Here is a 57,671-nt window from a genome sequence, read left to right on the forward strand (position 1 = left end):
TGTATGTCGAAACACAAATTTACGATTCATTTAAAGAAGCCATCTTTTTGGCTTCTTTTTTTATCGGACAACAATGAAAACGAAAGTACTTTCAAGATTTACTAAGGGTTACGATCTCTTAAATACTTACACTACAATCTCAAACTTGCTACTCCCCTACTCGCGGTTTGTTTTGAAATATGTGTGCTATTAAAACTCCCAATAAAAACATAAAGACTACTTCCGTATAAAAGCAATTGATTAAATTTGTATATACAAATGAAAAAATTAGCTTAAAAAAATACAAATGGAAAATAAATTAAAAATACAAATTTGGTCGGACATCATGTGTCCTTATTGCTATATAGGAAAACGAAGAATTGAAGGAGCATTACAGCAATTCCCGCATGCAGAGAATGTCGAAATTGAATGGAAAAGCTTCCAACTTGATGCTAATTTTATAGCATCGGAAAATGATAATATGGCTGAACATCTAGCCGAAAAATACCGCAAAGACAAAGAGTGGGCACAGGAAATGATGGATAGCATGACTCTAAATGCTAAAAACTCTGGATTAGACTTTCATTTTGAAAAAGCAATAATGGCCAATTCTTTCAATGCACACCGACTCTTACACTTGGCCAAGAAACATAATAAATCAAATGAACTAGAGGAACTATTGTTTAAAGCCTATTTAACAGATGGCCTGAATATAAACGACATAGTAACCTTGACTAATCTAGGAATCCAGGTTGGACTTGATGCAACAGAAATTCAAACCCTATTACATTCTGACACCTACGCAACTGCCGTAAAAGAAGACATTGAAATGGCGCAACAAATAGGAGTACAAGGAGTTCCCTTCTTTGTTTTCGATAACAAATACGCAGTTTCTGGTGCTCAACACGTGGAAACATTCGTAAAAACACTAGAAAAAGTATGGGAAGAGGGTGATTTTAAATCAAAAGTTACTTTGATAGAGACGAATGATGGAAATAGTTGCGACATTGATGGTTGCGATTAAAAATCAACATCAATAAAACATATTTGCTTTTAGCCATTATAACACAATTACTTTACAAGAACTGATAAAAGAACTCAATTACAATGAAAATCAGCGTTTAGCAAAACTATAGCATAATATTTTGTTACAGTAATCCTTTCACAAAGCCCTACCGTTCCTACCCTCTTTTAAATTGTTTACAAAAATAAAAGTACCAAGGTCGACTTCTTTCCTATTCACAAAATAAAAAATGACTTGGATCAACTACTAAACCAAGTCATTTTTTAATATTTACAAAATTAATTCCTACAAAACTCTACTTATCAACTATAACCCTCTAAAAAATTAATAATAAAAAATCTTTTCTCCCGAAAGGGTTCACAACTATCAAAATGCACAACAAATCAACTAAACATAGGTATACAATATTGTTAAAATATTAGCCAAATTAGCCAGCTCTACATTGCTGAGCTTTTTCTTTTCTCTAATTAATTTACTCGCACTACGAAATTCAAAAAATACTTCAAATCTTTGATCAGGAAATTTTTTACTCAAAAACGCAGTAATATTATCTAAAGAGCGCTCTATAGTAGCATCATAAGCTGTTGTATTTAATATTTGTCTGAAACTAACTACCGTGTTAAGATCGATAAAATCTTGTGCAATTGTTTTATTCTCGGATTTTGTATGCTCTATTGTTAATTTTATTGCTGCAAGTAAAGCGTCTTCAAAAACTAAAAATTCTTCTTTTTTATGAAGACTCATAATGTGTACACGTAACTTAATCAAGTAATTCTGCGCGTCATTTTTAAAATCAAAGCTATCTGTAAATTTCTTCTTTTCGCTACCAATCGTATTACAAAAGGCATTATACGGAGCTAAAATATCCTTAACCTCTTTTACTTGGCTGTGATTACTTGACGAAAATTCTAAACTAGCAAGATCAATAAACTTATAGCAAAGTGCAATGTAATCGGCAGAATTCTGCGCAGCATTTTTAAAAGCTTTCGAAGCTGTATAAAACTCCTGCATGTCCCGTAACTTACCATCGTATTTGTCAGGTACCAAACGAGGAATAGCATTAATTACACCCTCCTTCTTCTCCAAAAAACGAGTTACATCTGTTGGTTTAAAACGTCCAGGAACAGCCTCATAAACTATTTCTGGGCTAACTGGTTTAGCGCTTAAGAATCCTTTTTTATTGGAAATTAAAGCATCTGCAATTTGATTATTGGTATCATACTTCTTTAAATTAGCCGCTAGATCATCAGTAATGCTAAAATCTCTTAAAACATTATAACACTGCAAAATATTCTCTTGGATAGCGATATAATATTTTTTATTCTTCTTGTCCTCTAGATTAGTAATTGTAGCCGATTCTTCGTTCCAAATGGCAATTGCATTGCGCAGTTTCGACTCATCAACTGGATCAAGACCAGAATTAACCAACTGCGACGCTTTATTGAAATTATCACTATTAAACTCTTTATCCTCTTTCAAATAATTAAAAGCCCTCCTAATATAACGCTCTGTGGGATGAAATTTACCCCTAAGCACACTACCTACTTTTAATCTCAGCTTTATTAATTGCACATCATCTACACTTTTACCATCACTAACTCTTGGTAAAATGGGATTGTTTTTATCCTTATATTGATTGGCTTCAAACTCAGATAAATCACCTATCAATAATGTAGTATTTAGATTGTTTGGATAATCTAGATATCCCAAATTAGAGTTATACCCTTTAATATTACTAACCGGATTTACCAAATCACAATCGCCTAACTTTATTTCTTGTGTGTCAAAAACTCCTTTATCACGATCAATCAAAATCAAATTAGCATAGATATGAGAAACAACAACAACCTGAAATTTTAAATCCTTTTTTATAACATGTAGCGTAGCTGGAGCATATTTATACTCAAGAACAGCAACGAGCTGTGGCAAGCCAAAATTATTTTTAATATAGTCATTGAACAAGAACAAATTGTCACCAATATTATACTGCAAAGCCTGATTAGCAAAAAAAGCATTATCAACCGTGGTAGCAATAACTGCAACATCTAGCGGATTATCCTTTACCATCAACGAAGGTTGCACAGCAACTCGAACATTCAAATCATCCCAACGAATCTTCTGTGCACGTGCACAAGAAATCACTACTAAACACAAAAAAAACACTTTAACTCTCATAAAATCAGTATAAAATAATTAAGAAAATTAGAAACAAAACCATTAAAATATTAAAAACCTATCAAAAAAAAAACCGCTTCTTTCGAAGCGGTTTTTAAGTACCCGGAGCCGGAGTCCTATACTACTTAAATAAGTTTACACTAATTTTAACGTACTTATACGCATCTACTGGCCTTAAACAACTAACTTAAATAAACTTTTATAAAATTAAATAATTATTTTGCCCCCTTTTTCGTCCCCTGTTTAATAAACTTTCATACATTTGCATACTATGCAATCAAAATTTTATTTAAGAACGGACAAGATGACTAAAGATGGTTTGTATCCAATTCGTATGGATATAACTTTTAATTCTGTTAGAATAAGAAAACAAATATCAGATATAAAAGTAAAAGAAAACCATTGGAAAGTCAAAGAACAAAGGATAAAACCTAATCTCAAAAATGAGGAATACAATCACCACATAGAATTCAACAAGAAACTAGATGATCTTGAAAACAAGGTAAAAGATGTTTTCAGATACATCTATACTAACGATCTCAAACCAACCAAAGAGTTAATTGAATCAAAAATGAATGGAGAGGTAATAAATCACACCCATTCTTTTTTCGATTCATTTGACGAATACCTCGAAATTAGCAAAAGCTCAAAGGCTGCTAATACAATCAAAAACTATACAACTTGTAGAAATTTCATGAAAAATTACGAAGATTTCTCTGGAACAAAATTACATTTTGAAATGATTAACTACCATTTTTATGAGCAATTTCGGGACTATTGCTTTAGTGAAAAAGACACTTTAAACAATTACTTCGGCAAATTAATCTCTACGTTGAAAACATTTATGGACTGGGCTTTCAATCGCAATTACACCACAAATATTCAATACAAAAAATTTGAAGCTATCCAAGATGACATTGATATAATTTGCTTAACAGTTGAAGAGCTTTTACACCTATATAATTTCAATTTTAAATCAGATAGGTTAAATCACACAAAAGACGTCTACTGTTTTGGCTGTTTTACTTCGTATCGTTTTTCTGATATATTTGATTTGAAAAGCTCACACATATTCGAAAATCATATTAAAAAAACATTAGTAAAAACTCAAACTATTGATCACATAACCCCCCTTACGCCCTATTCAAAACAAATTATCTTAAAATATAAAGATACTATTCATGATCCTCTACCAGTAGTTTCCGCACAAAATTTTAATGATTATATTAAGGAATGCTGCAAGATCGCAAAAATCGACACTCCAACGACCATAACTCGCTACATAGGTAAAAGAAAAATTGAAAAAACAGTTCCAAAACATGAATTAATCACATCACACACCGCGCGTAAAACATTCATTACCACATCTTTAACGTTGGGAATGCGTGAAGCAGCTGTGAAAAAAATATCAAATCATAAAAAAGACGAACATTTTAGAAAATATGTGAATCTTGCTCAATCTTATTTAAATAAGGAAATGGATGAGGGGTGGTCAAAATTCGGAATAAAGAAATAAAATTATGGAGAATAATCAATTTAATGATCTAGAATACAACCAGTTTTACTTTAGCTTAAAAGATAATTTTAAAAGCACAGTTCATCATTTTCTATCTCCGCAACATATTCAAGCTTACTCAAAAATTTTAAGTTTCAAATTAGACCTTTATATTGAAACAATCTTTGGGACAAGGTACAATTCTTCATTGTATGACTACTACAATTCATTATACTTTGAAATCAAGGACGTTGAAGAAAGAAATAATAAGATCATTTTAAAAACCGCAAGTGATTTTAGCCATAGTTTCAGTGACTATATTGATAGAATATCTGAATCAAGCTATGTTTATATTATTAAATCCTCATTTATAGAGAAAAAATTAGGATTCCAAAAGGGTGATAGGAAATTTAATGCTTTTTTAATCACTCATCTCCTCCAGAATTTAAGATTTGAAAATCAAGATTTCCATCTTACCGATAGCGGTTACGGAAGAATAATTAATGCATTTGTTAAGGAAAGTATTAAAAACATTAGACAGGAACTTTTTGATAAAAAACTTGTAAAGACTGAAGAAATTTTAAATGACATTAACACTCTTGAAATAAGAAAAAGTGAAGGGAAATTTGAATTTCTCGAAGAGTCTATTAATTTATTGAGACTATTAAAAAGCGACATTGACTCAAATAATACAATAGATAGAGACCTAAATATTTTCAATCAAAAAATTGAATTTAATCAGTTATCTGATAATAGAGAATTGAACATAACAACCAATGACAACCGTCACATTGACAAGCATTACATCAGTAATCACCAAAATGACTTCCACAATACTTACAATAGCGCACTTACTACAAATAATACTTATTTTAATAAAACTCAACAAGACCCTGAAAAGCTGGGGAAAATAAAAAAAATCACAATTAAATTTAGTCCATTTAAATTTCGAGATCTGTTGATTAAATTTTTCGAAAATGCAGGAATTGAGATCGATTCTGAAAAAAAAAAATAGAATTGACCGTTTTATACTTAACACGGTAGAATTTAACAAAGAAAAATATACCAGATTCAAAGGATCTCCTTCAGAAATAACTATCAACTTTTTCAACAAGAGGGAAGCTACAATATTGAAATTCTGCGCATTATTATTACTTCTTATGAAAGAAAATAAAATAGAAGAAATTGCAATAAAAACATTAGAAGCCACATTACTAAATGAACTGCAAGACCTAAGCGGAAAAGGAAACGGAATTAGTCTGCATTTAAGAAATAAAATAAGAGAAAATTTAAATGGTTTAACCAGTGAAAAACTTGCAAAGTTTGCAGGATTTGAAAACCTTCAAGAAACCATTGGACACATAAAAGATTAAATACAAGAGCTTTACACGATAAAAACTCTGCAAAAAAAATTGCAAAGTAGACTAAGATCTAAGTTTAACCAATCTTTACCAAATCAAATTATAATTGATTTAACTTAATTTAAACTTAGATTATTATGGCAAATGTATTGTACGCTTACGACAAAAAAGATGTCGAAAAAATGATTGATTTGGTAATCAACCGACTTCGAAAAGAAGATGGGAACGAATCAACATTAAACACTGAAAATGATAAACTAACTCAAACACAAGCAGCAAAGTTTTTAGGTGTTTCCGTAACCACTCTTATTGATTACAGAAAAGAAAGAGGTCTTCCTTATTATAAAGTTGGTAAGCCCGTCTTTTATTATAAAAAGGAACTAATTGCCTTTAGTCGCATCCAGAACGAAATCAAGAAAAAGCAAAGTCAACTATAGATATCTAACTCTATAGTTGACTTCTTGTGTTTAATAATAGTAATTTATCGTAGACAAAAAAATATGGTCATCTTAAAAAATAATCCCCCTCTTACTTTAATAGAAAGTAAAACGGGGAAAACCTATAGTTCGCAAAACAAAGGTACAGAAAAAGAAGGGGAAATTGATTTAATTGATCTAGAAATGGATTTTCTGAAACTTAAAAAAGTCAATAAAAACTTATTCCCAATAGAAATTTATCCAAAGCCGCTACAAGAGATAATTATAGAAGTCCACAACAAGAATTTATTTCCCTTGGATTATATTGGTGCGGGAATCCTTTCGGCAGCTTCAACTTCAATTGGTAAATCATATAAAATTAAAGTAAAACATAGCTGGGAAGAAAAATCAAACCTCTTTATGGTAATCGTTGGTCAACCAGGAGATGCCAAAACCCAAGCTTTAAAGTTCTGTTTCAATCCTATTCAAATTAAGGAAAGCCAGCTATTTTCCGATTATGAAAATCAATTAGTTGAATACGAAAAAAACAATGCGGATAATTCTGAAAACAAAAACAAGGAAAAAAAACCAATCTTAAAAAGGTATTTATTAAGTGATTTTACTCCCGAAGCATTAATTCTAAATCACAGTTATAACAAGCGAGGAATCTGTATTTATGTAGATGAATTAAACGGTTGGTTAAAGAATTTTAATCGTTACAATAGTTCTGGTGAGGCAGAGACTTACCTAAGTCTCTGGAGCGGAACTCAAATTAATACAGATAGAGCATCAGGGAAAAGTCTGAGGCTTGATGATCCTTGTTTGAGTGTTATTGGAAGTACCCAAATATCCGTTTTAAAGGATTTTGGAAAAGATGGAAGATCCACTAATGGTTTTATGGATCGATTACTTTTTGTCTATCCAAATGAAGAGAAAATACTAAGATGGAATATAGAATCGGTAAACACAGTTCTTTTCGACAATTACACTGCATTAATCCATAACCTACTTGAATTAGGCAATGAAGATCCTAATGTGTCAATCGTAATTCCGATGCAACCTGACGCAAAAGAATATTTATTCCGATGGCAAAACAATAGACCGGATAAATTCTTCTTTGACTATGAGCGTAGTATAGAAATCAAATTACAACAATATGTATTGCGTTTTGCTCTAATTCTTCAATTAATTCATTCAACCATAGAGAGTAAATCAATAAATACAATAGAGATTTCTTCAATAAAGGGGGCTATTAAATTATTTGACTATTTCTATCATAATGCCATCCAAGTCAGGGCTGAGATTCTAAGAAAAAATTACTTTGAAACTCTCACAGAACTGCAGAAAAATATTTTAAATGAACTCCCAAAAACTTTCACTACAGCAGAGGGAATAAAAATAGCATGTAAGCTAGTGGGTGATAAACCTCGTATTTCTGATAGGCAATTTAAGACCTACCTAAAAGACCTCAAATTGTTTAAAAGACAACAACACGGAAATTATGAAAAAATAATATAGACTTCACTTTCTTCACTTTCTTCACTTTGATATTCTAGATTTTGATTAATAGACACTTACGCGCATTGGTTTGTGCAGAATTAGTGAACAAAGTGCAATTGAGCACTTCACTAATTATTTTGAAAGTGAAGTCAAAGTGAAGTCAAAGTGAAGTCAAAGAACATACTTAAAGCCTTGCTGTCATTGGAAAGTGAAGAAAGTGAAGAAAGTGCAATACCAATAAACTATGTATAAATATTCATTACACAAAAAATCGACAAAACATCTATGCCCTAATTGTAGCAAAAGAAGGCTGGTGCTATATATTGATGTAGAATCAGACCAATATGTTTCTCCATTAGTAGGAAGGTGCGATAGAGAAATAAATTGCGGCTACCACTACTCTCCTAAATCATATTTTAAGGAAACTAATCAAGAGTCCAATTATTTATATGCAGCCGATCTCCAACCTATTAAACAAGGTGATATTTCATATCACACTGAAAAGGAATTATTAGAAACATTAACATTTTACAACGAAAATAATTTTATCCAATTTCTGAAATCAAAATTTGAGTGTAACGAGGTAGAACAAATGATTTATAATTATAAAATTGGAACAGCCAATTTCTGGAATTTCGGCACCATTTTTTGGCAAGTCGATTCAAAATATAAAAATAGAGGTGGAAAAGTAATTATTTACAATACATCTGGAAAAAGGACGAAGTACATAAACTGGATTCATTCCATAAAAATAAAATTACAAGAAATAAGCAACTTCAATCTGAATCAATGCTTTTTTGGAGAACATTTAATTAATAATTGCGACACTATTATTGCCATAGTTGAATCTGAAAAAACAGCTTGTATAATGAGCTTATTATTTAAAAAATACACATGGCTAGCAGCAGGAAGTTTGAATGGATTAAATGAATCCAAAATGGAAGTATTGAGAAATCGAAGAGTTATTCTCTATCCTGATTTAGGTATAAACGGACTAAATGGATCTCCATTTAGTATATGGAATTCAAAATGTGAGTACTTTAAAAAGAAAGGTTTTAATATAGAAATTTCAGATTTATTAGAACGTAATGGAACAAATATAGAAAGAGAAAACGGCTTTGATATTGCCGACTATTTTTTAAAAAACATCAAATACGTCCCAAAAGCTATTATTTCAAACCAACAAAAAACAGTAGACAAACTGTACTTGAAAAATAAGAATTTAAAAATCTTAATCGATTTTTTTGATTTGACAGATCTCTACGGAAATCCCATCTCGTTGTCTCCGATAGGAAAGCAAGTAGGACAGGGGCGAAAGTCCCCCTATCCTACTTGCTCTGCGAGGCCGAAGCCTTTAAAAACAGGGCTTCCCGAATGAAATGAATTTATAACTATATACAACAAAAATACAAAAATACACTAATCAACTGATTTACAGTTGTAAAAATTATAATTATGACACAAAATAAAAGCATTTCCATAAATATGAAGTCACACAGTGAACTTGAAAAATTAGCAGAAAGTTTAGGGATGAATTACGGTAATCTCGTTTCAGAGATGATTTACTATTTTAAAAAAACGGGGATACATCCGAAAGATCCAATAAATAAAAACCCTTCTACTATGATTTCTGCGCTAGACAAAAGAATTGTTTCTTTTCTAAAAGTTCAAGAACGAGACATCTTGAAACCGCTAAGGCAAGAAGTTTTTAATTATCAAAATATACAGAAAGAGGAAATTTTAAAACTTACTGATTTGATAAATGGACTGTTGAACAGTAATTCAGAAATAAATAATAAGGTTGAAACAAACTACAAAGAGCTAATAAATAAAATCAATGCTATTGACCACACTCGAAGCAAAAAAATGAATATCGAATTAGAAAAAAACAGACAAGCAATAATACTTCTTTGCCAATTATTAGATGACAAAAATAAAACCGGAACGATAGACAAACTTAAAATTTTGTTTTCATAATGCCAATTTCTAAACCACATAGTACCCTAGGGGCTGACAATAAAGGCAGCTGCACTAATCTAGCTATTTATTTAGAAAAAGAAAATGAAGATTTAGATAGACTATCAAAAAAGTATGTCTCAATGAATGACGTTTCCAATATTGAGTTACGCAAACAAGGCTTTTTTTCTCATTCAGAATCAAACATTAGCACAATAGAAGTTATAAGTGCAATTGATAATAATAGGAGAAAACTAGGAGCTAATGATGCTAAATATTTTGCTCCAACAATCAGCTTTAGTGAAAATGAATTAAATCATATTGCATTTTTAGCTACCGGAAAAAACAATGTAAAAAGTGTTTGGGATATGAATTTAAAAGAGATGGAAGAGTTTAATCGGATAATTAGGGTTTACGGAAGAATGGTAATGGACAATTATGCACAGAACTTCAATCGGAAAGACAAAGGAATTAACTCTGGAGCTGATATAATATATTTTGGAAAGATTGAACACTTTAGAAAGTTTAAAGGTACCGACAAAGATGTCGTTAAAGGAAAAGTAAAAGCCGGAAAATATAAAAAAGGACTTCAAAGCCACATCCACTGCATTGTTTCTAGAAAAGATAGAACACAACGCTTAAAATTAAGTCCAACATGCAATGAAACAAACACTAAGAGAATCATCGGTGATAATTCTTATCAAGTTGGATTTGATCGCGTTAAATGGACTGATATGAATGAAAAAACCTTCGATGCCCATTTTAACTACAATCGCAAAGAACTTGAAAAATTTAAAAATCAAAAAATTTTAAAAAATGGAAGCCCGCAAGAGAAATTTGACCTTAAAAAGCGTATCGAACACAGTCAAAATAAGACCGTACCTACTATGAATAATCTAAGAGTATCCAGTGGACTTCTCGAAACAGATGGTCAAATGGAACCTAGAGAACAATTTCTAAATGTTTCCAATGACTTGTATCAAGATGTCGTAATAACTCAAGATGTTTCCATCGAATACAATGATAATTCAATTGCTGATGCTGATAAAAAGAAAAAAAATATAATTCGAAAGAGAAAAATCTAAGCCATACCGCTTTCAATAGGAAAGCTAAAATGAGAAAACACATTATAAAGTACTAAAAAAATCTATTCAATTACACTACAGCATTTTAATATCACTTCATTAAAAATAAATATCTAAACGAAACACCAGTTTAAAAATCTAAAAATATGCCGAAAATTATATTAGTGAACAATCAAAAAGGCGGTGTCGGGAAGAGTACCCTTACTTACAACCTTGCGCAAAATGTAGCTTCTAACGCAAAAGTCGCCGTGTTAGATTTCGATCTACAAGGAAGCTTGAGCCAATTGAAAGAATTAGTTACCGATTTTGAAATTATTCCGTACAAAGGGAAAATAGAAAATATTGCAGATTTGGATTACGATTTTCTTTTTATTGATACTCCTCCCTACCTATCGAACCATTTACACGAGTTAATTTCGATGGCAGATCTAATTATTGTACCAACTAAAGCAGGCATTCTAGACTTACTAGCTATAAAAAGCACGCTTACTATAATAGAAGAAGCACAAAGAACAAACGATACATTAATCGTTTTTAATATGGTAAAACCAAATACTACTTTAACGCTAGATATATTAATTGGACTAGAAGAATACAATGTTAAGGTAGCTGCCACACATATCAGTGATTTAGTCTCATTTACACGCTCTGTCCTGGTAAAAGGTGTTCGAGCAGATAGAAATGCACAAAGACAAATAGATGAATTAACTAAAGAAATTTTATTGAAATTAATATAAATCTAGATTTCTAGAAATATAAAAATCTAGTAATCTATAAAAATATAAAACTATAGTTATGAAAAAAAACAACATGAATGAACTCATTAACAAGGCAAAATCTAGTGCTCAGCAAAAAATTGTTCAAAAAATTATTCCAATTGCAGAGAAAGAAATAGACGAAGTTCAATTTTCATTTTATCTAGAAAAAGTGCTGTTAAAAAAATTAAAGATGAAAGCTTTTACAGAAGAAACGAGTATGAAACAACTTGTGAACACCGCTATAAAGAATTTCCTTGCGTGAAATATACAGGTGTCCCCTTTATTATTCTAGATTAAAAATTCTATATTAAAATCTTTGACTAAATTTGAGTCCAATTTAATTAATAACAAAAAATAATTATATAAAATAAAAATATAAAGTGTTTAGCTTTTGAATTAGTACTATAAAATCGCCAAAATTAATAGCACGCTAATATCAAAACTAAGACGCCCATGCCTAGCGTGGGCTGTTCTTATTTGGTGTGCGGGTGTTTGGCGATACCTTTAGTGCTTTTAAGAAACAGTTCCACGCTTTTTTAATAAAACTTCATGGAAAATACACCCGAAAAAATCGCCAATCTACACCTTCAAATTCTAGAAAACTGCTCAGAAAAAGAAAAAAACATTATTAATTTATATTGGAAACTGCAAGGCATAGAATTCGTAAATAGTGCTAAATGGATAAAAGCAGAGTTTGAAATTTCCCAAGGTGATTTAAACAAACTAATTGCTACATATAGCGCTATTTCACTCTTTGTATATTGTGAAAACTGCGACTCTTACGAAAATCATCGAGTAAAAAGTAAGACTCAGTTTTTAGAAATTATAAAAAAAAGCAAAATAAATAATTATAGATCTTCCTTCAAATGTGAGTATTGCACGCAACGAGAAGTAGAACAGATAAATTTAGAAAAAATACAATCCCATCAACAGTTAATTGAAAAAGCTGAGCTAGCTATTGACGGGAAAAATTGGACTAGGCTTTCAAACTTTGAAAAAACTATTCTAGGCGATTGTTTAAAAATGGATTTTAATCAACTCAAAAAGCATTATGGTAGTCAACTAGGGCAAGAACAATTTATTTTGTTTATCAGAGCATTAGAAAAAATTGAAGAACAAAACCTCATATTTTTAACACGAAATTCTTATAGCAATTATGTTGTTAATTTTCAATGTCTAAGAAGATTATCTGAATATAAAGAGGAAATTCTTTTTAAAGATAAAATTCCTAGTAGCTCATGTGCAATTGATAATGAAACTAATGAATTAAAATTCAAACTTACTATTAATGATCGTCAAAACCATCCCGATAGTCCCAAGTATGCGGGCACCGTTACCTTCAAGGAGAGAATTGTTATGGAACCTGAGGTTGAATACATTTTTGGTGTATGGCCTAGAGCAAATGAAAACTTATACTTAACGATGACCCCATTAGAAAATTTGGAGAAAACTGCCCAAACAAAAAGTATTAGCAAGCAACCAATTTCATTACAACAAGGTATTGAGGATTTCTTAAATCGTTTAGGTAAAGATATTTAACTTTAAAAAATCGATTTTACTATAAATTTCAATGACTATAAAACTAGATTTCTATATATCTAGATCATTTTTTTCGTATTTTTAAAAATCTCTTTTAACTTAAATAAGCGTAGTAAAATATGATTACAATAGACAATAAATTGTACATCACCGAAGATGTAAATAAAGTAGTAGTAAGTTTTGCAAAACAAGTTGTACTACGAAAATTACTAATGCAATTCAGCTTTACGCTGAAAAATGACAAAAAAAGAGTTTCAGAACTAATTGCAGCAATTAATTTTTATAATGGCGACACTCCTGATTACGAACAACAAGAAGAATTATTACTTTTAATTATTGGTTATATAAAAGAGTGTAAAAAGGAAGAACGCACATCACTATATTTTTGGATGTTAAATGAAAAATATCTTGAATACTTGGATAATTACAATGATGAAGAAGAAGATTCTTTAGAAACTTTTAGGTTTAAATTTGGTAGAGAATTAGCCTATAAACTTTACGAACCCGAAACTAGCGAGTTAGAACAAGAACTAATCAAGGAATTACAAAATGTGCTAATCAGTTTTGCTTCAGAGTTCGATTTTTCTTTAATCGATAAGTCTTCAATTATTGAAATACTGGATACTATGGATTATTACTGTCAGTAAACCAATATTCCCTTCCCCTTAACTTTTAGTGTTAAGTCTTTAATCCCCCTTATAGAAATCTATATTCATATATAACTATAAATATAGATTTCTATAATTAGTAATGCGACCAACGGTTTTGTGGAAAATCAATACATGATTTTGTAGCGCCTGAACTGATTTAGAAAATAGCTTAAACCCTTTTTTAATGCAAAATTGCAACCTTGCTCTGCTTGTTATACTTTTATTGATTGAAAAGTTCAAAAAAGAATTACTACCAATACTATTTTAACTAATTTTAATCAACCCAAACAAGTCAGCATAGTACCCATTTAACAATAATGTCCTATTTTTACCCAACTTAATAAAACATCAGCATTACAATGCCTACACTAAACTGGATTGGAAAAGAAAAAGTCATTAATCATCATCAAGATGTACCATACAAAATACTAGAACCCCAATACGGTTTTACAGATGGCGTAGAACAAACCCAACCCAACAACAGTGGTAACAAAATAATTCATGGCGACAACCTTGAAGCCTTAAAAAGCCTTTTACCTGAGTACGAAGGTAAAATCAATTGTATCTACATTGACCCTCCTTACAACACCGGAAACGAAAGCTGGGTATATAACGATAATGTAAACCACCCCAAAATCAAAAAATGGCTGGGTGAAGTCGTAGGTAAAGATGGTGAAGACTTGACTCGACACGATAAGTGGTTGTGCATGATGTATCCAAGATTGAAATTACTACATAAATTACTCGCGAATGATGGTTCCATTTTCATAAGTATTGATGATAACGAACAAGCACATTTGAAATTATTATGTGATGAGATATTTGGAAACAGCAATTCTATAGAAACGCTAATCTGGAAAAAAAGAGCCACAGCACCCAATGATCGAATAATTGGTAAGAATCATGAATATGTAATTGTTTATGCTAAAAAACTAAGTGAATGTAAACTATATTTACAATCAAGATCAGAAGAATTAAATAAAGCATATTCAAATCCAGACAATGATAAGTATGGCGAATGGAGAGCTTCTGATTTATCCGCAAATGGAAAAGGGGGTAGATTGGCAGCGAGTTGTATTTTTCCGATAATAAATCCTAACGATAATTCTGTATTTGATCCCCCCGAAGGAAAATGTTGGTTATATAATCAAGAAAAAATCAATACCCTGATTAATGATGATCGAATTGGTTTTAGAAAAAACACGGGAACTCCATTTTTAAAAAGATACTTGAATGAAGTTCGCCAAGGAACTACGCTTGCTACCATAGTTGACAAGGCTGGTTTTTCACAGGATTCTGCAAAAGAGAATAAATTAATATTTAACGATAGTGTTTTTGAATTTCCAAAACCATCATCTTTTATAGAAGTACTTTTAACTACAGGCACCAATAAAAACTCCATAGTTCTTGACAGTTTTGCAGGTTCTGGAACAACTGCGCACGCCGTTTTAAATTTAAACAAAAAAGACGGCGGTAATCGTAAATTTATTTTGACAGAGTTGATGGAGTATGCTAATACAATTACTGCCGAGCGAGTGAAAAGAGTAATTAAAGGCTATGGTGAAGACAAAAAAGGCGTAGAAGGCACAGGCGGTAGTTTTGATTATTATCAACTAGGCGAACCTTTGTTTCTTGAAGAAGACATTCTAAACGAAGCCGTAGGGATTGATAATATCTTAAAATACATTTGGTATTCAGAAACGAGAACAGCATTCACAAGCGTTGAAAATTTAGAACAGGATAACTATCGTATTGGTACAAAGGACCAAACCGATTATTATTTTTATTATACAAAACAAGCCGTAACCACAGTTGATTACGATTTCATGGCACGAATAAAACACAAAGCCAGTCAATATATCATTTATGCTGATAATTGCTTGCTAGAAAAAGATTTTATGTTGAAGCATCATATTATCTTTAAGAAAATACCAAGAGACATAACAAGGTTTTAGAATGGTTAAATTCGACCACTTTAGAACTCAAAAATAATATAATATGACATCAAAAACATTCAATATTTATTGCGATGAAAGTTGCCATCTAGAAAATGACCATAAAGATTTTATGCTTTTAGGTTATGTTAGCTCGGCATACAATCAAGTAAAACGTCATACCGAAAGAATTAATGATTTAAAGAAGAAGCATAATTTTTATGGCGAAATAAAATGGTCAAATGTTTCCACTTCACAATTCCAATTTTACAAAGAGTTAGTTGATTATTTCTTTGATACTGATCTACGTTTTAGAACTGTTGTTGTGAGCAAAAAGAAGATAAACAACGGAGCTTTCAATCAGGACTATGATACTTTCTATTACAAGATGTATTACTACCTCTTGAACCATAACATTAAAAGTAATTTTACTTACAATGTTTACATCGACATAAAAGATAGCCTAAGTGCTTACAAAGTTGAAAAACTAAAAGGAATATTAAACACTAAATACGGTGTTTTCAGGAACATACAAAATATCAGGTCACATGAAAGCGCAATGCTACAATTAGCAGACTTTCTAATGGGTGCATTATCATACAATTTGAACGACGCAAACAAAAAAGTAATAGCAAAAAGGCAAATTATTGACCGAATAAAGCATCATACAACTCAAAATTTAGATGCTACATCGTATAGCAATTCGTTTAATATGTTTTTCATTGAATTAAAATAATATGCCTTTTAACCTAATTAAAAAATACAACCAGTTATTAGAACTCAACTCTTATACTGAAAAGCAGAGAGCAGTTTGTTTAAGGCAAATCTATGACCGAGACATCGTTCCCGATAAAAAAATAATTTTCAGAACAAAACCACTAAATCCTACCCCTCACGAAAACAAAATTGACTTAGATAGACACTTTTATCATTTAACAACAAAAACTGTTGACGAGAAAACAAAGCAAAGAGAGTACGATAAAAACAGGTGCGAACGCTTACATTGGGTAAAATTTCACATTGAAGAAAAGAAAAAAGAGGATGTTTTAGTGTTTTCAGTAAAAGAACCACAAGGAATTAGAACCTACATTTATGATAGTATAGAAAAATTTGTTGTCGTACTAGAACCACTTAGAAAAGTAGAGGAATACTATCTACTAACTGCATATTTAGTTCAAGGAAGAGACAATGCAAGAGATAAATTTATGAAGAAATACAAAAGAAAACTAGATGTAGTATATTGATAAAAAGCAAAAAACGCAGAGCATCTAGGCTTGCGTTTCTCGATTTCCTTCATCCAAACGGAATGATGAACTCGGTGCAAATATATAAAATAGTATTACAAAAATGTATTAAAAGTATATTAAAAATGTATTATAATGCAAGTTATTGATATCAGTTAATTTTTTAAAGACATTATGGAGTTAAAATCCTACCAACAACAAGTTATTACAGATTTAGATCTTTTTTTAGAATATCTCCAAAAATACGACACACCTACCCTCTCCTTCAAACAGTATTGGGAAGATAAAGTAGGCGCATATGAATTAAAACTTGACGGTACTTATAGTGGAATGACACCCTATAAAGACAATATCAAAAACACGCCTCACATTGCCATAAAAGTACCTACCGCGGGAGGAAAAACCTTTATTGCTTGTAATGCTATTCATTCCATCTTTAGCAGTTATGAAAGTAGCAAACCTAAAGCAGTTGTTTGGCTTGTGCCCTGGAGTAATCTTTTACATCAAACCGCATCAAATTTATCCGATGCATCGCACCCGTATCGTCAAAAACTAAATACACTATTCAATCATAGTGTAGAAGTCTATGAAAAAGAAAGTTTGTTGCAAGGAGCTAATTTTAACCCAACATCCGTTTCGGAACAATTGAATATTTTCGTTTTCAATTTTAGCAGTTTGCGAATCAATTCTAAGAAAAAAGACGACCGTAAAATTTACCAACAAAACGGAGCATTAGAAGCTTTTAGAGATAGTGTTGTCGAGCAAGATTTAGTATTACCAGACACAGATGAAAGTGCTTTAATCAATATCATTCGAAGTTTAAACCCTTTAGTTATTGTTGATGAAAGTCATAATGCCGAAAGTGATTTAAGTATTGAAATGCTACAAAATCTAAATCCTTCTTTTATTTTGGATTTAACGGCGACACCAAAGAAAAACAGTAATATTGTTAGTTATGTAAATGCCATCGAGTTGAAGAAGGAACACATGGTAAAACTACCAGTAATTGTATACAACCACAGCCGAAAAGAAGAAGTAATCAATAGTGCTTTACACTTACAAAGACAATTAGAACAATTGGCGATTCAAGAAAGCTTAGACGGTGGTAAAAAGATAAGACCTATTATTTTATTTCAAGCACAATCTAATATCAAAGGAAGCGACAATACTACCTATACTAAGATCAAAGAAAAGCTAATCGAATTAAAAATTCCCGAAGAACAAATCAAAATCAAAGTTAGTGGTCTTGATGAGTTGAAAGGAATCGATTTAATGGACGAAAAATGTCCTGTTCGATACATTATAACCGTCAATGCCTTAAAAGAAGGCTGGGATTGTCCATTTGCTTACATCCTTGCATCTTTAGCAGATAAGTCATCGGCAGTTGAAGTAGAACAAATTCTAGGAAGAGTATTGCGCCAACCTTACGTCATCAAACACAAAGAACCATTGTTAAATCTTTCATTCGTTTTAACAGCATCAGCTAAATTCAATGAAACTTTAGACAACATTGTAAAAGGGCTACAGGACGCAGGTTTTAGTAACAAAGACTACTATGCGGAAGAAATCATAAGCGAAGAAGCAACTACTGTTCTTACAGATAAAGAGGTTCTAAGCAATGAATTGTTTGGTTCTACGGAAAACACTACTAGTCCTTCTTTTGACGATGCTGACATTACAAATATTAATGTAGGTGCAATTAATTTTGACCCAACGGAAAAAACAATATCACCAACTACCAATACAGCCATAAATCTAATAACACAAAAAGCAATTGAGGAAGGCAAGGCTTTTGAAACAAGATTGACTACAGATGATGGAGACAATACGGAATACCTTTTAAGAGAAATGGGAAAAGAACCAAAAAGATATAAAATAGTAGAACATTTTAATCAAGTAGCAGAAACAATATCGCTACCTCAATTTTATAAAAAATTAGAGGAAAGTGTATTAAATCAAGAATTAGTTTTTGAAGAATTGAGCCAAGGAGAAGTGTTTCTAAACAGAGACCAATTACTGAGCACCTTCAAGTTGTCTTCTAAAAACATTGAAATAGATTTTAATAGCGTTACTGCTGATGTAGTAAAAGTGGATTATGATGAAAAACGAAAAGATACTGTAATTTCAAAATTCAGTATTCAGGCAAAAAAAATGCTGACTGATACCATTCTTGCAAAGCCTAAAGAAAAACAAGTTAAAGACATAACAAGTATTATGGTGGGTAAAATTGGTAATATGACACCCATTGCAGAACAAGAAATAAAAAAATATATCGAACGTGTTTTTAGTGAATTTTCTACTGAAGAAATTATTGATGCCGTAAACAATGAGTACAATTACCTTTATAAAATAAAAGCTAAAATCCTCGAATTAGCGAACCAGCATGCTAAAGAAGAATTCAAAAAATTACTGGACACCAATAAAATAATTGTAAAACCAAGTTTCAAATTCAAAAGTACTTTAGTTCACAGCAAAGAAGGAGCTATGATTAATAAATCGCTGTATGAGCGTGAGGGAGACATGAATAATTTTGAGCAAAGTTTAATAATGGACGTTGCCTCATTGGACAATATTTTATTTTGGCATAGAAACTCAGAAAGCAAGGACAAAGGTTTCTACCTTAACGGATTTAATAATAATCATTATCCTGACTTTATTATCTACACTCAAAAACAGAATATCATATTAGTAGAAACCAAAGGCGACTTTTTAGATAATGATGATAGTAGAGCAAAAAACATTTTAGGTAAAAAATGGGCTGAAAAATCAGGAGAGAACTATAAATATTTTATGGTATTTGAGAATAAAAACGTTGAGGGATGTTATACAGCTAAAAACTTTTTGGAGATTATTGGGGCTTTGTAAGTTCATTAAAGATATTTGAATATCACTCTTTGAAGGTAATATTAATTCAGCATAATTGATACACAAATTTCTAAAGTTATTCTCTCGAGCAGCTTTCCATAACTATAGGAAATTATTACAGCCACAATTTAAAAAGAACGAGATTTTCTTAGCTTCAGATGATAAAAAAGGAACACTAATCTGTTTAGAGGCAAGTATTTATTTTTAAAAAGTAGACTGTTCAAAACCAATACAGAGCAGAAACTCACTTGCCTAGAAAGAGCTTTGGATACAACCAAAAAACACCATCTACAACATTATTTAGGGGGTAAATTTAATGCATTTTAACATATGGATAAATTAAGTATTAAACTGGAAAATTGTTTTGGGATTGAAAAATTAGAACAGGAATTTGATTTTTCAAAATGTAGAGCAGTTGCAATATACGCTCCTAATGGAATGATGAAAACATCATTTGCTAAAACATTTGAAGCGAAGAGTTTAAATAAAGAGCCTTCTGAAAATTTGTATAATAAAATACCCTTTTCAGAAATTACAACAGATGGTAATTTAATTGACATGAATGAAATTGTGGTAATCAATTCATTTGCCACTATAAATACAGATAAGAGCGTTTCTACACTATTGGTAGATGAAAACAGTAAAATTGAATATGACGAAATTTTCACAGATATTTCAAAACAAAAAACTTCATTAATTGCTAAATTAAATAAGCTATCAGGAATAAAACAAACTGATTTAGAACATACAATTTTATCAGATTTCAATGACATTGATTTTTTTAAATTTTTATCAGAAATTGATTTCGAAAAAATTGAAGATGAATTTTCAGATATAAAGTTGAGTGAAGTTTTTGATGCAGACGTATTAACTTTCTTAAAGAAACCTGATGTTATTAACAATATCAATATTTACACAGAGAAATACAATCAACTCTTAGAAACTTCCAAATATTTTAAAAAAGGGATTTTCAATCCAGCAAAAGCCGATAATATTGCAAAAATTTTATCAAAAGAAAATTTCTTTAAAGCAAATCATAAAATAAGACTTCATGGTGATGATGATGAAATTTTAGATGATGAAGCCTTTAAAAACAAACTTTCAGAAGAGCGTAAGGATATTTTAGGAAACCACGAATTAATAAAGATTGAAAACGAGATTAAAAAAGCATCTGTAATTAGATTCAGAGAAATTTTAGAGGAGTTTGAATTAATAATTCCCGAATTAAATGATTTAGTGCTTTTTAAGAAAAAACTATGGGGATCATATTTTACAAAAGAAAGAGCATTTATTGAAGAGCTTATACTTAAATTTTCTGATGGAAAGCAAAGATTGGGTGAGATTGAAGAACTTGCAAATAGCCAAAGAACTTCTTGGGAAGATGTAATTGGTAAATTTGAAGAAAGATTTTTTGTGCCTTTTAAAGCAACAATAACTAACAAATCCAGTGTTGTTTTAGGTAAATCTGCCCCAACAATAGTTTTTTTATTCGAAGACTTAATTACTGATAAAAAAAGAGAAATTAAGAAAGAAGATATTGAAGGTATTAATGTTTTAAGTCAAGGAGAAAAAAGAGCTTTGTATATTTTAAATCTAATGTTTAATATAGAAGCAAGGAAAAAAGAAAATAAAAAAACTCTATTTATTATTGATGATATTGCAGATTCATTCGATTATAAAAACAAATATGCGATTATTCAATATTTAAAAGACATATCGGAAGAGCCTCTTTTCTATCAAATAATTTTAACTCATAACTTTGATTTTTTTAGATCAGTTGAGAATAGAAATATTGCTTCCTACAAAAATTTATTTTTAACATATAAGTCAGTTGATGGTATAAAACTTGACCAAGCTAAAGGCATTAAAAATCCATTTATTAATGATTGGAAAGAGAACTTAAATAACCCTAAAAAATTAATTGCCTCATTAACATTTGTTAGAAATATCATTGAATATACAAAAGGTGAAGATGATGATGATTATTTAACGTTAACTTATATTTTACATTGGAGAATTGAAAATCAAACAATTTACGTTTCCAATTTAAAATATATTTTTGAAAATATATTTCCGGGAATTAATTTTAATACAGATTTAGATCTTACTGACAAAGTTGTTGATATTATTTTCAATGAAGCTGAAAATTGTCTTGTTGCTGCCGAGGGAATAAATCTAGAAAATAAACTTATATTATCAATTGCAATCCGGTTATATGCCGAAAAATATATGTGGAGTAAAGTCTCTAATCAAGAGATAATTAATGGATCTACTGGCAAACTTTTCGCTAGATTTAAAAAGGAGTTTATAGGAATTCTTGATAATGAAATAAACATTTTAGACGAGGTAAATTTAATTACTCCAGAAAACATTCATTTAAACTCATTTATGTTTGAACCGATATTAGATTTATCCGATATTCATTTAAAGGATTTATATAATAGAATAAAAACATTGCAATAATTATGAATTACGATTTTTCAACTTTAAATGATAAGGATTTTGAAGAACTAACCGTAGATCTTTTAAATGCCCATTTTAAACTTGATTTACAGAGTTTCAAAATAGGTAAAGATAAAGGAGTTGATTTGAGATACTCATCTATAAAAAACAACAACTCAATCGTTGTCCAAGCAAAACATTATTTCAAATCAGGATATTCTCAATTAAAAAGCAGTATAAAAAGTACTGAAGTTCAAAACGCAAAAAACTTAAAACCTGAGAGATATATTTTTGTTACATCAATGGAACTTTCTAATAATCAAAAAGACGAAATAAAGCATCTGTTTGAGCCATACATTCAAACTTCAAATGATGTTATAGGAAGAGAAGATTTGAATAGATATTTGAGAGGTAATACGCAAATTGTAAAAAATCATTTTAAATTATGGTTTTCAAGTAGTGAAATAATTTCTAATATTTTAAATAATGCTATTGAAGGCAGGACAAAATCTTATCTTTCATCGGTAAAGTCAAAAGTTCCTTTATATGTTTTAACGAAAAATTTTGATCAAGGAAATATAATTCTAGAACGAGAAAAAATTCTTCTCATAACTGGACTTCCTGGGGTTGGTAAAACTACTTTGGCTGAGATTTTATTATTTGAAAAAGGCCGGAATGATTATCAAATATATTTTATTAAAACAATCAAAGAGGCTGAAGATGTTATTTCTCCCGATGAAGATACAAAACAAGTATTTTATTTTGATGATTTTTTAGGTGAGGTTTATTACGAAATTATAGCAGGCAGTCAGAAAGAAAGTGAAATAGCACAGTTTGTAGACAGAATAAAACACACTCCTAATAAGTATTTAATTTTATCTACAAGAACAATAATTCTTGAACAAGCAAAAAACAAATCTGAAAAAATTAAAAATTCTCGAATAGAATCGGGAAAGTATGAATTATGCCTAAATGATTACACCAAACTAAACAAGGCAAAAATATTATACAATCATTTATACTTCAGAGATTTGAACCCAGAGTTAGCAAAGGGAATTATTCAAAATGAATTTTATAAAAAAATCATTTTACATAAAAATTATAATCCTAGATTAATCGAATTTATCACAGATAAAAATAAGGTAAATCATTTTTCTAAAGGAGAGTATTTAAAATTTGTATTAGAGAGCTTGGAAAAGCCAGAAGAGATATGGAGACATTCTTTTTCAAATCAAACAAATTATTTTGATAAATGTTTACTTATTACAATGTTTACATTCCAAGGGAGTATAGAAGAAAATGCTTTTAATAATAGTTTTAACCTTAGAGTTGAATTTGAAAAAAATAGTAATAATCAAATTATAACTTCCAATGTATATAAATCATCAATTAAAAATTTAATAAATGGCTTTATTTTATCTACAATTACAGATGTAGATAAGAAAATTCAAAGTTTCAAGTTTATTAATCCATCTTTAATGGATTATCTTTTTCTATATTTAAATGGTAATAGTGAAGAACTAAAAGCAATTGTTTCGTCTGCAAAATATATTGAACAAATTGGAATTTTTAGTCCTGAAAAAGGAAAATTAACTCTTAATAAAGAATTACAAATAATAGTTAAAGACAAAATATATAATGATCAACTAGATATATTAGACGAATACAAACAGTATAAAATAACTGGCTTAAAAATGGAAGTTTTAGTAAAGTATTGTACTGCGATTGATATAGATGATATTTTACTCCATCTATTAAAACAGGTTAATTTAAAACAGACATGGTGGATAAGAAGAAATATATTTTATGTACTGAAAAATTTATCGAAGCAGACTAAAACAATTGAATATGTAAAAGATAACTTTTTCACTATTATTGAACCTTTATTACTTCAGATAGATGACAGGAAAATGTTATTGGAAATGCCAGCTTTATTTAAAAAATTTGGAAAGGATTATTCAAAATTTGCAAATACCGATTCAGGACACTTATTAGTTTCCAATCGTATTAGTTCAATAGTAATTGAAGAAGAAAAAGAACTTTTTTCTAGCTACAAAGATTCTATTTTGGATTCGAGTGATGCTGATTTCCACATATATGATTCCTTAAATGATTTTGAAAGAGAATTATTTGATATTTTATTACCCAATTCTAATTTTGTTATAGAGCGAGAATACAATGAAGAAAGTATCAGCGATTTAATAGAAATAAATAATAAAAACCTTGAGGAATCAATGAAGAGAGAAAACAGTACTCAAAAATACTTTGATGAATTTAATCATCGACAAGAACTTGAAAATATACTTATTGAAGACATGTTTAATAGTTTCAATAATTAATTATGCATTCTTACTTAGGACATATATTTCTACCAAAAGAAGATGAATTTAAAAACTGACTATATTCGTCCCCCTTTTCGTCCCCGATAAAAAGCAAAAAACCTCGTAATCAATCGATTACGAGGTTTTTAAGTACCCGGAGCCGGAGTCGAACCGGCACGGTTTCCCACAGGTGTTTGAGACCAGCGCGTCTACCAATTCCGCCATCCGGGCTTAGCAGACATGAAATGGCGACAGCCATTTCAACGCAATAAAAGAGGAGATTGTAATAAATCAACCATCGATTCCTTTAACACGCTGCAAATGTAAAAAATAATATTAAAAATTCTACTAAAAATACTTAAAATTTTCCTTTCAGAGTTGAATAAATTTCATAAATTTGCACCTCCGTAAAACGGGACACACTAACTAACTACACCCGAGGCGCATACAAACATCTGGCTTAGACAAATGACGAAGCCGAACTGTATGGAGCGTAGCGGAATAAAAACAACAAATTAAATGTTACACCTAGAACCAGAAGCTAAAATTTTTGCTTGTTCACAAAGTGTCTATCTAGCTGAAAAGATTTCCGCAGAATACGGAATTCCATTAGGTAAGGTTACCATGTCAAAATACAGCGACGGGGAGTTTCAACCTTCGTATGAAGAGTCTATCAGAGGGTTACGTGTCTTTATTGTTTGTTCGACTTTTCCAAATTCAGACAATCTGATGGAATTGTTACTTATGATTGATGCTGCAAAACGTGCTTCAGCAAGACATATAACTGCTGTAATACCGTACTTCGGCTGGGCAAGACAAGACAGAAAAGACAAGCCTAGAGTTCCGATAGGAGCAAAACTAACAGCTAAATTATTAGAAACTGCTGGAGCAACTAGAGTAATGACCATGGATTTGCATGCAGATCAAATTCAAGGGTTCTTTGAAAAGCCAGTAGATCACCTTTTTGCCTCAACTATCTTTTTACCATATGTAAAAAACTTAGGTCTTGACAACTTGACGATTGCTTCTCCGGATATGGGAGGTTCAAAAAGAGCGTACGCTTATTCTAAATTTTTAGAATCAGATGTAGTTATTTGTTACAAACAAAGAAAAGCTGCAAACGTTATTGGCACCATGGAATTGATTGGTGAAGTTAGAGGTAAAAATGTAATCTTAGTAGATGATATGATTGATACCGGAGGAACTTTGGCGAAAGCCGCTGATTTAATGATGGAAAAAGGAGCTTTGAGCGTAAGAGCAATTTGCACGCACGCCATCTTATCAGGAGATGCCTACGAAAAAATAGAAAAATCTCAACTATTAGAATTGATAGTTACTGATTCTATTCCGTTAAAGAAAGAATCAAAAAAAATAAGAGTGTTGAGTTGTGCCCCACTTTTTGCCGAAGTTATGCACATGGTACATCATAATAATTCCATCAGCGGAAAGTTTATCATGTAACCACAAACAAGTAGAATATTTAATAACTATATAATTTTTACAATGAAATCGATTACAATTAAAGGATCAGAAAGAGAAAGCGTGGGAAAAGTTGCGACTAAAGCCTTACGTAATGCTGGAGCGGTTCCTTGCGTGTTATACGGAGGAGATCAACCAGTACATTTTTCAGCAGAAGAAAAAGCATTCAAAAGCTTGGTTTACACTCCAAACGCTCACACAGTTGTGATTGAATTGGCAAACGGAAAATCATTCAATGCAATTCTACAAGACATTCAGGTTCACCCTGTGTCAGACAGAATTTTACATATGGACTTCTTTCAATTATTTGATGACAAAGAAATCACTATGGAAGTTCCAGTAAAAGTGGTAGGTACATCTAAAGGTGTTCTTGCAGGTGGTGTTTTACGTTTGAACACTCGTAAACTTAAAGTAAAAGCTTTACCAAAAAATCTTCCAGATTTTATTGAAGCTGACATTACTCCACTTATGATGGGGAACAAATTGTACGTTACGAAACTTGTTTCTGATAACTACAAATTGATTCACCAAGACAACACCGTTGTTGCCCAAGTAAGAATCTCTCGTGCAGCGATGAAAGCAGCTCAAGAAGCAGCAAAAGCAGCAAAAGGAGCTCCTGCAAAAGGAAAGAAAAAATAATATTTTTTCACTCATATTTAAAAGCATCAGTTGTAAAACTGGTGCTTTTTTTATTTAATCTATCCCGATCGTTTTCGAGATTATTTCTCGTTCTTACATTCACATTCCCTTCAAGAAATTATTCCTCTCTTGATTAGTAGGAGCACATAGCTTTCGTTTTACCACAACAGCTGTCCCGCTTTCCATTACAATCTTTTTACCCGCCAAAAATGGCGAGCAAAAAGGATTTCCACTTCAATCGGGGCTATTATACACCGTTAAATCGTCCATAAACAACTCCTTCAACCTGCTCACTAAATAATCTAATTATCTCATTGACAAATAATCTAATTAAGTTTACTTTTGCAGCATGATTAAATGGATATCAAATATATTTTCATCAAAACAAAAAGAAGACACTACCGATTGTATGAAACCGGAGGTTAACGAACACCAAAAAAACAATATAAAAAACGTGAGTAATAAATTTTTAATAATAGGACTAGGAAACATAGGCGCTGAATACGTTAATACACGCCACAACATAGGATTCAAAATATTGGATCATTTTGCCAAAAAAGAACAACTCACCTTTCAAACTGTGAAACTAGGCGCTCTTGCAGAGTACAGATTTAAAGGGAGAACCTTTTTTCTTTTAAAACCAAACACCTACATGAACTTAAGCGGGAAAGCGGTACAATACTGGATGGACAAAGAGAACATTCCTCTTGAAAACATCATGGCCATTACTGATGATTTGAATCTGTCTTTTGGAACGATTCGCATCAAACCAAAAGGAAGTGATGGAGGCCACAACGGCTTAAAAAATATCAACTTAATTCTCAACACCAATCAATATACTAGATTTCGTTTTGGAATTAGCGATGAGTTCAAAAAAGGAAAACAAGTAGATTACGTCCTTGGAGACTGGGATGATGCTGAGAAAACGGCACTTCCAGAACGTTTAGAAACGGCATCCGAAATTATAAAATCATTTGGAACCGCTGGCTTAGAGAATACCATGACCACATTTAATGGTAAATAAAAAAAAAGGCCAAATTCCCGTTTTTAAGATATTTGACATCAATATGTCATTGAAAATAAAAACAATACTCTAAATATATCCCCAATACTTTAGGAAATAGAAAACCTACTATCTTTAATAATCATCGGCAAAACATGAAAAAAACAATACTCGTTTCTATACCTAAATTATCTCTAATAATCTGTTTGTTGTTCCTAAGTATTGTTTATGGCCAAGTAAAGAAACAAAGCGACAACATTATATTTGGGAAACAGATAAAAGCAGAAAGTGTAAATCCAAAAAATGGATACATTAGATGTGTTACAACTGAATACGAGAAATTCTTACAGGGAAAAGACCCAAAAAGAATGACTACTTCACAGTTTGAAGCTTGGGTGACTCCATTAGTCAATCAATATAAAACGATGAAAAAAACATCTCAATCTGGAGGAATTATAACCATTCCAGTGGTAGTTCATGTTATACATAGTGGTCAGGCAGTTGGTGTAGCTCCAAATATCCCCGACGCTCAAGTACGATCCCAGATCAAGGTATTGAATCAAGATTTTCGAAAAATGTTAGGCACCCCAGGAGGTACAAACCCAGCAGCTGCAGATATTCAAATTGAATTTGCGCTTGCCCTGCAAGACCCTAACGGAAATCCAACTAACGGAATTGACCGCATCGATCTATGCGAAGACGCTTGGTCAACAACTGACATTGATTTAAAAGTCAAGCCAAACACTATTTGGGATCCTACACTATACATGAATATGTGGAGTGTAGATATATCAGGGAACAGTATTCTGGGTTACGCTCAATTTCCAGATGCTTCAGGTTTAGATGGCTTGGGTTCTTCAGGCGGAGATGCTAATACTGACGGAGTAGTTTCCAGATACGACGTGTTTGGCAGTCTTGAAGATAATGACGGTACCTTTTTATTAACTGCTCCATACAACAAAGGAAGAACGATGACGCATGAAGTAGGGCATTGGTTAGGATTAAGACACATTTGGGGTGATGGCGATGGAGACGAAGAAGCAAACACGCCAGACTGTGTAGCAACAGATTATTGTGCAGATACTCCTCAAGCGGGATGGGAACATTATACTTGCGGTGTCTTTGACACCTGTCCTTCAAGTCCTGGAATTGACATGCCTGAAAATTATATGGACTATACAGAAGATGCCTGTATGAACATTTTTACTCAAAATCAAAAAGAAAGAATGGTTACCATTATCTACAATGCAGCCAGGAGAAAGACCTTGATATCTTCAACTAAAAATCTACCTATCGAATTAGTTGCGAGTGATGCCGAAGTCACCCTTGAACCTAACTGTACAAAGTCATTTTGCAATGCTTTAACAAACCAAACTACGCAAAGGGTAACAATTTATAATAGAGGAACAAACAATTTGCTTTCAGCAACAATAAACTACAACATTAATAAAGAAAACAACCTAGTTTATAATTGGACTGGTAATTTAGCCACTAATAAATATACTACATTTGACATAACCCTAAATTCAACTTCACAAGGAATCATTAATGTTAGTGTTGCTGGAGCAAATTCCACAGTAGATCAAAGATCAACAAACAATAACGCATCGGGAACTTTTTTCATTCCTACGATTCCATCGAGCTATTCATTTACCAATTATGTATTCACATTGCAGCCAGACAACTTTGGATCTGAGACGAGCTGGGATTTAAAAGATGCTTCCGGAAACATTGTATATCAAAGCGATACCTATCCTGACGCTGACCCTTCTTTGGGAGATTTGATAACGATTCCCTGGAAATTAAAAAACAATGAATGCTACACTTTTACGATAAATGATTCATACGATGACGGTATCTGTTGTGGTGGTGGAAATGGATATTACAACATTAAACTAGAAGATGGCGTAACAATTGTAGCATCAGGGGATTCCTTCACTACTGCCGAAAAGAAATATTTCAAAACAACCAGTTCATTAGGGATTGCTGACTTTGAAACATCAACTGACATCTATCTCTACCCAAACCCAACGAAAGAAACTCTAAACATACTAGTCCCAAATGATTTTGGATTACCAACTAGTTATATTATTCATAACAGCTTGGGACAAACAATTAGTAAGAAGAAAGTTTCAAGAGAAACTGATCTATCAATAAATACCTCTGCTTTAAGCAATGGAATTTACTTTGTTACTGTTGTAAAAGAATCAGCAAAGCAAACTTTAAAATTTATCAAAAAATAGATTGATAACATAGTAACTTACATAGAGGATTAATTCAATACAATCCTCTATGTAACGATTTTTAATTGGTAACGCCCTAAAACAAGGTAACGTTTTCACAAAAATTATAAATTATTTCAACTAATTATCGATGATGCTTTGTTTGCGCGTGTTTCGGATGAATCATTTTAAAATACCAATTACTGAATCACTATCTTTTTTGTTTGCTTTTTACTTCCATCTATAATGGTTAGAAAGTAAAGTCCTGGCTGAATATTTTCTACTTGAATATTTTCATTATAGTCATACCCATCTCTAAATTCAAAAGTTTTTTCATATAACTTTTTGCCTAGTAAACTATGAATCATTACTTTAATTCCACTTTTAGATGTACTAGAAAATTGAAGATTGAAATTCCCTTTGTTCGGATTTGGATATAAAAGAAGATTGGTTATTTCAAAATTTGGTTCAACCAAAACATAAGTATTCGTACAAATAGTAATGGAGGCGGAATTCAAGGTTCCCGTATCATTTTTACTAGCATCTCTAATTCTAAAAGTCCACGTTCCTTGCGGGTCTTCTCCATTAAAAGCAGCTAAAGCTTGAAAAGGAACTACCGTTTGTAGCGTTGTGATTCCACACGCCAAATCAGTCCCTGAATCATCATAACTTAACAATAAATTGCCGTTTCTACTTTCACAGCTTTTATCAAACAATTTCACCGTAGTTCCGCTCGGACTTACCACTTCTATTTCAACATCAGACAAAAAAGTGTGCGTAAAGCCAACATTAAAATTTACATCAGCAACGGATGTGGTTGAAGGAGGAACAGTTATTGTTCTAACAGTATAAGCTGCTTGCTCCGGAATATCAAAAGGAGCTCCAAATACATAGCTATTGCAAGTTGATGTAACTGAATATCCGATGGAAAAAGATTTACTATTTACTGCATAATAAATATTTTCTATAGGCTCTATTAAAATCCTACAGTTTTTTTCGATAACATTTGGAACGCTAATTACTTCAGTACCATCATTAGGGGTATTACTTGCCAATAGTATTGCAAAAGTCAAACCGCCATCAACAGAAAGTTTGATATTGACATTGGAAGAACCCATAAGTGTATTAGTGCCATTAACAGCCCAAGTTATTGTTTGGGACGTACCCTGTAACCAACTTGTACCATCTGCGTTTTGCGATGTAACTGTAAATGGGCCTGCTGTTCCGCTCACATTCACAATCATTTCATCCGTATTTGTTTGAGCATTGTCTTGTGCCGCATTATCCCTAGCAGTCAACACAAAATGAAGCGTTCTAGCCACAGTCGATAAAGATTCCCATTTACTAGTCAATTTATTAGACAATACGTTGTTATAGGCCGGCATATACCTTATCGGACTAACGCTAGGATATAAAGACCGAAACAAAGGACCGTCTGGTTTTGTGGGAACAGCTAGACTATTTGCTCCACTTGTCGTTAAAGCAGAATCATTTTGCTCCCAAGTATACGTAACGGTGTCACCGTCAGGATCTGACCCTCTTCCTTTTAAAATAAATGCTGTACCCTTAGGAATTGTAAAATCAACACCGGCATTTATCATTGGAGGATTATTGCTGACACCCTTACTGATAGGGCATGTTTTGGAGGCAAGGTTTTCTTGAATTTGCAAAATACTGGCATAGGCAAAATAATCATCAGAGCTAGCTTGAACATCGTAATCAGCCGTAATACCAGCATATCCCATAATCGTTGAACCACTTCCTGGCTCAACATTAACACCTGCATTCTCTAATGCATGAGAAAAAGTATGATTTGCACCCAGCTGATGCCCCATTTCATGGGCGACAAAATCAATGTCAAATGTATCGCCTTTTGGAATTCCATCTCCAGGAGAAGTAAACGCACTTCCCTTCGCTAAATCATCTGCCGACACAGGATCGACACAAACACAACCAATACAGCCTGAATTTCCACCTCCTCCAGTTGCTCCAAACAAATGTCCTATGTCATAATTAGCATTCCCAATTACACTCGTTAAATTTGTTTGAAGCTCCGTGCTCCAGTTACCCCCTGCACCCACTATCGCATCTGAATACGGATCTGCCATTGCATCAGTATAAATTACACGCTCATTATCAGCAATAATAACCAATTTGAGAGCCAAATCTTTATTAAATATGCCATTCACCCTAGACATAGTAGCATTCATCGCTGCAAGAGCCAGAGCTTTAGTTCCACCATGAAAGGTTGCATACTCACCTGTACAGGATAACGCCAATCGCAATGTTTTAAAAATCTTATTATTTGCCGCTATCTTAGCCGTTTTATTTAATAATTTTCTGTTTAAAGTGACATCATCCGTTTTACATACAAATGGCAAGTTCCCTTTGTCTCTACTTTTAGAACTAAAAAGAACATATAAAGAAGGATTCTTCTGATAAGATTCTATAAATTCTGATCCGCTATCAGCCCTAAGAATCATAGTTTGCATTCCGCTTGGAGACAAACTAAAATTTAGCGAAGCTGTAGGATCTGTAATTCCGATACCTGCATACGCTTTTAGATCTGGATATTTGGATTGAAGTGCCGGTTCGAAATTTGAGGATTCCCAAATTAAAAATTTTTCTAAAACACCATTTAAATTTGGAATCATTATTTCGACACCATTAATTTTCGTTGTTTTATTTTGGGTTGCAACCAATGACTTTTTCAATATATTCTCGTCTAATTGAAAAAACAGTAGCTGTTTTGCATCAGATGCAGTAGCATTTTTACCATTCCGCGCTACCGTGCTTTGGCCCACTATTTTCCAGGGGGATTCCTTTTGCGCATAAATTGGCAAGCACCATAGAACAATTAACAGAATTAGAACACTTTTTTTCATGGCTATAGCGAATTTATGTTTCAAAATTAAAGTATTTATACCTAAATTTTAGATAATTTAGATAATTTTAGAAAATCATTGAAAATCGATTCCATTTACTATTGCATTTAATATAGATAGTATAAATTTGCATTATTATAAAATATTTGCTTTGAAGATTTTTCATTCTATAAAAGATTTCAGTACCACAAAAAAAACAATCCTCACATTAGGTACTTATGATGGCGTTCACATAGGTCATCAAAAGATTCTAGAAAGAGTTATTCATAATACTGGAAACAAAAAATACGAAAGTCTGGTTCTCACTTTCTTTCCTCATCCTAGAATGGTTTTACAGGAACAATCAGAAATGAAATTACTGAACACCATAGATGAAAAAATCCATCTATTGGCAACTATAGGAATTCAAAATCTTGTCATCCATCCTTTTGATGAAATTTTCTCTAAATTAAGTGCCGAAGAATTTGTACGAACTGTACTAGTGGATCAATTTGACATTCACAAAATAATAATTGGTCATGACCACAGATTTGGGAGAAATCGCACAGCCAACATTGACGACCTTATTGGTTTTGGAAAAAAATACGGATTTGAAGTTGAACAAATATCTGTTCAGGAAATAAATGCGCTTTCAGTAAGTTCAACCAAAATCAGGAAGGCCTTGCAAGAAGGAAATATGTCATTGGCAAATGAATACTTGGGGTATGACTATTTTTTGACCGGAACGGTTTCCAAAGGGAAGCAGCTGGGAAGGACTATTGGTTTCCCCACAGCAAACTTAAAAATAAAAGAAGACTATAAACTTATCCCACTTAACGGGGTTTATGTGGTAAAAAGTATCATCAATCAAAAAACCATCTTTGGAATGATGAACATTGGGTTCAACCCCACTGTATCTGGAGAAAAATTATCTATCGAAATCCATTTTTTTGATTTTAATACCGATTTGTATGACCAAAAAATAACGGTTTCAATACTTAAATACATCCGTCCCGAGCAAAAATTCAATTCCCTTGATTTACTGACTAAACAATTGGAAAAAGATAAAAGTATCGCTCTTGCTTATTTACACCAACTTTAACTTTTATTAGAAAAAATTTTAAGCTACTTTCAATATATTCCTATATTTTGTGTAAATTTGATAGTTAACCAACCTGTATTACAACATATTGCTTTTTAACTTTAAAAAATAAAATGCATGAAAATACCTAAAGAACTATACAACGGAATTATTATTTGGATTGGAATTAGTATTTATTTCCTAACAATGAAGGCATTAAACCTTGCGGATTTATTCTATCTTAGAGCGCTAAATATCCTCTTTATTTACTATGGCGCAAACAGAACGTTAAAAAGTAATTACAAAGAAGGAAAAACTGGCCTTCCAGCTAATGCAATCTCTGCCCTTACGACCTCTCTTATTGGCGTATTCATTAGTATTATTGGATTAATATTTTACAGCTACATTCAGGGTGGTGATAAATACATTGAATCACTTTCAGCCTCATTTTTATTTGGTGGCGACCCAACTGTTGTAACCTACGGTATTTCATTACTCTTTGAGGGTATCGTATCTGCAGTAATCGTAACTTACACTTTAATGTTATTTTGGAAAAAGCGTTATCCTTCTGACTAGCGACAAGTGCAAATCAATAGCATCATTTCTCTTTATGAAGTTTAGAAAAAATGACCATAAACGGAAAATTTATTTGATCTGATTTATATTTTTAACAGCTGACAACATGAAATTTCCCAAAGAATTTTTGAATGGTTGTATTATTTTTGTTTCAACGGGAGCCTTTTTTTTCCTAATGAATGCTGTAGGTTTAGGACATCTGTTCTATTTACGCCTAATTAATGTTTTTTTTGTCTTTTATGGTGTTAACAGAACTATTAAAATGAATCTAGCTGAAGGCGAAAAAAATTTCGTCCCTAATAGCGTTGCAGCACTACTAACTTCAATTGTTGGTGTGTTTTTAAGCATTACGGGATTAATCATTTACAGTTATTTAAAAGGAGGCGATTCTTACGTCCAATCGCTTTCAGAAACATTCCTTTTTGGGGGAAACCCATCGATTTTTACTTATTCTATTTCTCTACTATTTGAAGGAATAGCCTCTTCTATAATAGTTACCATGCTACTCATGCTATATTGGAACAACCGACTGACCTCTGACTAACTTATAATTCTAAAATTATTTACCGCCGGCTATTTAAAGTTTATTGCATTGCTTCATTAGAACAATTTGACTACTTTTGAGCTATTAAAAAATCGCATCTATGAGCATTACAAAACACAATTGGACAAAAGAAGAAATTATTGCAATATATAATAAACCTATGATGGATTTGCTTTATGAAGCAGCTTCTATCCATAGAGAACATCATGATCCTAATGTGGTTCAGGTATCCACTCTATTGTCTATTAAAACAGGAGGTTGCCCAGAAGATTGTGGTTACTGCCCGCAAGCAGCAAGATACCATACTTCAGTTGAAGGAAATGACCTAATGTCAGTAAATCAAGTAAAGGCACAAGCTTTACGAGCAAAAGAAAGTGGTTCTTCCCGAGTTTGTATGGGAGCAGCTTGGAGAAATGTAAAAGACGGTCCTGAATTTGATCAAGTTTTAGAAATGGTTCGAACAATCAACAAACTCGAAATGGAAGTTTGTTGTACTCTTGGAATGATTACTGAAAACCAAGCTCATCGTTTAGCAGAAGCAGGTTTATATGCTTACAATCATAATTTAGACACTTCAGAAGAATATTATAAAGAAGTTATTTCAACTCGTGGATTTGAAGACCGTTTACAAACAATCGAAAATGTTCGAAAAACGAATGTTACGGTTTGTAGTGGTGGAATAATAGGAATGGGAGAAAGCATCGCGGACCGAGCAGGAATGCTAGTCGCGCTTTCAACTTTAAATCCACAACCGGAGTCAGTGCCTATTAATGCCTTAGTTGCCGTAGAAGGAACGCCTATGGAAGAGGAAAAACCAGTTGAAATATGGGAAATGATACGAATGGTAGCAACAACCCGTATCATCATGCCTGAAACCCAAGTACGATTATCGGCCGGAAGAATGAACATGAGTCGCGAAGGTCAGGCGATGTGCTTTTTTGCTGGTGCAAATTCTATTTTTGCAGGAGATAAATTATTAACTACTCCAAACCCAGACGTAAATGAAGACATGAAAATGTTTGAAATGTTAGGCCTAAACCCACAAAAACCATTTACTAAAGTATCTCAACCTGCAACTGTTGAAGCTGAAAACTCTAAATTTATGCCGTTAGGAGAAAAACCAAAATGGTCGAGACCAGGTCATACTATTGAGAAAAACCTTGAAGCATCCTCTAAAGGAAAATAATAGTTTACCCTGATATAAAAATCCCATCTTATTTTGAAATAAGATGGGATTTTTTTTGCTTTAATATATTAATTTTTTTGTGACCACAGAACCATCAAGCAATGAAACCTTAACCAACAAAACTTGGTGAGCTGACATTAAATTAGAGATTACTAATTCATTTGAATCGATTTTTGTTTTTTGATAAATCAATTTCCCTGATAGATCATAAATTTGGATATTATTAATTGCTTCAATCGTGGAATTAATCTTTATTTGCTTGTTTTTACTAGAAACATAAATCCCTTTTTCAATTGGATCAATATCACCTAAACCTAATGTTTTGTTAGTATATCGCAATACAAAACGATCATTAAATGTTCCTATAGCGGTATTAAAAGTATAATTCCCGCTATTTAAATCAGCAATAGTATTAGTCAATTTATCTTCTAGAAAAACGGATTGACTTGTAAATACACCCTCCGTTTGTTCTATACTTATGGTAAAATTACCATCTATTGCGGTTCTATATCCTAATGGAACTTCGTCTGCTTCATTAAATGGCAAGGCTCTACCTTGAATTACTAAATTTTTGTCTTGATTAACACTATAAAAATCTATAAACTCTTGCCCATCAGTAGTTTCCCCATCATATGCGCTATCAATATCATTTGTAGCTCCATTTACATAACCTAATAAAGTTTGTTTGAAAGCACCTTGTTCATTGTATAAGTCTAACCAAATACGATTTTTTTCAATGGCGGCAGTAGCCTTTCCTTTGACGCTGCTTACTTTAAAAAACTGTGCATTGTTACCCGATGTGCCTGATACTCGCATACTGTTATTGAAAACAATAGATCCAGTTGCTTTATATGTTGACGCAATGAAACCTTGACCTGCCCCTATTTTTCCCGTGGGAATAATCGGAGCTGAGTCTAAATCACTAGAAGCTTTTACTCCTTTCTCTATCCCTACTCCGCCCGTTAAATTATAAGATGCATAATCATCCGAAGTATAGGCATAAGCCCCGGTCCCCGCGGTCAAAGCAATATTGGTACGATTCTGAATAGCCGTATTATGCGTCCAAAAATAAAGAGTTCCATTTAGAACAGCTGAATTAATTCCCAAAAAAGTATCGGCGTCGATAGCTGATGGATAAGGATTACCCAAAAGATAAGATGCGTCTTTTTTATTTATTGTAATAGACACATCGCCGTTATTTGGTACTCCTACAAATGTAGCTTGTAACGAAGACGGGGGATTTGCAGATATTGCCAATGGACCTCTAATAATATATCCTTCTCCAACTTTCATTGTAGTTGTCGCCGATTCACTTTTCCAGCCTTCTGAGGTAGCGTTTACAAGATAGGAATAAAATATGCTGCCCGCAAGATTTGACGGATTATAAGAAATTCCTCCTGTCCCAGCCAACTTCAAAGGTGACACTGGAGTAGACCAATAGGTATAATCTGTGTTGCGAACTATCGTATTTGTTTCTCTTTTGTATGTAATATTACCACTGTTTATAGCCCCACCATTTTCTTGGACCAAACTCGCACTATTTTCGAATACTAACGAAGCGTTTGGTTGAACTTCAACTTCATTAATAATTTTCAAAGTACGCCCCGATTTTATGGTTACTACAGTCGCTACTCCTGTAACTTTACAAGAACAGCCCTCTATATCAACATCATTAATATTTGAATAATTTGACGAGAAAACTAATTTTTGACTAATAGTTGGAGTTCCATTACTCCATGATCCCGTCCATGTATTTATAACTGCATTGTTTACAGCTATCGATTTACTACTATTACAACCTAAAACATCATTAACATTCAACGTATAAGTCCCGTCATTCAAACCTGTTCTATTTAAAGTAGTTCCACCATCACTCCATACCAAATCCAACACATTAATATCTATAAAATTAGCGCCATTTACTCCGCCCCAAAGATTTACTGTTTTTGAATACACGACATTATTTGAAGCATCAAAAAGTTCCAGCAACATATTTTGTCCTCTAGACCAACAACAATCAGAACGATTATAGATTCTTAAATAATCAAGATTCTTACCTGATTGAAGATCCACTTTTATCCATTCATCGATATTAACTGAATTACTATGCCAAAAACTGTAACCTGTTGCATCTCCATCAATAGCTTTCAATGGACCATAACTAACTGGATTATTATTATAATTACTACTCGATGTTGCAGCTGCTCCATTAGAAGAAAGAGCAACATTTGTATTTGTAAACATTTCAAACGCTTGAACCTCTTGCACTTGTTGCCAAGCTCCAGAATTGACGTACTTTTGTGTTAGTTTTATATAACGAATATTAGAAAGCCCTCCTGATAAAGTTGTATTTATGGTTCCATCATTGATTGCTGAACAAGTCTTATCTGTTTTTGTTAGCGTGATAATTGTTGACGAATTCACAGTAACAATCGTTGATGACAGACTGACCGTTTTACATGCCGCCGTAGCTTTAGCTGAAATTAAATCACCCGCACTAAGAGCCCCTAAACCTGTTTTTGTCCAAGTTCCTGAATTTACTGTCGTAGTTCCTAAACTCACGCTTGCTTTAAAAATTTCAATAGTAGTTCCGTTTGCTTCAGAACTCATTCCTGTTATAGACGTTGAACCCGCACATATTGGCCCATTAACGATCGGTATCCCACTAGGAACAGCAACTTGGTATGTGTACGTTATCAAAACTTGCCCGAGACCTCCATTTCCTCCTTTATTATTATTATTGTCATTAGATCCGCCGCCGCCGCCGCCTGGACTTGTTCCATTTGACCCATTAGTTGATGAGGAACCAGAACCACCTGCTCCTCCTCCTGGACTTGCTCCGTCTCCACCGGTTCCACCTCCCTTATTGTAGCCTCCAAATCCATTGGAACCAGAAGCAGTAGTACTATTACCAAAACAAGAAGTTGCCAAGCCTCCATTTGTTGGATTTGACGAGGTATTATTTACACCTGAGCCACCTCCTACAGCTAGTGTTCCTGAAACATTATTTGCAGGAGCGCTATTAGTTAAGGCAGTTGCATTAAACCATGAACTTGAACCTGAAGAAGCAGCAGTTGTACTATTTGCAGGCCCTCCAGTACCACCAGAACCAACAGCATAATAATAAGTACTACCAGGAACAACTGTATGATTACCTTTTGCGTAAGCGCCACCACCACCACCAGAACCACCGGCTTTATTATCGTTACTACTACTTCCACCGCCACCTCCAGCTCCCCAAGTTTCAACTGTTATAGCCGTAACGCAAGCAGGGGCAACCCACGTACCTGCAGAAGTTAATATTATTTGAGATAAAGTGGTTTGAGAACCCGTTAGAACTGGAGAACTCAAACAACCTTCAGTAACTGCGTACACCCTAAAATAATAGAGAATCCCAGAAGACAATCCAATGACATTTGCAGTTGTACTGTTGGCAGTCACTTGCTGATTAAACGTAAAATTAATATTGTCTGTTGAAGAATAAATTACATACCCAACTTCATTCGATGCATTATCAGTCCAATTTAAGTCAATAGAATTAGCAGTGACATTTGTGAAAGTAAGTCCAGTTGGAGCTATGGGTGCCAATGGTGTAAACACGTATGATTTACCAGATGCAATAGCCGTAGTCTGACTATTATTTGGATCACTACCATAGGACGCTACATTGGTTGCTGTTGCTATACTAACCGTATTAATTCCAGCAGCACTAAAACCTACCGAATACCCAGTTAATGTAAGCATTCCAGAACCATATATATATTGTATTTTTCCTGTAGTTTCAGAAAGTATAGCTTGAAAAGTCATTCCTGCTGAGCTTGAAGTTCCTCCTCCATTATATAAATTAGTTTTCCATTCTACTACAAGAGTTCTATTTGGCGCCGTACCATTTAGACCATATCTCACATATCCATCAGAACCAGTTGTTAAATCACTCCAAAAAGAGGCTATTTTAGGAACATCTGCACCATTAGACAAATTATTTATGTAAGATAAAGTTCCAGTTGCACTAGGAGCTGAACCCAAACTCAAATAACCATTAGCACTTACCCCAAACTCCGTGTATAGAGCACCGTTAAACCAAAAATCAAAACCAATATTAGCTAATGATGAATTTGTATCATCACGACCACTCCCAATTAATGTGCCTAAACTTGTATAAGAAACTAGACTCGCACCAGATGACACAGTCCTTGGATAAGTAGTTGAACTAATAGTTTGAGCAAACGATTTTTCACCAAAAAACAATATTACTATTAGAATAAGTAATTTTTGAGTATGTAATTTTTTTACCATTTTAAATTTTTGTTGAAATGTGATAAGACAAAGCAGCACCTCCTGTATTCATTGTATCACAAACCGTGGGATTTTCATTACCACCAAAGGTTTTAGAAAAACTAAAAGTATAGTCAAATCTTTTGACCACATTCACAGCCCAATTTTGACCTGCGGTGCAAGAATAACTCATTCCTAAATCATTTGTATTGTCGACACGAAACGATTTAGTTGCTCTGGGAGTAGTTTCGACATCAGCAAAAAAACAATTTGCATGTGCCGAATAATTGGATAGCGTTAAAAAAAACAACAAAAATATGTAGTTTTTAAGCGTAAAGTAATTTTTATTCATGTGGTATTTTCAAAAATTTGGGCTAATTTTTAACAAATGATTTCTTATAAATGCTCTTGGTTTTTCTTCAGAAAATTTAAAATCTATTATATTCGTGCAATATCGTTGGTCGCTCTACAAACAATACAATTTAATCGATTAAATACAAGAAAAACCGATTAAATACTTGTTCGTGGAGGCTGTATTATAAAAAAACAAATGCAACTCACCGAAATGATTTTCCAGATACTAAATCACTATTTTTCATAATGTAAAAACCAGTTTTAAAACCCCTGTAGCAGCATAATATTCTCAAAAAAAGAATCAATTCTAAGTAGGTTTTAAAATAAAGATTCGTGAAATCATATACTCTAATACTTATAGAATTCTCCTTAAAAAAGGAGGGAATTAAGAAGAAGAAAAATAGAACCTAAAGTATCGCTATTATATAATAACTTAGTAAAGAATTTTTTGAGTAATGCTCTTCCCATTTTCTAGTATCACTTTTACTAAAAGCACACCTTTTCCAAAAGGCAAACTATTTACCAATAATTGGTTACTGTTCACTTTTATTTTTTTATAAATCTGCTTGCCCGAAACATCATAGATTAATACTGAATCGATCGCATCAAGTAAAGAACTTATTTTTATCTCTTTATTTTTATTAGAAATAAAAATTGTTTCGCCTAATAAATCAACATCTTTTGTCCCTAATGTTTTATTAGTATAGCGCAGCACAAAACGGTCATTAAACACCCCTGATGTTGTATTAAAAGTATAGTTATCTCTTTTTAAATTAGTGATCGTACTCATTAACTTATCTTCTAAAAAAACATCTTGATTAGAGAAAAAGCCATCGGTTTGGTCAATATTAATGGTAAAATCACCATCAATGGCACTCCTATACCCTAAAGGAACTCTATCATTTTCATCGAAAGGCAAAGCTCTACCTTGAATTACTAAATTTTTGTCTTGACTAACGCTATAAAAATCTACAAACTCCTGACCATCATTAGTTTCTCCATCATATGCGCTATCAATATCATTTGTAGCTCCATTTACATAACCAACTAAAGTTTGTTTAAAAGCACCTTGTTCATTGAATAAGTCTAACCAAATACGATTTTTTTCAATGACCTTAGGAGCATTTCCATTGACATTGCTTTGCTTGAAAAACTGAGCGTTGTTTCCTGATGTGCCAGATACTCGCATACTGTTATTAAATACAATAGATCCAGCTGCTTTACTTGACGCAATGAAACCTTGACACGCCCCTATTTTTCCAGTAGGAATAACTGGAACTGAATTTAAATCACTAGTAGCTTTTACTCCTCCTTTCTCTATCCCTACTCCTCCAGTTAAATTATAAGATGCATAATCGTCACCAGAATAAGCAAAAGCACCTGTACCAGGATTGGAAACTCCTACACCGATCATTGTGTTATGAGTCCAAAAATAAAGAGTTCCATTTAGGATATCCGAATTAATCTCCAAAAAAGTATCGGCGTCGATAGCTGAAGGATAAGGATTACCCAAAAGATAAGATGCGTTTGGATTATTGACTGTAATAGAAATATTTCCATTATTTGGCACTCCTACAAATGTAGCTTCTAAAAAAGAGAGCGGATTTACTGATATTGGTCCTGGACCTCTAATAATATATCCTTGCCCAGTAACCATTGTAGTAGCAGCCGATTCACTTTTCCAATCTTCTGAGGTTGCATTTACAAAATAGGAATAGAATATGCTGCCAGCAAGGCTCGAAGGATTATACGAAATTCCACCTGCACCACCCAACTTCAAAGGTGATACTGGAGTAGACCAATAGGTATAATCTGTGTTACGAACTCCCGTATTTGTTATCCTTTGGTACGTAATATTTCCTGAATTGGGAGTACTAAGCACTTCTTTTTCTTGTACTAAACTTGCCTTATCCAAAAAAGTAAGTGTTCCACTTCCTAAAATTGCAACTTGATTAGTCACTTTTAAGGTATGGCCTGGATTAAAAACCACCGTTCTTCCAGTATTTACTTGACAAGAACAACCTACTAAATCTGATGACGAAGAGTAATTACCATCAAAAACAATTGCATCGTTTATTGTTGGTGCGCTTGGCGACCATGAACCACTCCATGTAGAAGTAACAGATGCGTTTACTACACTATTACTAACTGCAGAAACACAACCGCCAATATTTTTAACAACTATCTGATAGGTTACTGGAATTAATCCTGTTTTAAAATTCGAAGCTTGATAGTTCTGTCCATTATCAAAACTATAAACGTCAGTTGCACTTTGCACCGTTACCGTAATAGTACCTGTATTTGTGATACAATCTGGTTGAGAAATAGTTGTAACTGGAGTCGTTAATAAAGGGTAAAAAGTTAATAACCTAACTTTTCCAAAACTACTCACACTACAATTACCCCCCGTCCTATTATAAACAATATCTACTCGATATTTGGCTGATTCAGATGGACTACCATTTATTATGTTCAAGGTAGCAGTTGTTGCTCCTGAAAAATGAGACCCGTCTACAACATTATTCCAAGACCCAGATGGAATTTGACTTTTCCATTGGTACGTAACAAGACCATTGGATGGGTTTGAAATTACTGCCGTATAAGAATAATTAGACCCATAACAAAGTTTTACATCTAATACAGATTGAGAAGGTGTAAGGACCGGTGAAGTGATGGCTACAATTTCATTTACTGAAAGAACAACCGTATTTGCAGTAACACTACAAGTTCCATTTGATACAACTACCTGAAATTGTGTTCCACTTGGATACTGAGCACTTCCAACGTTTGCCAACCTAATTTCATTGTTTATCGGTGTATCTGGATAAGTTGTATTACTAACTACACCAGAAAGCATTATAAAACTTGTATCCGTTGGCCTTTTATAAAACCAAGTGTATGTTAGATCCGTTCCAGAAGCTATAATCTTAAAGTTAACGATACTACCCTCACAATCTAGCTCATTTATGGGTTGTAAAGTAATAATCGGTGAAGCATTTACAATTACCGAAATAGTATTAGAAGTAGTATACACAGTACTTCCGTAAAAGGTACTAGTATTTAAAGTAGCTAAATAAGTACCAGACTGACTAGCTGTAAAACTTGGATTTTGCGCGATACTAGTTGTAATCGTATCATCTGGTGCTTTAATTGACCAAGAATAATTAACCCCAGTTGTACCGCCGTTCGCAACGGTCGTACCAGCAGTTCCAGAAAAAGAGCATACTAAATTAACAATCTCGTTTTGACAAACTGGTGAATTGGAGCTTGCAACAGCTGTAATTGTACCACCACCTTGATTTATTTGATCAAAAGTAAGTTCTGCATTCCCCGAACCTTTACATACTGCAAACTTTACAGTTCCAATATAAACAGCAACATTATTATTACATGTTCCTCCATTATCGAATTTTCCAGGAGAATTTATTACAATACTCGTTTTTTCAGGGAACCGAATAAAATTATTCCCAGAAAACTGCACTAAAGCCGAAGCATCTATTTTTAGATTTAAAGTCCTTACATCAACATCAGCACCTACGATTAAATTACTTAAACTCCCTTGTCCAACAACCAATCCACCAAAATCGTTTGGCGTACTACTATTAATTGTAATTGAATGGCCGTTTTGGATTGTCACAATTCCTGCTCCTGCAAATTGCCCAGGAAAGCCTTGAGGCTCAGTCCCTGAAGGCAATGCCCAAGTAGCCCCATTAAAATATTGCCAACTTGCAAGACTTGTCCAATTTCCAGATCCTGTAGAGCGATAATCCCCAACTGATTGAGAAAACATACCATTTGCAAACAAAAACAAAACAAAAAGAAAAAAATTAGTCTTGAGTAAAGTTGTCTTCATATTCATACAGCAGATTAAGAGATTAGGCACTCCAATTATTGATAAATAAAAGAAATATCAATAGGCTAAAAAAATTTAGTCGTCAATCTACTTTTTTCCTCGCCAAAGAGCTCTTTTTCCTACTATAAAAAAATGAACTGCCTAAAAACGTTAGTTTTCAAACACATAGCTGCCAAATAAAATCCCAAACAACAGCACTAAATGAAAATTATTTCCTTGATAAAAGAACCCGTTTAAACAAAAACAGAGTTGTTATTACCCTCTACTAAAAGCATTACCATGAAGGTCTACTGCAAAAATTAATAGACCAGAAACGACATTGGACACTAAAATTAAATTAGCCTAATATTATAACTGCATTAAGACCTTTTTCGTAATCTCCAATAATTAGAAGTGCGCCACAAAAAAAATCTCTTGAATTAATGGCCTATTGTGCAATTACAATCTCATAAAAACCCCACGTTTTCGCAATCGGGTTTCCATAACCTTTCTAATTTACTAATTAAAATGAACCAAGATTTTTAGCCGAAACACCTATAGAAATCATTTCTTTTAAAAGGTAAAAACTCCATAAAAAATAAAACAAGGTCGTCATCTTGTATTAAAATCAGCTAAAAAAACTGATATACATTATTTTACAATCCATTTTCCATCAAAAACTCGTAATTTATTGACAGTAAGTAAAGAAATTTTTTCCCTGAACACATCAATTTAATATAGCAACTAGTACCCTATATTGACTAGAAATACTTAATTTCCCCACTTCAAAAATTAAAAATGAAGGAAGTATATTCCATAAAAGAGGCTACAAACAAAATTGAGCATTATTGTGCCTATCAAGAACGTTGTCACGAAGAAGTAGTCTCTAAATTATGGAGTATGAAACTGGATTCACAAGAAATTGATGAAATTATTGTTTATCTGATTGGTTCTAATTTCCTTAACGAAAGTCGCTTTGCCTGCAGTTTTGCTAGGGGAAAGCATCGTATCAAGCACTGGGGAAATATTAGAATTGTAAACGAATTAAAGTTCCGAAAGATTTCGACCTATAATATCAATTTAGCACTCAAAGAAATTACTACAGAAGAATATACTGCTACTTTTCATTCCTTGGCCGAAAGGCATTGGGAGACCATTCGAGAAACCAATTCGTTAAAAAAGCGAAAGAAATTTTGCGATTACCTACTTAGGCGGGGATTCGAGAGCAATTTAGTTTACGAGAAAGTGAAAGATTTAGAAAGCGATTCAATATAGCTTACAAAGACAACAAAATACTCACCGCATTACCACCAAAACCTACTGCATTTACCATCACTTTCTTAATGGATTTGGTTTGAATTTGCGCTTTTGCAAAAGGAACTCCAATAAAGGTATCATGTTGCATCATCAGGATCGCTAATTCTAAACTCAACATCCCCGAAGCCCCAAAAGTGTGTCCTATTTTCCACTTATTAGTCGTGAGCAACGGTAGGCTTTCGCCAAAGACAATCCCGATCGCTTTATATTCGGACAAATCGCCCTTTATAGTTCCCGGAGCATGCATCACGATCACATCGACTTCAGAAGGATCTGTATTTTGCAGGGCCATTTTCATTGATTTTTGAAAACAAGTTGCTTCCGCAGAAATGGATATGTTATGTTCTAAAATTTCAGTACCATATCCTATAGCTTCTACATAAGCCACGGCATTTTCCTTTCTTCCTATTTCGAGACAGCAAACAGCTGCACCTTCACCCAGAATCATGGTGTTTTGGGTTTTATCTAAATCCAATGCGCGATTAGGGAAGTCCTCGTCACTTCTGGAATATATTTTCAATGCCCGCATTTGCGCAATGGTAAAGTCGGTTAAAGGCGCTTCGCTTCCTCCCACCAGAAATTTATCAGCCATACCTGCTTTTAACCAAGCCACCCCATTTAAAACAGCATGCAACGCCGTCGAACAAGTGATTGAGTGTGAGATTTCTGGGCCTGTACTTTGTAAATCATGAGCCACCCAAGAAGAAATATTCCCTAAGGTAGTTGTTGGCGAAGCTAAGGTTTGAGCTTTACCGGTTTCTAAATACTCCTGATGGTGTTTTTCGAATAAATCCGTCGCACCGCGAGAAGAACCAATATTAATTCCGAACACATCGTCTGGATTCCAACCTGCATTTTTAATTGCTATACGCGAAGCAGCCATTGCATATAAAACAGACTTGTCGAGAAACTTGTATTTAACATCCGACTGTTTCAATAAAGAAACTGCTTCATTTGAATTTTCATTGAGCTTCGCAACTAGAGTCTTTGAACCATCTAAATCATGCTCCGTAAAACAATGATCTGAAATTTGGTATTTCTCCCAAACCGTTTTTGAATCATTGCCTAATGGAGAAATGGAAGCTATAGCCGTTATGGAAATTGTTTTTGACAAAATATTTTATTTAGCCGCAAAGGTCGCAAAGTTTTCTGCAAAGTTCACAATGGTTCTGTAAAAATAATAAAGTCGAAGCGTACCTTATTGTTAAAAAAATTAGACTATTTCCAACGCATTCTCGACTACATCGTACACTTTTTGCAATTGTGCATCGGTAATAACATAAGGCGGCAAAATGTAAATTATATTACCTACTGGACGCAGGATAATTCCGTTTTCAATAAAGAAATTATAGAGTTTGTTGCGCAACGATCCGTAATAACTAGCTACACTCTCGGTTTTTATTTCTAAGGCAAAAATAACACCTAATACTCGCGTTGTAACCACTTTCGGATGGGATTCAACACGATTAATAAAACTCAAATGACTTTTATTAATTCGAGCAATATTATGTTGCATTTCATCAGTTTCCAATAGTTTCAAGCTCGCCAAAGCCGCAGCACAACCCGTTGGGTTAGCCGTAAAAGTATGACCATGAAAAAGGGCTTTATTCACATCTTCATCATAAAAACCATCAAATATTTCTTGAGTAAAACTTGTAATCGCCATTGGAATCGCTCCACCAGTCAGCGCTTTAGATAGACACATCATGTCTGGCGATTCTTGAAGATAATTACTGGCAAAATTTCGACCCGTTTTACCAAAACCCGTCATCACTTCATCCGCGATAGTAAAGACTTGGTGTTTTTTGCAAATAGAAATCAGTTTATCTAATTCGGATGCTTCGTACATCACCATCCCTGCCGCACCTTGAACCAAAGGCTCAAAAATAAATGCAGCATATTCCTTGGTGGCAACCAAATTTTCTAACGTTTCAATACTTTGCTTCTCATTTCCTGCAGTTGGCACCGGAATACGCACTACTTCAATCATGGAGTCTTTAAAAGCTTCCACGAAAAAAGAAATTCCGCTTGCCGCCATAGCACCAAAAGTATCGCCATGAAAAGCATTTTCGAAAGCTATAATCTTAGTTTTCTTGATTCCATTATTATAAAAAAACTGCATGGCTACTTTAATTGCAATTTCAACAGCAGTAGATCCATTATCAGAATAAAAAAGTTTCTGTTGGTTTTTAGGTAATATCGCCGTTAACTTCTCCGACAATAAAACTGCCGGTTCATGCGTAAACCCGCCAAAAAGAACATGCTCAAGCGTCGTAAGTTGTTTGTAAATCGCATCAGCGATGATCGGATTACTGTGCCCAAAAGGATTGACCCACCAGGATGCAATAGCATCTATGTATTCTTTTCCATCTTCATCCCAAAGCAAAGCTCCTTGCCCTTTTGTAATGGCGATATGTGCTTGCGCGGTTTTATGTTGGGTATACGGATGCCAATTATGCTTTTGATCTCTTTCTGATAGGCTCATTTAACTATAGCTTACTGATTATTAAATTATAAATTTTTCAGATTGTCTCTAAACAAATCTGCGTAATACTTTACTACATTTTGGTCAAAATAAGGCTCTTGCTCAATTCTGCCAATACACTTCACTGCTGTTTTGCTTAAGATGATTGATTCGGTAGCTTTGTTCTCGTCTCCGCTAAAGATGATTCCAGCAATGTGTAGCTTTCTACTTTTCAAAGCTTCAATAGTTAGTAAGGTATGATTTATACTCCCTAAATAATGGCGAGAAACTACAATCACCTTATAATCGGGCTGTATTAAATCAATCACGCAATCTAAATGATTCAAAGGTACAAAAACACCACCGGCACCTTCTATAACGAGATGATTATCCGTAGTAGGTTCCGTTATTTTTTCTAATTCGATAGGAATTCTATCAATTTCTGCAGCCAGATGTGGACTTGCAGCTGTATTCAAAGCATACGCATTAGGGTGGAATATAGATTTGCTGTTTGAAACTTTAGATTTCACTTTGTGCGTGTCTGAATTTTCTAAATCACCCGCTTGGATCGGTTTCCAATAATCAGCTTCTAAAGCCTCTGTTATGATTGACGATGCAATCGTTTTCCCTACATCAGTTCCGATTCCTGTTATAAATAGTTTCATATAAATTAGCCCGCGGATAATACTGATTTTACAGATTATCACTTATTATTTAAATTCTTTTTTCTGTCGTTTGTATATATAATACGTTTAAATTATGGCTCTTCACCAAAATTTAATAAAAGTCCAACTTCAATTTCTATTGCTTTTAGATAATTCATTAATTGCGCAACGTGAACATTCATAAGTAACTCGCAAGCTTTCAATTCAATTATAGATTTATTCTCAATTACCAAATCAGAATAATACTCCCCAATCAATTGACCCTTTAAATAGACCTTTATCGGAGTTTACGCTTCAACTTTATATCTATTATTCTTTAATTCAAAATACATCGCATTTTGATATATTTTTTCTAAAACCCATATCCAAACTGATTTTATCTATCATAATATACTTTTAAAATATCTTCTGTTATTTTTTTATGTAATAAATCACTCATTTTAAATCCGTGGGCAAAAAATAAATGTACCTAATAAATTCAATATTTCTGTTATTTCTTCCTGTGTGTTATAACTATGCAAACAAAACCGAAGTCGCTCCTGTCCTTCAGGAACCGTAGGCGAAAGTATCGCTTTAACATCAAACCCATTTTCCTGAAATTGTCTTGCCATTTTTTTTACATTTGCATTCCCTGGAATAATCGCAGATTGAATAGCCGACTTGCTTCGAACAAACAACGGTTTTAAACCTAATAAATTCTTTTGTTGATTGAAATGAATGATGTTAAGACGGAGTTTTTCAATGTTTTCTTTTTCTGTTTCCAAAGACTGATACGCCATTAAAATCGTGGCTACCGAATGTGGTGATAAAGCGGTGGTATAAATAAAGCTTCGCGCAAAATTCACTAAATAGCTTTTAAGATCAGAAGAACCTAAGACAACGGCTCCATGACAACCCAATCCTTTTCCGAACGTCATGATTCTGGCAAAAACATACTCTTGCAAATTCAACATTTGAATCAGTCCTTCGCCATTATCTCCAAAAACACCTAATGCATGCGCTTCATCAATAACCAAAAAGCAATTGTATTTATTAGAAACAGCAATTAATTCTTCAAGATTAGGCGTGTCGCCATCCATGGAGAAAACACTTTCAGTAACAATATAAATAGTAACGCCAAGATTGCGCTGAATTAACTTTTCGAGCGCTTCAAAGTCATTATGAGTAAACTTATACGCTTTAGCATTAGAAAGGCTAATTCCGTCCCGAATAGAAGCGTGACAGAGTTCGTCATATACTATCAGATCTCCTTTTTGAGGAACAGAACTGAAAAAACCCACATTAGCGTCGTAACCAGAATTAAATAGTAAAGCAGCGTCTGATTGATGAAACTGGGCAATAGAATTTTCGGTTGTTTGGTATAACGGATGATTTCCTGAAATTAACCGGGAACCTGTTGCTCCATTTTGAGTAAACCTATGATCAACTAAATACTGATGTGTGGCATTGAAAATGTCCCTTGATTTAGAAAAACCAATATAATCATTAGAATTAAAGTCTGTCAAAGCAGTTGCTTTTGGTAATATCCTAAGCGCATTTTCTGCTTCGCGAACAATTAATTTTTGAGTAAGATTTTGCGGTAATTCCATATGGTCAAATTTAGAAATTTATCCCTTAATTCAAGCACTATTTTTTTTAGCCCGGATTGCAGTGAAAATCCTTTTGTCCCGATTTTTATCGGGGCAAAAGATTGCAACGAAAAGCCGGAATAGCTCCAAAAAAAAAGCCAAACAGTACTGTTTGGCTTTTTTACTTTATTTAGAATTGTCCTAGTCAACTAAAACAATTACTTTATTGTCTTTCATTTCTAACGTTCCAGATGAAATAGATAAAGTGTAATTTTGATCATCTACTTTCGTAAACAAAGCAACTACTTCTTTACTAAACACTAAACTTGGAGCAGTAATACTTACCGTTCCTTTTTGAAGTAATGAAACTATAGGCGCGTGATTATTTAAAATTTGAAAACTTCCATCAACACCAGGTACAGATATTGAAGTTATTTCTCCTTTGAACAATGATGCTTCCGGTGATACTATTTCTAAAATCATAATTTTTAAAATTCCAAATTTTAAATTCCAAATCCCAATTGTTGGAATTTGGAATTTTATTTTTTTGAGTTTATCAAGCTTTGCTTGTTTTATGCTTCCGCTAACATTTTTTCTCCAGCTTCGATAGCTTCTTCAATAGTACCTTTAAGGTTAAAAGCTGATTCTGGTAGGTGATCTAACTCACCATCGATAATCATATTAAATCCTTTGATAGTGTCTTTGATATCAACTAAAACTCCTTTTAAACCTGTAAATTGCTCTGCAACATGGAATGGTTGAGATAAGAAACGTTGAACACGACGTGCTCTAGAAACCGCTAATTTATCTTCTTCCGATAATTCTTCCATACCTAGAATCGCAATAATATCTTGCAATTGTTTGTATTTTTGAAGAATCTCTTTTACTCTTTGTGCACAGTCATAATGCTCATCACCAAGAATTTGTGGTGTTAAGATACGAGAAGTAGAATCTAACGGATCAACCGCTGGATAAATACCAAGCTCAGCAATCTTACGAGACAATACTGTAGTTGCATCAAGGTGAGCAAAAGTTGTTGCTGGTGCTGGATCTGTTAAATCATCTGCAGGTACGTAAACCGCTTGTACAGATGTAATAGAACCTTTGTTTGTAGATGTGATACGTTCTTGCATCGCTCCCATTTCGGTAGCTAATGTTGGTTGGTATCCTACTGCAGATGGCATACGACCTAAAAGTGCCGAAACCTCAGAACCTGCTTGTGTAAAACGGAAGATATTATCAACGAAAAACAAAACGTCTTTCCCTTGATCTGTTCCTGCTCCATCACGGAAATACTCAGCGATAGATAGTCCTGAAAGTGCTACACGAGCACGAGCTCCAGGTGGCTCATTCATTTGTCCGAAAACGAAAGTAGCTTTAGACTCTCTCATTCCTGGCATATCTACTTTAGATAAATCCCATCCTCCATTTTCCATAGAGTGCATGAATTCATCACCGTATTTTATAATTCCTGACTCTAACATCTCACGAAGTAAGTCATTTCCTTCACGTGTTCTTTCTCCTACTCCTGCGAATACAGAAAGTCCACCGTGACCTTTTGCGATATTGTTAATCAACTCTTGGATCAACACTGTTTTACCAACACCTGCACCACCGAACAATCCAATTTTACCCCCTTTTGAGTAAGGCTCAATTAAATCAATTACTTTAATACCTGTGAATAACACTTCAGATGAAGTTGATAGATCCTCGAATTTAGGAGCTTGACGGTGAATTGACATTCCGTTTTCTCCTGTTTTTGGCAAGTTTCCTAGACCATCGATTGCATCTCCGATTACGTTGAATAAACGACCGTAAACATCAGCACCAATCGGCATTTGGATAGGATTTCCTGTTCCAACTACTTCATAACCTCTACTCAAACCATCTGTTGAGTCCATCGAAATGGTACGAACGGTGTTTTCACCAATGTGAGATTGTACTTCAAGCACTAATAAAGTACCATCTTTTTTTGTGATTTCTAACGAATCATAAATTTTTGGAAGTTCAACATCTACGCCGTTGAAAACTACGTCAACTACTGGGCCAATGATTTGGGCAACTTTTCCTATTACTTTTGACATTACTTATGTATTTATTAAATAGCTATTTAGGTTTATGAAATAGAACTAACCGATTCGTATCGATTAGACCCTTTTATCAGGGTGCAAAGATAATTTTTTAAAATAAAAAATCAATATTTTTTTATATAAAAAACACGAAAAAATAAAAAGGTGTTTTTTAAATGAAAACTGATCTCAATAAAGCGGTACTAAAACAAAAACCATTCGACTTTCGACGAATGGTTTTTCATTTTTTATTTAAACAGCTTTAAATTAAAGTGATTTTGGAAACATAATACGATAATTACTTAAATCAACTCCTTTAAGATTTGAACCGTAAGTCATATTAATCGCTTCAATAAATTTGTTTGCAATTAGAGCATAACCCCTTGGACTTGGGTGAACCCCATCCAAAGAAAATCCTCCTCCTGTAACAAAAGTACTAGTAACCGTATAACCATTCGCAGTAACACCTCCACTTACTAATTTATCCATCAAAGCCTTAGCATCTACAAAAGCTAATCCTTTAGCTGTTGCTGCCGCTTTAATTGTTACGTTAAAAGCATCTGTAGCTATTCTCAACTCTTCAATTTCAGCAGGAATTAACACATGCTTATCTGCTAAGGGATAGCTGATACCATATTTTCCAAGTGTAGCAGGAATCCCCGGAGGAAGCGCTGCAGCTGTTCCAATCACACCTTTAGTACTTAAAGGGATTAAATCCCCTATTTTTGTTTGCCTAACTTTACCAAAGGTCGCCCCAAGATAGGGAGCCAAAGCTGCCAATTGAGGACTACCACTATTTTGCGCTGCAAAAGTAATTGAAGCACTTAGGTCAGATAATGATTCGTCTTTGATTAAAAGAGGGCTGGCCGCAGTTGGAGTTAATAATTTAATTCTATCACCAGCACCTAATGCAGTTAAAATTTGATTTAATGGGCCATACAACGAAGCATTTAAAGCACCTATAGTCGCAACATCACCTGCACTAACAGCAGGCTGAGCTTTTAACTCATCCCCATCAACAAAATAAGTGTATGGAGCAACAGGAGCAATAGGAATTGTTGTGAAATTTGGCAAAGTATTTACATATGGCAAATTTGCAATTACTCCTTTTGCACCTTTTTCAGTTAATTTATTAATCAGCTCATTATATGAAGCATCAAATCCTACACCGATACCCCCTGCTGAAGGAGTTATTTTATCAATCGCAAGATCACCACCCGCCAGAGCATACCCTAAAACATCATTACCACCTATCCACACAGAAAAGAAACTAGGAGTTTGTGTTAATGCATCTGCCAAAGCCGTAGTACCAGCTCCAGAAGCAAATCTTGCAAAATATGGATTCCCTAATGAACTACCATAACCAGGCATCACTAAATTAATACATTTTGCACCAGGTATTCCCATATTATTAAATTGTCCAGTCAACTTAGCTGTTATCGAAGTCGTTGTAGGCCCAACAACTGGAGCAGGACCAGCTCCAACTGTTAAGCTTCCTGGGAAAAAATAGAGCCTTGTTCCAAATTGAGGAATCTGAACACCTCCGATAGAAAACCCTCCAATATTATCTGACATAAGCGGAGTTGTGAATGCTCCCCCGCCTACTAACGCGAACTGCTGAGACAAAATATTTGGATAAGCACCCTCTTGTCCTTTTATAAACAAAGCACTATCACTGTAACCTGCAGCAAAAGAGTCTCCTAATGCTACATATTTTGAAAAATTAGCAGAACCAGCCGTAAGAGCCATTCCATCAGATGAATCAGGATTTATTACCGCATCATCATTATTACATGCTACAAAGCTTAATGAAACCAGTAGTAGCCATTTGAAATTTTTTATCATGGTTGTATTTTTTTTAAAATTTAATAAGTATTACGGGTTAATTGTCCAAGAAGCAAAATATTGTTGCCCTATTAATCCAGCACCTAATACTTGTGCATACTCTTTCCCTCCAATATTTGAAGCTCCTAACTTAAGTGTTGATTTTAACTTAGGAAATTCATAATTGATTTGAGCGTCAATCACAGTAGCAGCATCGATCACACCATCTACCATTGTAGATTGCCATAAATACGCAGTACTATATCTTCCACTTACATTAAAACCAAAGTTTTTAAATAATTTTTCGTTTCCAAATGATGCTTTTACTTTATGTTTCGGCGTATTAAACCCAGCTTCAAAACTAGGATCTTTCGCTTGATCATATTTAAATTCAGCATAATTATAATTAACACCTACTTCAAAATCTCTGTATACTTTTCTAGATAAACCTAAACCAAAACCAAGTGATTTAATCTCAACACCTGTGTTTGTGTACAATTGAAAAACTCTAGTATCTCCATTTTTCAAAGCTTGTAAAGCCTTCACTCCTTCTGGATTAGTTAACCCACCTCCATCTAAAGCATCTCCATATAAAGGAGCTACCACATTAAGGTTACCAATAAAGTCATTGTAAATATTATAGTAGCCATTAACATCAACAGAAACTCCTTCAATAAACGAACGATACCCTAATTCAAAAGCCTTTACTGTTTCCGGTTTAACATAATTAATATTGGTTTTCACTAGCTTACTAGCATCTCCACCCACCCCAAACGCAGCTGCTGACGAAGCTGTATAAGAATTATCATATGCTATCTGACCCGTAATAGCAATTGTAGATTGTCCTTGATTAACCAACTGGCCATTAGTCGAAATAGATAATGTTTCACTATATCTAGCTAAGTTATCTGGAGCCGACCCTAATAAAACTGCACTTCCTACATTAAATCCTATATACTGATCTTGCGTAGATGGATTTCTAAAACCGGTTTGAAACGACCCTCTAAAATTATGCCTTCTACTTTCACCACCAGAATATACAAGAGACACCCTTGGCGAAATATTTCCATCATAATTTTGTGCTTTATCATAACGCACAGATCCCGTAAATTTCAATCTGTCATCCATTAATTTTTTTGTCAACTGCGTATAAGCGCCATACTCATTATAATATATTGGCCCATTTGCATCTGTATATATTCTTCCACCAGAGTTTAACTGATATTGTCTAAAAGATCCCCCTACCTGAATTTCGGCAAAATCAATCAGCTCTCTAAAGTTATAATTTGCATCTGAATGATATATTCTAGAATTATCAACCAATTTAGATCCAGAAAGAACATTCGCTTCATTAGTCACTTTATTAAAAGCGGCTTTAAACTCAGGTGTTCCAGGCAATAATCTAGTTCCTCTTGGTGCACTTGGATCTTTCAGATCTATATTAGGAATCAGACCTAGTCCTGCTGGAGAAATATTGTAATCTGCAAAATTTCTAGCAGCTATATGTGCTTCTTTACCATTAAGCCCTAATATAAGAGAACTATTTGCATAAGCATTTCCATAATCTGTGAACCAGTTCTTGTCAGACTTCGCTAATCTATTTATATTAAGACCTGTAAAAAGCATATCATATGAATTTCCACCATCTTCTGTGGTAGTATACCCTCTTACGAAAAAGTTTTTTCCTTTTATTTCTAATTTATGTTGTTGCATAAAAAAATTATTCAGGTAATACCTATTCGCACCCTGATAAACGGCATTACCAAAACCAAATTTACTTTGCCAAATCACTTCTAAATTATCATTCCCTAAAGGCCTGTAGTGAAGCGAAAAGTCGATTTTAGTATTACTTGCTTTATTATCTGTCAAATCAGTCTCATTGTAACCTGTTCTAGAAACCTTATCACTAGGTAAAGTTGGCGCGGTAATAACTATAGCAGCTTCATCTCCATATACATTAATCCCATCATAACCGTAATGACTTCTATCTCTTCCTGCAACGGTTTTATCGTTATAGTTTGTAGCATACCAGTCTGTACCACGCAAATACGTAAAGTTAGCTTTAGCAGCTAATTTTGAACTAAAAGCATGTGCCATTCTAATTCCATAGTCAACATAATCATTAGAACCAGCAGCCTTTTGACTTGTTTGTCCAAATTTAGCATAAGCAGTAATTCCCGGACTTGTAAACGGGCTTTTACTGTTCATAAACAAAACACCATTAAATGCATTTGCACCATACAAGGCAGAAGAGGCCCCTGGTAATAGCTCAACACTTTGAACATCAATTTCCGAAACTCCAATCAGGTTTCCTAACACGAAGTTTAATAAAGGAGAAGAGTTATCCATTCCGTCAACTAACTGCATGAAACGGGTATTTGCCACAGTTGCAAAACCACGGGTATTAACCGATTTAAAAGACAAACTACTTGTATTCATTTGTACTTCTTTCATGTTTTCTAAACCGTCATAAAAAGAAGCAGATGCCGTCTTTTTAATATCAGCAATTCCCATTCTTTCTATGGTAACCGGAGATTCTAAAACTCTTTCAGGAGTTCTCGAAGCCGACACCACAATCTCATTAAGTAAGTTTGCCTCATCTTTTAGAACAATACTTATTTTTTGATTGTTAGAAGTAACACTTACTTTAGTTGAATTAAACCCAACACTTGAAATTTCGATCACATAAGGCAACCGGATTGATGAGTTAAGAGTAAAATTTCCATCACCGTCAGTAACTGCGCTAGCGGCACTTCCAAGGACTTTAACATTGGCTCCTATAACTGCTTGATTATCACTATCAGTGACTGTGCCTGAAATTGAATTTTGAGCAAAACTTAAGCTGCAAAAAAACAATGACAAAAAAAGTAAATACATTTTCATTTGGTTGAATTTTATTGATTTAGATGACCAAAGTACAATTATTTTTAATATTAATAAAAAAAGGTTAAAAAAATTTCATTAT

The 57,671-nt window shown here is 33.4% G+C and carries 42 protein-coding genes, 1 tRNA gene and 1 pseudogene; 29 read left to right on the forward strand and 15 right to left on the reverse strand.

Annotated elements, in window-relative coordinates:
- Positions 1–286: 286 nt before the first annotated feature.
- Complete coding sequence (locus tag AC4PRO_RS05670) at positions 287–1,003, forward strand: DsbA family oxidoreductase (protein WP_074723978.1); 717 nt, start codon at positions 287–289, stop codon at positions 1,001–1,003.
- Between the two features lie 387 nt (positions 1,004–1,390).
- Here the strand turns inward: AC4PRO_RS05670 and AC4PRO_RS05675 are convergent, their stop codons facing one another.
- A complete protein-coding gene (locus AC4PRO_RS05675) occupies positions 1,391–3,178 on the reverse strand; it encodes a hypothetical protein (RefSeq protein ID WP_492116636.1) in 1,788 nt (595 codons plus the stop codon).
- 271 nt (positions 3,179–3,449) lie between these two features.
- Here AC4PRO_RS05675 and AC4PRO_RS05680 point away from each other — a divergent pair, with 271 nt between their 5' ends.
- The 18 genes from AC4PRO_RS05680 (at position 3,450) to AC4PRO_RS05765 (ending at position 24,762) form a co-directional block, all read left to right on the forward strand.
- Positions 3,450–4,694: a phage integrase SAM-like domain-containing protein gene (locus AC4PRO_RS05680; RefSeq protein ID WP_492116637.1), complete on the forward strand. Its 1,245-nt coding sequence runs from the start codon at positions 3,450–3,452 to the stop codon at positions 4,692–4,694.
- Between the two features lie 4 nt (positions 4,695–4,698).
- Positions 4,699–5,688, forward strand: coding sequence for a hypothetical protein (locus AC4PRO_RS05685; RefSeq protein ID WP_492116638.1), 990 nt, complete (start codon positions 4,699–4,701; stop codon positions 5,686–5,688).
- Positions 5,689–5,833: 145 nt separating this feature from the next.
- Entirely contained in the window at positions 5,834–6,046 is a 213-nt protein-coding gene (locus AC4PRO_RS05690; RefSeq protein WP_492116639.1) for a hypothetical protein, read from the forward strand.
- A gap of 125 nt (positions 6,047–6,171) precedes the next feature.
- A complete protein-coding gene (locus AC4PRO_RS05695) occupies positions 6,172–6,471 on the forward strand; it encodes a helix-turn-helix domain-containing protein (RefSeq protein ID WP_492116640.1) in 300 nt (99 codons plus the stop codon).
- Between the two features lie 63 nt (positions 6,472–6,534).
- Positions 6,535–7,968, forward strand: coding sequence for a DUF3987 domain-containing protein (locus AC4PRO_RS05700; protein ID WP_492116641.1), 1,434 nt, complete (start codon positions 6,535–6,537; stop codon positions 7,966–7,968).
- Between the two features lie 226 nt (positions 7,969–8,194).
- Entirely contained in the window at positions 8,195–9,328 is a 1,134-nt protein-coding gene (locus AC4PRO_RS05705) for a DUF6371 domain-containing protein (protein WP_492116642.1), read from the forward strand.
- 77 nt (positions 9,329–9,405) lie between these two features.
- Positions 9,406–9,927, forward strand: a complete 522-nt coding sequence (locus AC4PRO_RS05710; protein ID WP_492116643.1) for a BfmA/BtgA family mobilization protein — start codon at positions 9,406–9,408, stop codon at positions 9,925–9,927.
- Positions 9,927–10,991, forward strand: a complete 1,065-nt coding sequence (locus AC4PRO_RS05715; protein ID WP_492116644.1) for a DUF5712 family protein — start codon at positions 9,927–9,929, stop codon at positions 10,989–10,991. Before AC4PRO_RS05710 ends, AC4PRO_RS05715 begins: the two co-directional genes overlap by 1 nt.
- Positions 10,992–11,137: 146 nt before the next feature.
- On the forward strand, positions 11,138–11,728 hold the full coding sequence (locus AC4PRO_RS05720; protein ID WP_492116645.1) for an AAA family ATPase: 591 nt from the start codon (positions 11,138–11,140) through the stop codon (positions 11,726–11,728).
- A gap of 58 nt (positions 11,729–11,786) precedes the next feature.
- Complete coding sequence (locus AC4PRO_RS05725) at positions 11,787–12,011, forward strand: hypothetical protein (RefSeq protein ID WP_492116646.1); 225 nt, start codon at positions 11,787–11,789, stop codon at positions 12,009–12,011.
- A gap of 287 nt (positions 12,012–12,298) precedes the next feature.
- Positions 12,299–13,288 carry a hypothetical protein gene (locus AC4PRO_RS05730; RefSeq protein WP_492116647.1) on the forward strand — a complete coding sequence of 330 codons (990 nt, stop codon included), beginning with the start codon at positions 12,299–12,301 and terminating at the stop codon, positions 13,286–13,288.
- A gap of 119 nt (positions 13,289–13,407) precedes the next feature.
- The gene (locus tag AC4PRO_RS05735; protein ID WP_492116648.1) at positions 13,408–13,935 is read left to right on the forward strand and encodes a hypothetical protein; all 528 of its coding nucleotides are present in this window, start codon (positions 13,408–13,410) and stop codon (positions 13,933–13,935) included.
- A gap of 362 nt (positions 13,936–14,297) precedes the next feature.
- Positions 14,298–15,893 (forward strand): site-specific DNA-methyltransferase, encoded by a 1,596-nt coding sequence (locus AC4PRO_RS05740; RefSeq protein WP_492116649.1) that lies wholly within the window; start codon positions 14,298–14,300, stop codon positions 15,891–15,893.
- A 43-nt stretch (positions 15,894–15,936) separates the two neighbouring features.
- Positions 15,937–16,608, forward strand: coding sequence for a DUF3800 domain-containing protein (locus tag AC4PRO_RS05745; RefSeq protein ID WP_066312000.1), 672 nt, complete (start codon positions 15,937–15,939; stop codon positions 16,606–16,608).
- Position 16,609: 1 nt separating this feature from the next.
- Positions 16,610–17,116: a hypothetical protein gene (locus AC4PRO_RS05750; RefSeq protein WP_492116650.1), complete on the forward strand. Its 507-nt coding sequence runs from the start codon at positions 16,610–16,612 to the stop codon at positions 17,114–17,116.
- A 174-nt stretch (positions 17,117–17,290) separates the two neighbouring features.
- Positions 17,291–19,981 carry a DEAD/DEAH box helicase gene (locus tag AC4PRO_RS05755; protein ID WP_492116651.1) on the forward strand — a complete coding sequence of 897 codons (2,691 nt, stop codon included), beginning with the start codon at positions 17,291–17,293 and terminating at the stop codon, positions 19,979–19,981.
- Positions 19,982–20,311: 330 nt separating this feature from the next.
- Positions 20,312–22,444, forward strand: coding sequence for a hypothetical protein (locus tag AC4PRO_RS05760; protein WP_492116652.1), 2,133 nt, complete (start codon positions 20,312–20,314; stop codon positions 22,442–22,444).
- A 2-nt stretch (positions 22,445–22,446) separates the two neighbouring features.
- Positions 22,447–24,762: an nSTAND3 domain-containing NTPase gene (locus tag AC4PRO_RS05765; protein WP_492116653.1), complete on the forward strand. Its 2,316-nt coding sequence runs from the start codon at positions 22,447–22,449 to the stop codon at positions 24,760–24,762.
- Positions 24,763–24,895: 133 nt separating this feature from the next.
- On the opposite strand, the gene AC4PRO_RS05770 is transcribed toward AC4PRO_RS05765, so the two are convergent.
- Positions 24,896–24,975, reverse strand: a tRNA-Leu gene (locus AC4PRO_RS05770).
- A 288-nt stretch (positions 24,976–25,263) separates the two neighbouring features.
- Between AC4PRO_RS05770 and AC4PRO_RS05775 the strand changes: the two genes are divergently transcribed.
- From AC4PRO_RS05775 to AC4PRO_RS05795, 5 genes and pseudogenes are all read left to right on the forward strand, one after another.
- The gene (locus AC4PRO_RS05775) at positions 25,264–26,205 is read left to right on the forward strand and encodes a ribose-phosphate pyrophosphokinase (RefSeq protein WP_492116654.1); all 942 of its coding nucleotides are present in this window, start codon (positions 25,264–25,266) and stop codon (positions 26,203–26,205) included.
- 42 nt (positions 26,206–26,247) lie between these two features.
- Positions 26,248–26,862 carry a 50S ribosomal protein L25/general stress protein Ctc gene (locus tag AC4PRO_RS05780; RefSeq protein ID WP_074719993.1) on the forward strand — a complete coding sequence of 205 codons (615 nt, stop codon included), beginning with the start codon at positions 26,248–26,250 and terminating at the stop codon, positions 26,860–26,862.
- A gap of 349 nt (positions 26,863–27,211) precedes the next feature.
- Positions 27,212–27,886: an aminoacyl-tRNA hydrolase gene (gene pth / locus AC4PRO_RS05785; RefSeq protein ID WP_492116655.1), complete on the forward strand. Its 675-nt coding sequence runs from the start codon at positions 27,212–27,214 to the stop codon at positions 27,884–27,886.
- Between the two features lie 554 nt (positions 27,887–28,440).
- Positions 28,441–29,091: pseudogene (locus tag AC4PRO_RS05790) on the forward strand (M43 family zinc metalloprotease); the annotation flags it as partial.
- Positions 29,092–30,108 carry a T9SS type A sorting domain-containing protein gene (locus AC4PRO_RS05795; protein ID WP_492116758.1) on the forward strand — a complete coding sequence of 339 codons (1,017 nt, stop codon included), beginning with the start codon at positions 29,092–29,094 and terminating at the stop codon, positions 30,106–30,108.
- 179 nt (positions 30,109–30,287) lie between these two features.
- Here AC4PRO_RS05795 and AC4PRO_RS05800 read toward each other — a convergent pair whose 3' ends face one another.
- Positions 30,288–32,972: a zinc-dependent metalloprotease gene (locus AC4PRO_RS05800; RefSeq protein WP_492116656.1), complete on the reverse strand. Its 2,685-nt coding sequence runs from the start codon at positions 32,970–32,972 to the stop codon at positions 30,288–30,290.
- Positions 32,973–33,123: 151 nt separating this feature from the next.
- Between AC4PRO_RS05800 and AC4PRO_RS05805 the strand changes: the two genes are divergently transcribed.
- The 4 genes from AC4PRO_RS05805 to bioB all read left to right on the forward strand — a co-directional run bounded on the left by AC4PRO_RS05805 (position 33,124) and on the right by bioB (position 36,338).
- Positions 33,124–34,053, forward strand: coding sequence for a bifunctional riboflavin kinase/FAD synthetase (locus tag AC4PRO_RS05805; protein ID WP_492116657.1), 930 nt, complete (start codon positions 33,124–33,126; stop codon positions 34,051–34,053).
- 117 nt (positions 34,054–34,170) lie between these two features.
- Positions 34,171–34,608, forward strand: a complete 438-nt coding sequence (locus AC4PRO_RS05810) for a hypothetical protein (RefSeq protein ID WP_074720003.1) — start codon at positions 34,171–34,173, stop codon at positions 34,606–34,608.
- A 106-nt stretch (positions 34,609–34,714) separates the two neighbouring features.
- Entirely contained in the window at positions 34,715–35,152 is a 438-nt protein-coding gene (locus AC4PRO_RS05815; RefSeq protein ID WP_492116658.1) for a hypothetical protein, read from the forward strand.
- A gap of 100 nt (positions 35,153–35,252) precedes the next feature.
- The gene (gene bioB, locus AC4PRO_RS05820; protein WP_074720007.1) at positions 35,253–36,338 is read left to right on the forward strand and encodes a biotin synthase BioB; all 1,086 of its coding nucleotides are present in this window, start codon (positions 35,253–35,255) and stop codon (positions 36,336–36,338) included.
- A gap of 60 nt (positions 36,339–36,398) precedes the next feature.
- Here the strand turns inward: bioB and AC4PRO_RS05825 are convergent, their stop codons facing one another.
- The 3 genes from AC4PRO_RS05825 to AC4PRO_RS05835 form a co-directional block, all read right to left on the reverse strand.
- Complete coding sequence (locus tag AC4PRO_RS05825) at positions 36,399–40,634, reverse strand: DUF8693 domain-containing protein (protein ID WP_492116659.1); 4,236 nt, start codon at positions 40,632–40,634, stop codon at positions 36,399–36,401.
- A 1-nt stretch (position 40,635) separates the two neighbouring features.
- The gene (locus tag AC4PRO_RS05830; RefSeq protein ID WP_492116660.1) at positions 40,636–40,965 is read right to left on the reverse strand and encodes a DUF8695 domain-containing protein; all 330 of its coding nucleotides are present in this window, start codon (positions 40,963–40,965) and stop codon (positions 40,636–40,638) included.
- A gap of 435 nt (positions 40,966–41,400) precedes the next feature.
- Positions 41,401–44,826: a DUF8693 domain-containing protein gene (locus AC4PRO_RS05835; protein WP_492116661.1), complete on the reverse strand. Its 3,426-nt coding sequence runs from the start codon at positions 44,824–44,826 to the stop codon at positions 41,401–41,403.
- Positions 44,827–45,597: 771 nt separating this feature from the next.
- Between AC4PRO_RS05835 and AC4PRO_RS05840 the strand changes: the two genes are divergently transcribed.
- Positions 45,598–46,074, forward strand: coding sequence for a regulatory protein RecX (locus AC4PRO_RS05840; RefSeq protein WP_074720012.1), 477 nt, complete (start codon positions 45,598–45,600; stop codon positions 46,072–46,074).
- Between the two features lies 1 nt (position 46,075).
- On the opposite strand, the gene AC4PRO_RS05845 is transcribed toward AC4PRO_RS05840, so the two are convergent.
- The 9 genes from AC4PRO_RS05845 to AC4PRO_RS05885 form a co-directional block, all read right to left on the reverse strand.
- Positions 46,076–47,230: a beta-ketoacyl synthase N-terminal-like domain-containing protein gene (locus AC4PRO_RS05845; protein ID WP_492116662.1), complete on the reverse strand. Its 1,155-nt coding sequence runs from the start codon at positions 47,228–47,230 to the stop codon at positions 46,076–46,078.
- Positions 47,231–47,329: 99 nt separating this feature from the next.
- Positions 47,330–48,601, reverse strand: a complete 1,272-nt coding sequence (bioA, locus tag AC4PRO_RS05850; protein WP_492116663.1) for an adenosylmethionine--8-amino-7-oxononanoate transaminase — start codon at positions 48,599–48,601, stop codon at positions 47,330–47,332.
- A gap of 26 nt (positions 48,602–48,627) precedes the next feature.
- Positions 48,628–49,245: a dethiobiotin synthase gene (gene bioD, locus AC4PRO_RS05855; RefSeq protein ID WP_492116664.1), complete on the reverse strand. Its 618-nt coding sequence runs from the start codon at positions 49,243–49,245 to the stop codon at positions 48,628–48,630.
- 92 nt (positions 49,246–49,337) lie between these two features.
- On the reverse strand, positions 49,338–49,502 hold the full coding sequence (locus AC4PRO_RS05860) for a GxxExxY protein (protein ID WP_492116665.1): 165 nt from the start codon (positions 49,500–49,502) through the stop codon (positions 49,338–49,340).
- 183 nt (positions 49,503–49,685) lie between these two features.
- Positions 49,686–50,834 (reverse strand): aminotransferase class I/II-fold pyridoxal phosphate-dependent enzyme, encoded by a 1,149-nt coding sequence (locus AC4PRO_RS05865; RefSeq protein ID WP_492116666.1) that lies wholly within the window; start codon positions 50,832–50,834, stop codon positions 49,686–49,688.
- Positions 50,835–51,014: 180 nt separating this feature from the next.
- Entirely contained in the window at positions 51,015–51,296 is a 282-nt protein-coding gene (locus AC4PRO_RS05870) for a F0F1 ATP synthase subunit delta/epsilon (RefSeq protein ID WP_074720023.1), read from the reverse strand.
- 89 nt (positions 51,297–51,385) lie between these two features.
- Positions 51,386–52,897: a F0F1 ATP synthase subunit beta gene (atpD, locus tag AC4PRO_RS05875; RefSeq protein WP_074720025.1), complete on the reverse strand. Its 1,512-nt coding sequence runs from the start codon at positions 52,895–52,897 to the stop codon at positions 51,386–51,388.
- 252 nt (positions 52,898–53,149) lie between these two features.
- The gene (locus AC4PRO_RS05880; RefSeq protein WP_492116667.1) at positions 53,150–54,727 is read right to left on the reverse strand and encodes an SGNH/GDSL hydrolase family protein; all 1,578 of its coding nucleotides are present in this window, start codon (positions 54,725–54,727) and stop codon (positions 53,150–53,152) included.
- A 30-nt stretch (positions 54,728–54,757) separates the two neighbouring features.
- Positions 54,758–57,589, reverse strand: a complete 2,832-nt coding sequence (locus tag AC4PRO_RS05885; RefSeq protein WP_492116668.1) for a TonB-dependent receptor domain-containing protein — start codon at positions 57,587–57,589, stop codon at positions 54,758–54,760.
- Positions 57,590–57,671 lie beyond the last annotated feature (82 nt).

The sequence above is a fragment of the Flavobacterium sp. DW-iso2 genome (assembly GCF_058725285.1).

Coding starts and splice junctions, on each gene's coding strand:
- AC4PRO_RS05670 (WP_074723978.1), top strand. CDS start 287: ATGGAAAATAAATTAAAAATACAAATTTGGTCGGACATCATGTGTCCT.
- AC4PRO_RS05675 (WP_492116636.1), bottom strand. CDS start 3,178: ATGAGAGTTAAAGTGTTTTTTTTGTGTTTAGTAGTGATTTCTTGTGCA.
- AC4PRO_RS05680 (WP_492116637.1), top strand. CDS start 3,450: ATGCAATCAAAATTTTATTTAAGAACGGACAAGATGACTAAAGATGGT.
- AC4PRO_RS05685 (WP_492116638.1), top strand. CDS start 4,699: ATGGAGAATAATCAATTTAATGATCTAGAATACAACCAGTTTTACTTT.
- AC4PRO_RS05690 (WP_492116639.1), top strand. CDS start 5,834: ATGAAAGAAAATAAAATAGAAGAAATTGCAATAAAAACATTAGAAGCC.
- AC4PRO_RS05695 (WP_492116640.1), top strand. CDS start 6,172: ATGGCAAATGTATTGTACGCTTACGACAAAAAAGATGTCGAAAAAATG.
- AC4PRO_RS05700 (WP_492116641.1), top strand. CDS start 6,535: ATGGTCATCTTAAAAAATAATCCCCCTCTTACTTTAATAGAAAGTAAA.
- AC4PRO_RS05705 (WP_492116642.1), top strand. CDS start 8,195: ATGTATAAATATTCATTACACAAAAAATCGACAAAACATCTATGCCCT.
- AC4PRO_RS05710 (WP_492116643.1), top strand. CDS start 9,406: ATGACACAAAATAAAAGCATTTCCATAAATATGAAGTCACACAGTGAA.
- AC4PRO_RS05715 (WP_492116644.1), top strand. CDS start 9,927: ATGCCAATTTCTAAACCACATAGTACCCTAGGGGCTGACAATAAAGGC.
- AC4PRO_RS05720 (WP_492116645.1), top strand. CDS start 11,138: ATGCCGAAAATTATATTAGTGAACAATCAAAAAGGCGGTGTCGGGAAG.
- AC4PRO_RS05725 (WP_492116646.1), top strand. CDS start 11,787: ATGAAAAAAAACAACATGAATGAACTCATTAACAAGGCAAAATCTAGT.
- AC4PRO_RS05730 (WP_492116647.1), top strand. CDS start 12,299: ATGGAAAATACACCCGAAAAAATCGCCAATCTACACCTTCAAATTCTA.
- AC4PRO_RS05735 (WP_492116648.1), top strand. CDS start 13,408: ATGATTACAATAGACAATAAATTGTACATCACCGAAGATGTAAATAAA.
- AC4PRO_RS05740 (WP_492116649.1), top strand. CDS start 14,298: ATGCCTACACTAAACTGGATTGGAAAAGAAAAAGTCATTAATCATCAT.
- AC4PRO_RS05745 (WP_066312000.1), top strand. CDS start 15,937: ATGACATCAAAAACATTCAATATTTATTGCGATGAAAGTTGCCATCTA.
- AC4PRO_RS05750 (WP_492116650.1), top strand. CDS start 16,610: ATGCCTTTTAACCTAATTAAAAAATACAACCAGTTATTAGAACTCAAC.
- AC4PRO_RS05755 (WP_492116651.1), top strand. CDS start 17,291: ATGGAGTTAAAATCCTACCAACAACAAGTTATTACAGATTTAGATCTT.
- AC4PRO_RS05760 (WP_492116652.1), top strand. CDS start 20,312: ATGGATAAATTAAGTATTAAACTGGAAAATTGTTTTGGGATTGAAAAA.
- AC4PRO_RS05765 (WP_492116653.1), top strand. CDS start 22,447: ATGAATTACGATTTTTCAACTTTAAATGATAAGGATTTTGAAGAACTA.
- AC4PRO_RS05775 (WP_492116654.1), top strand. CDS start 25,264: ATGTTACACCTAGAACCAGAAGCTAAAATTTTTGCTTGTTCACAAAGT.
- AC4PRO_RS05780 (WP_074719993.1), top strand. CDS start 26,248: ATGAAATCGATTACAATTAAAGGATCAGAAAGAGAAAGCGTGGGAAAA.
- pth (WP_492116655.1), top strand. CDS start 27,212: ATGATTAAATGGATATCAAATATATTTTCATCAAAACAAAAAGAAGAC.
- AC4PRO_RS05795 (WP_492116758.1), top strand. CDS start 29,092: ATGGTTACCATTATCTACAATGCAGCCAGGAGAAAGACCTTGATATCT.
- AC4PRO_RS05800 (WP_492116656.1), bottom strand. CDS start 32,972: ATGAAAAAAAGTGTTCTAATTCTGTTAATTGTTCTATGGTGCTTGCCA.
- AC4PRO_RS05810 (WP_074720003.1), top strand. CDS start 34,171: ATGAAAATACCTAAAGAACTATACAACGGAATTATTATTTGGATTGGA.
- AC4PRO_RS05815 (WP_492116658.1), top strand. CDS start 34,715: ATGAAATTTCCCAAAGAATTTTTGAATGGTTGTATTATTTTTGTTTCA.
- bioB (WP_074720007.1), top strand. CDS start 35,253: ATGAGCATTACAAAACACAATTGGACAAAAGAAGAAATTATTGCAATA.
- AC4PRO_RS05825 (WP_492116659.1), bottom strand. CDS start 40,634: ATGGTAAAAAAATTACATACTCAAAAATTACTTATTCTAATAGTAATA.
- AC4PRO_RS05830 (WP_492116660.1), bottom strand. CDS start 40,965: ATGAATAAAAATTACTTTACGCTTAAAAACTACATATTTTTGTTGTTT.
- AC4PRO_RS05835 (WP_492116661.1), bottom strand. CDS start 44,826: ATGAATATGAAGACAACTTTACTCAAGACTAATTTTTTTCTTTTTGTT.
- AC4PRO_RS05840 (WP_074720012.1), top strand. CDS start 45,598: ATGAAGGAAGTATATTCCATAAAAGAGGCTACAAACAAAATTGAGCAT.
- bioA (WP_492116663.1), bottom strand. CDS start 48,601: ATGAGCCTATCAGAAAGAGATCAAAAGCATAATTGGCATCCGTATACC.
- bioD (WP_492116664.1), bottom strand. CDS start 49,245: ATGAAACTATTTATAACAGGAATCGGAACTGATGTAGGGAAAACGATT.
- AC4PRO_RS05865 (WP_492116666.1), bottom strand. CDS start 50,834: ATGGAATTACCGCAAAATCTTACTCAAAAATTAATTGTTCGCGAAGCA.
- AC4PRO_RS05870 (WP_074720023.1), bottom strand. CDS start 51,296: ATGATTTTAGAAATAGTATCACCGGAAGCATCATTGTTCAAAGGAGAA.
- atpD (WP_074720025.1), bottom strand. CDS start 52,897: ATGTCAAAAGTAATAGGAAAAGTTGCCCAAATCATTGGCCCAGTAGTT.
- AC4PRO_RS05880 (WP_492116667.1), bottom strand. CDS start 54,727: ATGATAAAAAATTTCAAATGGCTACTACTGGTTTCATTAAGCTTTGTA.
- AC4PRO_RS05885 (WP_492116668.1), bottom strand. CDS start 57,589: ATGAAAATGTATTTACTTTTTTTGTCATTGTTTTTTTGCAGCTTAAGT.